At 63.4% G+C, this 57,671-nt stretch carries 45 protein-coding genes (1 of these 45 running past the window's edge); 19 read left to right on the forward strand and 26 right to left on the reverse strand.

Translation table 11 applies throughout. The annotated features are described in order from the left end of the window. Positions 1 to 444: 444 nt before the first annotated feature. The 19 genes from cas2 to BR00_RS07420 all read right to left on the reverse strand — a co-directional run bounded on the left by cas2 (position 445) and on the right by BR00_RS07420 (position 31,397). Complete coding sequence (cas2, locus tag BR00_RS07330; RefSeq protein ID WP_496476940.1) at positions 445 to 732, reverse strand: CRISPR-associated endonuclease Cas2; 288 nt, start codon at positions 730 to 732, stop codon at positions 445 to 447. A gap of 2 nt (positions 733 to 734) precedes the next feature. Beyond that, entirely contained in the window at positions 735 to 2,423 is a 1,689-nt protein-coding gene (cas4g/cas1g, locus tag BR00_RS07335) for a CRISPR-associated endonuclease Cas4g/Cas1g (RefSeq protein WP_496476941.1), read from the reverse strand. Between the two features lie 24 nt (positions 2,424 to 2,447). Next, on the reverse strand, positions 2,448 to 3,980 hold the full coding sequence (gene csb2, locus BR00_RS07340) for a type I-G CRISPR-associated protein Csb2 (RefSeq protein ID WP_496476942.1): 1,533 nt from the start codon (positions 3,978 to 3,980) through the stop codon (positions 2,448 to 2,450). Then, complete coding sequence (locus BR00_RS07345) at positions 3,977 to 5,131, reverse strand: type I-G CRISPR-associated protein Cas7 (protein ID WP_496476943.1); 1,155 nt, start codon at positions 5,129 to 5,131, stop codon at positions 3,977 to 3,979. Before BR00_RS07345 ends, csb2 begins: the two co-directional genes overlap by 4 nt. Next, a complete protein-coding gene (gene cas8g1 / locus BR00_RS07350; protein WP_496476944.1) occupies positions 5,124 to 7,355 on the reverse strand; it encodes a type I-G CRISPR-associated protein Cas8g1/Csx17 in 2,232 nt (743 codons plus the stop codon). The genes BR00_RS07345 and cas8g1 overlap by 8 nt, the downstream gene beginning before the upstream one ends. After that, positions 7,345 to 11,163, reverse strand: coding sequence for a TIGR03986 family type III CRISPR-associated RAMP protein (locus tag BR00_RS07355; protein ID WP_496476945.1), 3,819 nt, complete (start codon positions 11,161 to 11,163; stop codon positions 7,345 to 7,347). Before BR00_RS07355 ends, cas8g1 begins: the two co-directional genes overlap by 11 nt. A gap of 2 nt (positions 11,164 to 11,165) precedes the next feature. Next, on the reverse strand, positions 11,166 to 13,055 hold the full coding sequence (locus BR00_RS07360) for a hypothetical protein (RefSeq protein ID WP_496476946.1): 1,890 nt from the start codon (positions 13,053 to 13,055) through the stop codon (positions 11,166 to 11,168). After that, positions 13,052 to 15,019 (reverse strand): RAMP superfamily CRISPR-associated protein, encoded by a 1,968-nt coding sequence (locus BR00_RS07365; RefSeq protein ID WP_496476947.1) that lies wholly within the window; start codon positions 15,017 to 15,019, stop codon positions 13,052 to 13,054. Before BR00_RS07365 ends, BR00_RS07360 begins: the two co-directional genes overlap by 4 nt. Next, entirely contained in the window at positions 15,012 to 16,538 is a 1,527-nt protein-coding gene (locus BR00_RS07370; protein WP_496476948.1) for a Cas10/Cmr2 second palm domain-containing protein, read from the reverse strand. Before BR00_RS07370 ends, BR00_RS07365 begins: the two co-directional genes overlap by 8 nt. Continuing rightward, entirely contained in the window at positions 16,535 to 19,141 is a 2,607-nt protein-coding gene (cas3g, locus tag BR00_RS07375) for a type I-G CRISPR-associated helicase/endonuclease Cas3g (protein WP_496477164.1), read from the reverse strand. The genes BR00_RS07370 and cas3g (BR00_RS07375) overlap by 4 nt, the downstream gene beginning before the upstream one ends. Before the next feature lie 6 nt (positions 19,142 to 19,147). Next, positions 19,148 to 19,321, reverse strand: a complete 174-nt coding sequence (locus BR00_RS07380) for a hypothetical protein (protein WP_496476949.1) — start codon at positions 19,319 to 19,321, stop codon at positions 19,148 to 19,150. Between the two features lie 814 nt (positions 19,322 to 20,135). After that, positions 20,136 to 21,407 carry a type III-B CRISPR module RAMP protein Cmr6 gene (gene cmr6, locus BR00_RS07385; RefSeq protein ID WP_496476950.1) on the reverse strand — a complete coding sequence of 424 codons (1,272 nt, stop codon included), beginning with the start codon at positions 21,405 to 21,407 and terminating at the stop codon, positions 20,136 to 20,138. Positions 21,408 to 21,409: 2 nt separating this feature from the next. Further along, complete coding sequence (locus BR00_RS07390) at positions 21,410 to 21,790, reverse strand: type III-B CRISPR module-associated protein Cmr5 (RefSeq protein WP_496476951.1); 381 nt, start codon at positions 21,788 to 21,790, stop codon at positions 21,410 to 21,412. A 2-nt stretch (positions 21,791 to 21,792) separates the two neighbouring features. After that, a complete protein-coding gene (gene cmr4 / locus BR00_RS07395) occupies positions 21,793 to 22,638 on the reverse strand; it encodes a type III-B CRISPR module RAMP protein Cmr4 (protein ID WP_496476952.1) in 846 nt (281 codons plus the stop codon). 12 nt (positions 22,639 to 22,650) lie between these two features. Next, complete coding sequence (locus BR00_RS07400; protein WP_496476953.1) at positions 22,651 to 23,790, reverse strand: type III-B CRISPR module-associated Cmr3 family protein; 1,140 nt, start codon at positions 23,788 to 23,790, stop codon at positions 22,651 to 22,653. Between the two features lie 15 nt (positions 23,791 to 23,805). Then, on the reverse strand, positions 23,806 to 25,557 hold the full coding sequence (gene cas10, locus BR00_RS07405; protein WP_496476954.1) for a type III-B CRISPR-associated protein Cas10/Cmr2: 1,752 nt from the start codon (positions 25,555 to 25,557) through the stop codon (positions 23,806 to 23,808). Next, positions 25,554 to 27,005: a type III-B CRISPR module RAMP protein Cmr1 gene (gene cmr1, locus BR00_RS07410; RefSeq protein WP_496476955.1), complete on the reverse strand. Its 1,452-nt coding sequence runs from the start codon at positions 27,003 to 27,005 to the stop codon at positions 25,554 to 25,556. The genes cas10 and cmr1 overlap by 4 nt, the downstream gene beginning before the upstream one ends. Positions 27,006 to 27,022: 17 nt before the next feature. Beyond that, positions 27,023 to 29,689, reverse strand: a complete 2,667-nt coding sequence (cas3g, locus tag BR00_RS07415) for a type I-G CRISPR-associated helicase/endonuclease Cas3g (protein WP_496476956.1) — start codon at positions 29,687 to 29,689, stop codon at positions 27,023 to 27,025. 715 nt (positions 29,690 to 30,404) lie between these two features. Beyond that, positions 30,405 to 31,397 carry a helix-turn-helix transcriptional regulator gene (locus BR00_RS07420; protein WP_496476957.1) on the reverse strand — a complete coding sequence of 331 codons (993 nt, stop codon included), beginning with the start codon at positions 31,395 to 31,397 and terminating at the stop codon, positions 30,405 to 30,407. 188 nt (positions 31,398 to 31,585) lie between these two features. Here BR00_RS07420 and rfbC point away from each other — a divergent pair, with 188 nt between their 5' ends. The 5 genes from rfbC (at position 31,586) to qrcD (ending at position 36,944) form a co-directional block, all read left to right on the forward strand. Then, positions 31,586 to 32,152 (forward strand): dTDP-4-dehydrorhamnose 3,5-epimerase, encoded by a 567-nt coding sequence (gene rfbC / locus BR00_RS07425; protein WP_496476958.1) that lies wholly within the window; start codon positions 31,586 to 31,588, stop codon positions 32,150 to 32,152. 148 nt (positions 32,153 to 32,300) lie between these two features. Next, positions 32,301 to 32,840: a menaquinone reductase multiheme cytochrome c subunit QrcA gene (gene qrcA / locus BR00_RS07430; RefSeq protein WP_496476959.1), complete on the forward strand. Its 540-nt coding sequence runs from the start codon at positions 32,301 to 32,303 to the stop codon at positions 32,838 to 32,840. 11 nt (positions 32,841 to 32,851) lie between these two features. Beyond that, positions 32,852 to 34,897: a menaquinone reductase molybdopterin-binding-like subunit QrcB gene (gene qrcB, locus BR00_RS07435; protein ID WP_496476960.1), complete on the forward strand. Its 2,046-nt coding sequence runs from the start codon at positions 32,852 to 32,854 to the stop codon at positions 34,895 to 34,897. A 45-nt stretch (positions 34,898 to 34,942) separates the two neighbouring features. Next, on the forward strand, positions 34,943 to 35,716 hold the full coding sequence (qrcC, locus tag BR00_RS07440) for a menaquinone reductase iron-sulfur cluster-binding subunit QrcC (RefSeq protein ID WP_496476961.1): 774 nt from the start codon (positions 34,943 to 34,945) through the stop codon (positions 35,714 to 35,716). Further along, positions 35,709 to 36,944, forward strand: coding sequence for a menaquinone reductase integral membrane subunit QrcD (gene qrcD / locus BR00_RS07445; protein WP_496476962.1), 1,236 nt, complete (start codon positions 35,709 to 35,711; stop codon positions 36,942 to 36,944). The genes qrcC and qrcD overlap by 8 nt, the downstream gene beginning before the upstream one ends. Positions 36,945 to 37,292: 348 nt before the next feature. On the opposite strand, the gene BR00_RS07450 is transcribed toward qrcD, so the two are convergent. Next, positions 37,293 to 37,988: a 4Fe-4S dicluster domain-containing protein gene (locus BR00_RS07450; protein ID WP_496476963.1), complete on the reverse strand. Its 696-nt coding sequence runs from the start codon at positions 37,986 to 37,988 to the stop codon at positions 37,293 to 37,295. A 384-nt stretch (positions 37,989 to 38,372) separates the two neighbouring features. Between BR00_RS07450 and moaA the strand changes: the two genes are divergently transcribed. Further along, positions 38,373 to 39,365 (forward strand): GTP 3',8-cyclase MoaA, encoded by a 993-nt coding sequence (moaA, locus tag BR00_RS07455; RefSeq protein WP_496476964.1) that lies wholly within the window; start codon positions 38,373 to 38,375, stop codon positions 39,363 to 39,365. Here moaA and BR00_RS07460 read toward each other — a convergent pair. Further along, complete coding sequence (locus BR00_RS07460) at positions 39,362 to 39,778, reverse strand: hypothetical protein (RefSeq protein ID WP_496476965.1); 417 nt, start codon at positions 39,776 to 39,778, stop codon at positions 39,362 to 39,364. The genes moaA and BR00_RS07460 overlap by 4 nt on opposite strands. Before the next feature lie 63 nt (positions 39,779 to 39,841). Here BR00_RS07460 and BR00_RS07465 point away from each other — a divergent pair, with 63 nt between their 5' ends. The 10 genes from BR00_RS07465 to BR00_RS07510 all read left to right on the forward strand — a co-directional run bounded on the left by BR00_RS07465 (position 39,842) and on the right by BR00_RS07510 (position 50,304). After that, complete coding sequence (locus BR00_RS07465; RefSeq protein ID WP_496476966.1) at positions 39,842 to 40,852, forward strand: PhoH family protein; 1,011 nt, start codon at positions 39,842 to 39,844, stop codon at positions 40,850 to 40,852. Further along, a complete protein-coding gene (gene ybeY / locus BR00_RS07470) occupies positions 40,836 to 41,267 on the forward strand; it encodes an rRNA maturation RNase YbeY (protein WP_496476967.1) in 432 nt (143 codons plus the stop codon). The genes BR00_RS07465 and ybeY overlap by 17 nt, the downstream gene beginning before the upstream one ends. A 9-nt stretch (positions 41,268 to 41,276) precedes the next feature. Beyond that, positions 41,277 to 41,906 carry a hypothetical protein gene (locus BR00_RS07475; RefSeq protein WP_496476968.1) on the forward strand — a complete coding sequence of 210 codons (630 nt, stop codon included), beginning with the start codon at positions 41,277 to 41,279 and terminating at the stop codon, positions 41,904 to 41,906. 67 nt (positions 41,907 to 41,973) lie between these two features. Beyond that, positions 41,974 to 42,870: an ornithine carbamoyltransferase gene (gene argF / locus BR00_RS07480; RefSeq protein WP_496476969.1), complete on the forward strand. Its 897-nt coding sequence runs from the start codon at positions 41,974 to 41,976 to the stop codon at positions 42,868 to 42,870. 13 nt (positions 42,871 to 42,883) lie between these two features. Then, positions 42,884 to 44,089 (forward strand): argininosuccinate synthase, encoded by a 1,206-nt coding sequence (locus tag BR00_RS07485; RefSeq protein WP_496476970.1) that lies wholly within the window; start codon positions 42,884 to 42,886, stop codon positions 44,087 to 44,089. Next, complete coding sequence (gene argH, locus BR00_RS07490) at positions 44,086 to 45,492, forward strand: argininosuccinate lyase (protein ID WP_496476971.1); 1,407 nt, start codon at positions 44,086 to 44,088, stop codon at positions 45,490 to 45,492. Before BR00_RS07485 ends, argH begins: the two co-directional genes overlap by 4 nt. Before the next feature lie 85 nt (positions 45,493 to 45,577). Beyond that, positions 45,578 to 46,033 carry a multiheme c-type cytochrome gene (locus BR00_RS07495; RefSeq protein WP_496476972.1) on the forward strand — a complete coding sequence of 152 codons (456 nt, stop codon included), beginning with the start codon at positions 45,578 to 45,580 and terminating at the stop codon, positions 46,031 to 46,033. A gap of 9 nt (positions 46,034 to 46,042) precedes the next feature. Beyond that, complete coding sequence (locus tag BR00_RS07500) at positions 46,043 to 47,710, forward strand: methyl-accepting chemotaxis protein (protein ID WP_496476973.1); 1,668 nt, start codon at positions 46,043 to 46,045, stop codon at positions 47,708 to 47,710. A 2-nt stretch (positions 47,711 to 47,712) separates the two neighbouring features. Beyond that, on the forward strand, positions 47,713 to 49,320 hold the full coding sequence (locus BR00_RS07505; protein ID WP_496476974.1) for a transglutaminase-like domain-containing protein: 1,608 nt from the start codon (positions 47,713 to 47,715) through the stop codon (positions 49,318 to 49,320). A gap of 21 nt (positions 49,321 to 49,341) precedes the next feature. Further along, complete coding sequence (locus BR00_RS07510) at positions 49,342 to 50,304, forward strand: ABC transporter substrate-binding protein (RefSeq protein WP_496476975.1); 963 nt, start codon at positions 49,342 to 49,344, stop codon at positions 50,302 to 50,304. Between the two features lie 70 nt (positions 50,305 to 50,374). Here BR00_RS07510 and BR00_RS07515 read toward each other — a convergent pair whose 3' ends face one another. Then, the gene (locus BR00_RS07515; protein ID WP_496476976.1) at positions 50,375 to 52,048 is read right to left on the reverse strand and encodes a Na/Pi cotransporter family protein; all 1,674 of its coding nucleotides are present in this window, start codon (positions 52,046 to 52,048) and stop codon (positions 50,375 to 50,377) included. 124 nt (positions 52,049 to 52,172) lie between these two features. Then, the gene (locus BR00_RS07520; protein WP_496476977.1) at positions 52,173 to 53,039 is read right to left on the reverse strand and encodes a universal stress protein; all 867 of its coding nucleotides are present in this window, start codon (positions 53,037 to 53,039) and stop codon (positions 52,173 to 52,175) included. A gap of 91 nt (positions 53,040 to 53,130) precedes the next feature. Between BR00_RS07520 and murJ the strand changes: the two genes are divergently transcribed. Genes murJ through BR00_RS07535 form a run of 3 tightly spaced genes read left to right on the forward strand, consistent with a single transcriptional unit; the run spans position 53,131 to position 56,710 of the window. Beyond that, a complete protein-coding gene (murJ, locus tag BR00_RS07525; RefSeq protein ID WP_496476978.1) occupies positions 53,131 to 54,684 on the forward strand; it encodes a murein biosynthesis integral membrane protein MurJ in 1,554 nt (517 codons plus the stop codon). Positions 54,685 to 54,723: 39 nt separating this feature from the next. Then, positions 54,724 to 55,956: an LL-diaminopimelate aminotransferase gene (locus BR00_RS07530; protein WP_496476979.1), complete on the forward strand. Its 1,233-nt coding sequence runs from the start codon at positions 54,724 to 54,726 to the stop codon at positions 55,954 to 55,956. Between the two features lies 1 nt (position 55,957). Continuing rightward, complete coding sequence (locus BR00_RS07535) at positions 55,958 to 56,710, forward strand: tRNA1(Val) (adenine(37)-N6)-methyltransferase (protein ID WP_496476980.1); 753 nt, start codon at positions 55,958 to 55,960, stop codon at positions 56,708 to 56,710. Here BR00_RS07535 and BR00_RS07540 read toward each other — a convergent pair. The 3 genes from BR00_RS07540 to BR00_RS07550 all read right to left on the reverse strand — a co-directional run. Next, positions 56,685 to 56,825, reverse strand: coding sequence for a hypothetical protein (locus BR00_RS07540; RefSeq protein WP_496476981.1), 141 nt, complete (start codon positions 56,823 to 56,825; stop codon positions 56,685 to 56,687). The genes BR00_RS07535 and BR00_RS07540 overlap by 26 nt on opposite strands. Before the next feature lie 10 nt (positions 56,826 to 56,835). Beyond that, on the reverse strand, positions 56,836 to 57,507 hold the full coding sequence (locus BR00_RS07545; protein ID WP_496476982.1) for a CBS domain-containing protein: 672 nt from the start codon (positions 57,505 to 57,507) through the stop codon (positions 56,836 to 56,838). A 71-nt stretch (positions 57,508 to 57,578) separates the two neighbouring features. Next, positions 57,579 to 57,671 carry the 3' end of a carbon-nitrogen hydrolase family protein gene (locus BR00_RS07550; RefSeq protein WP_496476983.1) on the reverse strand. It continues 702 nt past the right edge of the window, so only the last 93 of its 795 coding nucleotides appear in the window; the start codon falls outside the window, past its right edge; the stop codon is at positions 57,579 to 57,581.

Raw genomic sequence — 57,671 nt, forward strand, 5'->3', positions numbered from 1 at the left:
CGTGGTCGAAAAGCTTGATGACGAGCTCATGGCGCTGGCGGACGGAGAGGCCTTTGTCCTTGTCCCCGTTGTCACGGGAAAATCTTCGGAAGAACCGGCTTCTGAGGAAAAATCGTTGGCAAGAGGGGCCCAGGAACGGGAGCAGACCTCCCCTGCGGCAGAATCCTCATGGCACTGGTATCTTCACCCTCGTGAACCCATAGCGAGGGCGATTCATAACCCCCAGGAGACAACTCCGGGGACTTGGTAGGGGAACAACAACCATTGGTGGAAACCATGACATTTTTATTGTCCCAAACCGTCCCAAAAAGGTGACATTTTCATTGGCTGTTTACAGCCGGAAAAAGCAATGAATTTTCAACTATTGAATTTTCAAAGATCTTTTTTGTGCGAGCGCCCCTTGGCGTAACGCCAGGCACCTTAGCCCTCGCAGCCTGGAGGCAGCTATATGATGGTGGGTTTCCGCTCAATGGGCTCGAATGTTTTGCCAATGCTGCTCACCTGGCTGCGGATGCCGTCAGCAGGGCCGAGGTCGATGACCAGGACGTGGTCTTCGTCGGCACGGATGGCTTGCTGGAGGTCGGCGCGCATCTGGATGGCTCGGGTACGGGAAAGTCGGCATTGGAAGACCGAAAGCTGGAGCCACTCTCCGTATCCGTTCATGAGGCGGAAGACCCGTCGCCAGCGTTTGGGGTTGGCCACATCGTAGGTCACGATGAAAAAGTGTTCCATATCTACCTCGTACGAAACTCGGGGTAGTTGGGGATTTCGCCGGTGAGAAAGCGGATGAGGAGTCGGGCTTGAACCTCCAAAAGCCGCCGGTAGCTGATGCGGTAGCCGAAGAGAGGATGGGTGACCTCTTGGGAGAGCCGGCGTTCGAATGTGGCGATAAAGCTTTTTCGGCCGCTTTCTGTCAGGGCGCATCCGCTGGCGGAAAACAGGAAGTCTTTGGCCTGCACCTCGCCGGTGTTGAGGGCGGTGATGGTGGCGGAGTCTGCGATGAGGGGACGCATGGGCTCCATCATGTCCAGGGCCAGGGCGGGCTTGCCGAACCGCGGCTGGTGGTAGAAGCCGCGGTAGGGGTCGAGGCCTACGGCAGCGAGGGTGATGTGCCATTGGCGGGTCAGCATGGCATACGCAAAGGAGAGCAGCGCATTGACCGGGTCGCGAGGTGGACGGCGGTTGCGGCCGGAGAAATCGAACGGCGGGGTGAGGGCGTCTTTGCGGAGCATGCGAGAGAAGTGCTGGAAATAGGTGCTCGCTGCGGTGCCCTCGATGCCGCGAAGGGCCTCGAGACTTCGGGCCCGTTGGGCGGCCTGGATGTCGTTGCGCAGGGAAGCCACAGCTTGGGCGGGGCCATCGGCATCGTCGTCCGCCCGCCAATTGCGGCGCAGCAAGGTGCGGCAATTGGCGATTTTTGCAGCCACCAGGCTCCGCGCCAGGCAGAGGCATGTGGCGGGGTCGAAACTTGCGCGGTACTGCGCGGCGCGCACGGCGGCGTTGCGGTGTCCAAGCCCTGAGGTGTGGCCCACGAACCACCCGCCATAGGTGTGCCATGAAACCGGAATTTCCCGCCGCATGAGCTCGTGGAGCAGTGGGGTGGACATGGCCGAGGCGCCAAAGAGCACCACGTGCGAGACTTCCCCCAGGCGGATCTCGGCCACGGTCTTTTTGTCTTCTTCCACGATGATGCGTTCCCCGTCCTTGCGCAGCCACGCCCGGGGAGACTGCACGTACACGGGAAGGGCCGACGGGTTGGCGGGGAAGATCGGCCGCGGCGGCTTTCCGCCTGTGGTGAGGAAGCGTACCTCGTCAGGCAGACAAATGCCCACCAGGGAGCACCGCGGGCATTTGGGACTGTCTTCCAGGGGCGGCGGGGGAGTTTCGGATGCGCTGAGCTCGCGGAGCCCCTGGATTGCCGCTTGGGTTTGCCTGACGAGGTCGTCGTCCAGCTCCACCCACACCCGCTCCCGGGAGCCGGCGTAATAGAGGATCCCCCGCTGGCATTGGTAGCCGTGCTCCTGCAAGAGGAGCCCCTGGGCGCACAGCTGAACGCGTTCGGGATCGTAGGCGCCCCGGGGCACGTGGGGACGTTTTCCCCGCTTGTAATCCACAGGGGTGGCCTCTTGGCCCTGGGCCTCCACCAGGTCCAGGCGGGCGATGATGCCCAGGGTTTCCGAAGCCAAGGTCAGGGAGCGGGCATGGATCGTTTCGTCCGCATCGGCGCTGGTGTCTTGGGGAAGTTCGCCGCGTTTCTGATCCACGCGGCGGTGGACGATGCGGCCTTCCACAGTGTCTGCCGAGTCCGCCCACTCTGCGTGCACCCATTCCAGGTATGCCAGCCGCGGGCAGTAGACGAACTCGTTCAGCATGCGGACAGGCAGGAGCTCCGGGGTCATGACGGGGGATATGGCAGCGGCCATGGCACCTCGTGGTGGAGAGCGGTTTTAGGTTTGTGGTAGCTCTGGAATTGGGCGGAAAAGCCCTAAGCCAAAGCTGCTCGAGTGCCCAAGGCGGATGGGACCAACGACTGCCTCGGTGAAGCGCAAGCGGACCATCTGACCCCGGCGGTCGCCAATGAATGCACGCTTGCTCGCCTCGCTGCGAGGCACGTGCACAGACACCCACTGGGGCGGGCCCACGAGCTCGACCTCCACATGGTGCGCAATCTCCCGCTGTTGGACTTCGCGCCGGATCTGTTCAGCTATGGACTCGCCCTCGCGCTCTTTGCCGCCGCGAAGGTGGTGGCGCGGCGGGACGTATGGCGTCACCGATTCCCAGACCACCGAGGATGCACCTCCGAATCCTGGGGGTGGTGGAACCGCCCCATCGAGCGGCACGAGCCGTACCTTCCATTGGTCGGAGTCTTGCCCTGGCGCTGCCCACGACAGGTCACGCGCGGCTGCGAGCAGAATCGCCTCTTGCTCATCGGTATCGAATGCGCGCGCACCACGCCACACGAGCAGGCGCGTGGGTTGATTGTCTTCGCACCACACGAAGAATTCGGTGTGCCGACGCGGCCCAGCGAAAGGATTGCCGTCAGCGTCTTTCCCGATCATGTCGGCCATTGCCGCGCGTACGTCGCGGCTGGCCTGTCTCCAGGATATCGACGCGCCAGCGGTCTTGAGGCGAAGCAATTCGCGGATCACGGCTCCTCGAAACCGTGACGTGATCCGGACGATGGCACGACGTTCCGGAGTCACGTTCCAGCCGATGGCGAATTGCATCAGGTGGCAGTCAGGTCGAGGCTGCGGCAGGCGCCGGCGCTCGCGGGCGGCAGGCCGCTCGGGCCGCACTGCGTAAAGCCACTGCGCGCCGGGAGGGGGTGTTCGTCTCACGGCATCGGGATTGTCGGTCGTGCGCTCGATGTCTTCGCGGGTGGCTTCCTTGAGCGGGACCAGCACAGGTACCGCGCCCGCGGAGCGCCTGTTAGCGAGTGTGCAATTGGGCTGCGGCATCTCGTCCCCCAACCCGACCACGCGAATACGCGTAAATGCTTCGGCACGCCCGAAGTAGGTCGTGCGCTCGAGACACCGGGCGAGCACCGCTTTCAGCTCGTCGTCCCAGTCATCGCCCTCGATGAACCACCAGACGGGCGAGTCGGGCGGGGCGCACCAGTAGTTGTCCTGCACGAGGCTGGTGCCGTAGCTACGCATTCCGGCCTTATTTGTGCCTGGCGGCCGCCAACCGAATTCGGTCGGGTGGTACTGCCGCAGTGGAGTGCCCCTCCGCGCCTGGGGCGGCAGATGGAACGCGTAGGTGCTCTTGCAGAGCGCTCTCTGCAGCTTTTCAAGCTGCGAGAGATCGAGCTTGCCTTTCGCTTCGCGCGCCCACTGGTACCAGCGCGCGGTCACGGCGCGCACCAGGCGCCACGGGCTGGGCGGCCATTCGCCGTGAGGATCGTCGAAAGGGTTCACGCGCCACGGCGTGGCGTGGAAGCGTCCCAGCGGGAATTCCTGGCAGAGGACGACAACGGTCATTCCTCGACCTCCTCTGATTCCTCGCGGTCGTCGGTCTTCTCGGTGTCAGCCTGACCTTCTCGGTACAATTCCTCTCGCGGCCAGAAGACGTCCGTGATGGGCTGTTCGGGAAACCCTGCCGCCTGGATGGCCGCCTGGATATCAACCTCAATCTCGACGTCCTGTGTGTCGCTCTTGAGCGAGGTACATCGGAGGTGGCAACCGGAGCGGAAGCGGAAGGGCCGCTCAAGAAGCTTCCGGACCTTCCACAGCGCCAGCGCAATGAGGAATTCCTGCTGCTTTTCCGAGAGGCCGAGCACTTTCCCATCCTTTATGCGCCCAAAAGAGCGGATGAGGCTGACGTCAAGCACGAACGTTGCGCGGATGGACTCGGCGGTCGCATCATCGACCGCAAAGATCGGCTGCCCGGATGTCGTTTTGCCGAGCCGATCGAACTTCACGCCCGAGCGATCCACACGACCGGCACCGAAGGCTTCGAGGTGCGCCGTGAGCGCACGCGGGATCTTGATCTGCCACTGCGGGAACAGAACGCCGTGGACGAGTGAGTTCGGGTCAAGCTCGAAGATGGTTTTGAACACGTTCCACCATTTCTCGGCTGGGGGATGGGCTGCCTTGCTTTCAGGCGTTGGTCTAATGCTGAACTTTCCGTCGGCAGCCAGTTCATCGCCAAAGCTGATCTCGCTGACAACGCCATCGTCGCCTACGCGCTGGCCGCCCTTGTCATCCCACTTACCAGACTTCTTGTTGCGAGCCCCGAGAAAGTAGGTTGAGGCAATGCGGTGCCCCTCAGTAAGGCTGGTAACGACCGTCTCGCGTTTGTCGCTGGTGAGCTTGCCATCGACGAGATCGCCCGTGACGCAGCGAAGGTAGGGCATCCCGCTCAGCTCATCGACGAGGTCGAGATCATGCGCGCCGCGCATACACACTGACTCGAGGTGGTTGGCCATGCTCGCCGCGCTGTCGACGATGCAGACGTTTTCGGTGCTGCCGTCCTTGCGCGGGGCCTTGTAGATGACGTGGCCAATCTCCGGGAATCCGGCGGGTTGGAACCGGTCGCTACCGATGGGCTCCAGTGTCGCGGTCAGGACGAGCGGCGATTCGCCTTGCAGGACGTCAGCTGGCGTGAGTTCCTTCTTTGGTGCTTCATTCATGTGCTTTTCCTCCTTGTGGCCGGCGTCGGGGACGAAGCCAGCGGGTGAACAGGGTAGTTCGTTCGCGATTTGAAAGCGGGATCAATAGGGCCGCAGCGAGTCGGTCGGGGTGGTGCATAGCGAATGATACATCAAACGTAGCGATCCTCGCGCCGGCCATTGCGTAGCGGCTGGTCGCGATCCTGAACACACCGTCGAAGTTGCCAGCGCGGATGAGCGCGACGAGCGAGCGAGCGGTCTCTGTAGTCCGGGCGCCTGTCTCCTCCGCGAGCAGATCGTCCGGAGACAGATCCCGGATAATCAAGGGGCGCCGGTCGATGAGCGGCTGAAGGAGCCCGAGCAAGGCCATCTCGCCATCAATGGCGTGCGTGCTGTCATGCCTGGACACGAGCGCGCCAACCTCTGGCGGAACCTTTCTCCAGTCGAAAAGCGCAAGCCTCGAAAGCCAGGCCGATAACAGTGACTCGTCGAGATCACCGGCAAGCCACTGTCGAATCTGAGCCGCCGTCGCTGGAAGGGGCGCACGGCCTCGGGGTCGCTGCGTCGCAGTCGTATCGCGTCGGGCTTCTTCCAGGAGCCGACGCCACAGAACCTCGGCGAGCACCCGCGTAAGTTCCCCTGGCCTCCATACCCAACGCGCTGGAGCGACCTTGGAGTGCTCGAACCATCTTGGCTGGGTCGTCCAGTCGTACTCGTACTTGCCGTTCTGCTCGCGGGCCCACTCCACGCCAAAGCGGAATGCCGCAAACGGCAGACTCGTTGGAAAAGCCGACACGAGTGCCAGAGCGAGCCGTGCTTCGACACCCGGCTGTTCATCAGCAAACAGCGAAGGCAGCCACGCGAGCGGCAGCGGCTCCCAGCGGACCTTGCCCTCGCGAAAACTTCGGTTGCGGTCGATGCGATCGAGCGCGCGGACCACCGCGTCGAGCAGGGCGATGCCCGCTTCCGGGCTATTGGGCCGGGCCGCGACGTCGAGAAGTGCGGCCTCGATGGGCCCACGAAGGCCCACGAAGCGTTTGCCATCTTGTGGAAAGCCTCGCTGCTCGATCAAAGCGGTAACGCGATCTAGCGTTCTAGCCAGCGCTGACGCGTCCGCCGAGCCCTCAGTCGGGCTTGCGACCGTACCTTCGAAACGAGGTTCTACATAATCGGGTGCGGTTGTCCATCCGAGAACGAAACGGCGGAACTCTGCCACACCGGCGTCTACTCCGCGTTGGAGGACAGCGCTCGCGAACGCCGCCGGTGTCTGCGCTGCCCGATCCCCAAGCTCCGCACGACCACGGCGAAAAAGGGTCCTGGCCTCGGGAACCGTCATCGGACGCGTCCAAATGGGTGCCCAAAACTCAGCGCTATCTCGGTTCGCTTGTCCACTGGAGCTTGCAGCGGCGCCGCGCGTGACAAAAGGGAAAGCGCCGACACCTTTCCTCGCTCCGAGTCGGCGTGACGGACCGCCAGACAAGAACACAATGCCTTCGCAGGCCAAAACCATCAGCCACGGGGACAAGAAGCCGTCACGGTAGGCCCTCTGCCCATTGTTGTACTGCTTGTTGGCATGGCTGAACCACGAAGCGGCGTTCAGGTCTTTCTTCAACCACGAGAGAGGAGCGCCCTGAAGAAGTGCCTCCAGTTCACCGCGCTTCCGCAGCCTCTCGTTAATGGCCGATTCGGAATCCAAATTTTCGCGGGCTGCCTTCTTGGCTGGCATCTCGTTCTTGCCTGGCTTTGATGGCTTCGGTGGTGCAAGCAAGTCGGTAGCGCGCTTCCATCCCTCCGCGAAGTCCCGCTGACCGATCTTTCCTGCTTTGCCAAGAATGGGATTCATTGAGCGTCCCGCGCCATGCGGCACGACATGGGCGGCAAACCCATCGAGGACCTGCTCCTCAGCTTGAGCCTGCCAGAGGGCGAAGGGCACTCCGCTTGTTGCCTTGACCTTGGGATTCTGACTCTGCGCGAGTTTGCTGCTCGCTGCCTGGGCGTCCTTCCACTCACGACCGTACGGCGTCCACGCGCGGTTAGTCGCGACTCGCACTAACTCGTCGAGCAGTTCATCAAGCGTCGTCGGACCGCCGACTACCTGCAGCACTTCGCCTCGCCACGCGATGCGCGTGCCGGGCCACCTTCGGGACAGCACGCGCAAGAGACCAAGGGAGGCGAGGTAGTTGCCGAGGCTGTCGGGCGACAGGCCGGGCAGTGCCAGTACTGGGAGGCGAAGCTCAGCGGTCATCGCATACCTCCGACGACCATGCACGGCCCCTTCGGCTGTCCTCCGCCGATGGAGCACGGAGCCGGAGTCGAATCTCAGCCAAGAGGTTCGCGAGCAGATCCTGGGAATTTTCCTCGCCCAACTCCCTCAGAACGTCCTGGACCAGGGGCTGGCTCAGGAACTGGTCGGTGTCCGACCACAGCTTGGCCTTCTGCATGCGAGTACGCGCATTCTCCATCAGCGTGGGTGTAGGCTCGTTGTGGGCGACGTCGTTGCGGAGGGCCTTCACCTGATTTATGGCATCGGTCAGTTTCTTGAGCGGATCGCTCTTCACATAGTCACGGGCGAACCGACCGGCACCGCTCTCGTGGAACCAGTACCACGCCTGACCGTCGGAGCGTGACTTTTGCTCGAACGGGCAATTCAGGTCGTCATTGTCCCCATCACGAAGGAGCGTGCCGGTCGGAGCGACCGCACCAGCTTTCAGTTTCAAAAAACGAGCGTCGTTCGGATCGCGCTCGAAGTGTTCGAGCAAATGATCCCAGAGCGCGGACTCGAAAAATGCGACGGTGCCATGAACCGCCCGTGGAATGTCGCCCGCGCGGAGTGCCAGCTCGACACGCAACGCCGCTCGCACCGCCATGCGCCGGTGGCCGAGAACGGCAAGGCCCGAGTCCTGCGGCAATGGGGGCTCGAACGGCAACGACGATGCAAACTGCGAAAGCCATTTGATGACCTGCGTCCATTCCTGACCGGGCGTGCCTTCAAGGTGGCTGACAGCACCCCACGCGCCGAGGAGGTTCCCCTTCTCGACGAGCGAGAGGGCGTGCCAGCGGGCGCGGTAGCCCGCCGCCGGGTGGAACTTCTCCTCGACAGCGCGGTCGTCCTTCTCGCCGTTTTTCCCATCGGGCACTTCGAGCACGGCGGCCGTCGGCCCGCCGATGCAGTGCAGACGCACCAGTTCGTTGATGAGCTCGTTGGCGGCTGCTAAACCGCCCGTTGTTGCCACGAACACGCGGTCGCCTTTCTCCAGACCAGCAGTCGCATCGGCAATGGCATCCGAAAGCGTCGCCACGACCGAACGCCGAACGACCGCATCGAAATCGTTCGACGTGTCTTCGAGGTGTTCTTTGTCTGTAAGAAACGCTAAACGCGTCACGTGCTCTACGCCGCGATCGCGAAGGCGGCGTTCCATGAACTCCCCGGTGTGACGTGGATCCGATGGATACTCGCGCTGGGTTTCCAGGATCAGTACCGAAGTGGGCAGGTTGGGCGCGATATGCGCGAGGACGGCGTCGAGCTTCGGCGTGCAGAGTACAAGGTCGCCATCGGGCAACTCGTTGATGGGGTCTCCACTCCGGCTCGGCGGTGTATCCACCACGGTCCACGAGCGCTCCTTGATGGCGTCGTGCAAGGTACCGCAAGTCTTGCCGTCGAGCTTGTGGCGCTGGCCGTCTTTGACGAACTGCACGTCGGTCTGGCCTGTTGTCATGATGAGTAGTGTTCTCATTTTGTATCGCCGGTTACGCGAGTGCTCGGCGCGCAATCGCGTGTGGTACGTGTAGATGTTCTCGTTACCCGCGGCTCGCGGGTAGTCGGCGGCGTCCGGGTGGTTGCGCCGGTGGATGGCGAGCCACTCGTCCTGCGTTGCGGTTTTCCGGTGGTGCTTCGCCGCCCAGTCCGAGAGGTTCGCTTCGGGCTTCAAGGTCGGCACTTCACTAGCTTCGTCGAGCAACAGGAGTTGCTTGGCCTCGATGTGCACGCTGCCCCAGCCGAGCGGGCGCGCGTAGCCGAGCTTCGAGCAGTAGCCGTCTTGGTGCGTGCCGCCGAGCACACCCTTGAACTGGTCTGGGCACAATGCCACGAGAATCGCGGCCAGTTCGGTCGGGTCGAGGTCGCGGAAACGCACAGTGAAGCGGAACTTTCGCCCCGGCTTCGATGCCTCGAGCGCGAGCGTGCTGCGGTCGTTCTGCCGATTCGCGTCGGAGTGATCAGCGGCCGGTCCTGGCACAAGCCCTTTCCCGTCCGGTCCATACGCGTCTTTGCGGTCGAGATAGAACTTGCGGCCTGCGAGCTCGCCGGGCGTGTCGTAGCCGGCGGCGTCACCGTAGGTCACGAGTGTGGCGTTGTCCGAGGGCCGCGGGCGCGGATGGTACGGCTGCTTCAGGTAGTGCTCGACCGCACTTGGCCTGGGCATGCCGAGTTCCTTGAGGAAGGTCGGCTTCAGGAAGCGACCGTCGTCGGAGTCGTTCTCGCCGACCACTTCCAGCGCCGCGTTAACAAAAACGCGGCCCATGAACTGCGCGTGGTCGCCCGTGCCGATGCCCGCGCTGCCTTCGTTGTCGCCCGTGTAACCGAAGAGCCGCCGTACCCATGACAGCTCCTTGGGCGGTCGGTGCTTGTCCCCCTTGTTTCCATCGAGGCTGCGTTCGGCCTCAAGCGGGAAGAGGCCATGCCGTTCGAGCTTGCCTCCCGTCTTGCGAACGGTATCGGTGTAGGCCCATCGGTAGTAGTAGTGCCAGCCGAGCGAGACGATGCACTTCTTCTCCGTGTCCCACTCGACCCAGATGAGATCGCCGGGCTGGAAGACCTCTTCTTGCGCGGCTTTCAGGATGCGTGATCGGGCCGCATCGCCGGTAACGACCTTGGGCACATCGGGATGGCGCTCACTGAAGTGTCCGCTCGCCTCGTTGATGAGGTGACGAATCGTCGCGAGGTAGCCATCTTGAACCGCCGGCGAGAGCGTAGCCGTCTCGGTCGGCGGACTCGGATTCACCGTAAGCTTCTTGTGGAGGTTTCGCTTGGAGTTGAGCTTCTCGCCCGCGCCCTGTCCGCCTCGGTAGGTGGCGCCGCTCACATCGTCAAAGCGGTAGTAGTTGGTGTGTAATTTTCCCCTCTTGTCGTAGCGGAGCTCGGTCGAAAGTAGTTCGAGTTTGGTCGGTACGCGAACCTGCGTGTTTTCGTCGAGCGCTTTCATCACGACCCCGTCGTGCGGCACGCGCGCAATACGCGCAATGAGCCTCGGGTTCGGCTGGTTCGGGAAAAGCGCGTTCGGTCGATAGGAGTACGAGCGCTCCGCGACGTGTTCCATCGGAGCGCCGAGCAGCGCGCCGAGCTCATGGCGCAAGAGTCCCTTCAGTGAATCGCCGGGGATGATGACGGGCCGCTTGCCCCACGGTGCGCGCAGCGGGCAGAGCACCGACTTGTGGTTGGCCAACTGTCCAACGCCATCGAGATGCGTGGGAACCGGCCAGTCGCTTTCGTTATCTCCGACTTGACCCCGTTCCCAGCCGACGAGCAGCGGCGTCAGCGTCTCGAGCTCGAAGCGGATCTCACCCGAAAGGCGGCCCGCGCTGCTCGTGCCGTCGTGCCAGATGGGCGGAGCGGTGACGAAGTCCTTCGGGAGCGAGACGAAGCCATAGGGCTTGCCGGGGAGCGGTTGCGCTGTGCTCACTGAGCCTTGTTGCGGCCCCTGTCGTGGGCGTTGCTGCTCACGGCTCCGCTGTGGATGGCTCCCTCGCTGCTGCTGGTATCTGCCCTCCCGAGGCTGCTGCGGCGCAGGTTTCGGTGCGGCAGGTGCTGCGACGGCTGTATCACCACCTTCGATGACTTCGAGCCCGGCGGATTGAAGCTTCGCGCGCACCTGTTCGATGTGCGCATCCTTCGATGCACAGATAATGAACTCAGCGGCGACATTGGTAGCGATGATGTCGAGATGCGGCATCCCGAGTTGGTTGCTTCTCAGTTTGTTGAGCGCACTCTGGTCGCGCGGGTTGCCGTCGAGCGTGCGAACACGAATACGGTGCGGTTTGTCGGGTTTTTCTGGCATGCCTACTGCACCTCGTCGATTGTGAATCCGAGCACATCACCACCCACGTGCCACTCGCGCAAAAGTAAAGCGGCTTGCCCGGTGTTCACGGACGAAAACCGCCGGAATCCGTGCAACCGCGCGGGCGTGTAGATCACGCGCGCCTGCTTCGCGTCTTCTGCCTCAACGTCGAGCTCTTCGATGAGTACGAAGCGCGCGCCGCTCGCCGTGCGCACGGCGCGCCAGACCGCGCGCTCGGCGTAAAAGGCAACCTCGTCGACCTGGAGTTGGTTTTCATCGCCTGGCCACGTACGTCCGAACGTCTCGGGCGGCTTCGGCAAAGCGAGATCGATGGTCGGATCGCACCACCACGCGACGAGCTGACCGCCGAGCGCTCCCTTCGCAAGCTTCGCGGCTGCTCCAAGCGTGAGCGGTTCGGTGACCGCACCTGTCTTCGTTCGCACCCACGCATCGGTGTCGGCGGGGCGATCGATGAATCTGCGCTCCGAGCGTGATCCGTCCGTCTTGTGTTCTTCGGGCTCCTCCGCTGGTGACCAGTCCCGCGCCTTCGTCACGTCATCGACGACCCACGGCCTTGCCTGCCAGTGTCCCCACCCGGCACCGCGCGTCTTGTGACCGCCGATCGGCAAGTGGCCGCGCGCGCCGAGCTCGACCTGACGGTCGATGAGCTTGACGAGCGGTTCCACTTCCTCCGGTGTCGCCCCTTCGACGACGATGCGCACGGGGAACACGCCCTTGAGCAGCCGCACCGCGTCGCGCTTGGCGCTGCCGTAGGAGCCTGCGGAAAACTCGTCCTCCGCGTGCATGTGCAGCTTCGCCGCCGCCCACTCTTTTTCGGCGCGTGCGTCGCGGATCAGGATGCGACTGCTTGTGCTGACGGTGCCGAACACTTTCCCGGCGGGGTCGTCCTGACCGACGTCTCCTTGGACAAGATGCGGGTCCTGCACGTCACGGCCGGCTGCGCGTTCCAGGCGTGAGAAGGCGTGACGCAGCGGCCCGCGCACGCTCGCACCGGGGAGCAGCGGCCGAGGCCCATCCATCAGCAGCGCGCGGTCGGTGCTCAGCGCGTCAGGCATGGCCGCGTTCGTCGCCCACGCGGGTCTGGCCCACTCGCCATCCCCTGCGGGCTGTAGCGCGCGTTCCATGTCGTGCGAACTAACGGCGAACATGTCGAGCCCCCACGCCGCATCGTCTGGATCAGGCTTATATTCTCCAAAGGCAATGTCCACATCGAGCGTCCGAAAGCACCACGAGCGCGTCGGCGTGACGGTGGGCACGGCTGCCAGCGGCGCGGGCAGCGTCTTGCGGCCGGAAACGACCCACGCTTCATAGGCTTCCGCGTCGAGACGATAGACCTTCAAGTCCTCAATGTGGCACCAGCCGAGCCCGCGCGCAACACCCCCGCCAAGCCAGCAGCGCCCCTTGGCCCAGTGCTCGGCGAGCACGTAACCGAGGATGCCTTCGGCCTCTGTGAACTCTTCGTCATCGAGCGCGAAGGAGCGATCGACGCGAAAGCTGAGCTCCCATTTCGTTCCCGCCGGCATGACCTCGCGGTCATACAGCACGCCGCCCGCGCGTGCGCCGGTCCTGTGGCGAATGCCCACACCTGCGCGAACGCCCGGCACGCTTGTCGTCGTCGCATCGGCAAACTCCCAGGCCGAACGGCGCAGCGCGCCGTGTTGGATGTCGTCCGAGACGGCGCGCTGCAGCGGGTCGAAGAAGCGGCGGGCCATCGCGACGGCCGCGCCCTTGAGCCCACGTCCGACGAGCGTCGGCACGCCGTCAACGAGCGCGAAAGGCTGGTCGGCGCTGGTCTCGCGATCGAGGCCAGACACCGAAAGCGCCGAGTCCTGCACGAGTGTGGCGGTAAACAGCGTGAGCTTCGTGGTCATAGTGCCCCCTGAGTCTTCTCGCGCGCCTCGGCCCGCAACCACCGCACGAAGAAGCGCGCGTAGAGGCTTCTTTCGGACGCTTGGACTCGGCTCAGTTTGTCCAGCACCGCCCTCGCGTCCTTGTGCTTCCAGCTCCTGCCGCCCGCGGTCTTCGGGTCGAGGCGGCTCGAAAGTGCATTGTGGTCGCCGCGCTCCAGCTCGCCGACCAGGTCAAGCCACTGCGAGAGGCTCGGTTTGCGGTCGCTCGCGCCGCCAGGCTCGGCAAGCGATCGGTGCGCCTTGAACCACTGCTGCGTCGTCGCCGCGATGGCTTCTTCGGGCACGTCGGCGGGCGGCTTCGGCGGCGTGCTCGTCACGGCGTTGTTGGTGATGCCCGGCAGCGAGGTATCGATGCGGAAGCGCCCGAAACCCTCGTGCGTGCGCTCGCCGAGCCATTGGCCCTGCGCCGCGCGTTCGACGAGTCTCGGCACGCCTGCGCCCGAGATGGCGAACACCGACCCGCGCCGAATCGCCGCGGCGGGCATGCGCCAGAGCCGCGAGGTACCGTTGAAGCCGTGGACCATCACGCTGTCCTGCAGCGACTTGTGCACGTGAACATCGTCACCGAGCAAGGCTTTGAGCGCCGGTGCGTCGAGCGCGGTGCACCAGCGCAGGAGCTCATCGCGCACCAAAAGGTCCGACGTGAGAATGAGCAGCGCCTCGGCGTTCGTTTTTACCTCGGCAATGCGTGCTTCGCCACACCAGGCACTGGCGGCTACTTCGACGGGTGCACCTGCGCGGCCCACGCGCAGCCAGCGTCTGCCTTCGAGCACAGCGGCAAGCTTCTCGGCGAGCTGCTTCATGTGCTCCGCCGGGCCGCGCAGCTCTGCAAGAAAGTGCGTCTCCTCGACGATCTGTTCGATCGCGAAGAGCGAGGCGTCGGCCTGCCTGGGATCGGGCCTGCCGTTGCGCAGCCGCACCCGACGCGCGGGGCGGAAGGTCGTCCACGCTGCGTTCGCACTCTCGCGGAACACGAAGAGGTCGTCCTCGGGGCGCTTCAGCTTCGGCTTGCCGTCGCCCTGATGTTGCCACGCATCGAGCCGCTTCGTCGGTGCGCTCGGCAGCGCCCACCAGGGCACATCACCGGCCGAGCCCGTCGGCTTCTCGCTCTGGAGCGAGAGCGGCGCGGGCAATACCTCGACGTCGTCGAGCTTCGACGGCGCGTGCGGCAGCGGCAGGGCGTCGCTCACTGAGATCTTCCCCGATGTGAGCAGCGAGGCCGCCTCGCGATCGTCTTCGGCGATCAGCCACGCGGCGATGGCGCCGAGCAGCGTGCGGCCCGGCACGAAGGCGAGGCTGGGAATGAGGTTGTCCGGCGTCGCCGTGGCGGTGATGCAGAGCGGGTCGCGGTTTTTCAGCAGCAGCACGAGGCGGCCCGTGGCCGTCCCGACTTTTCTTGCTGGGCTCGCGGCATCGGACAGCGTGAGCTTCACCCGTCCCGCGCCGGTGGAGCGGCCAGTGCCGAGGGCATCGACCTCCTGCACCAGCCGCTTCAGCGTCTCCTGCTGGCTCGCGGGCAACTCGACCTCGCCGACGAACTGCGTCCCTTTCGGCACGTACTCGATGACGCGCAGCGTGTCGTCCTTCGGCGCCCGGTTGTCGAAGGACGCGCGCGCCGTCGCTCGCCAGATGTGGCTCTCGGGGTTGTTGTTCGTGTAAAGCGAGGTGAAGACCGCGTGCTGGCGATCGCCTCGTGCATCGTCGCCGCAGCCACGGCCGAAGAACGCCTCCGCCTCGGGGTCGCCACGGAGGCGCCGCGCCGCATCGCGCAGCACGCCTTCGACGTGCGAGGCCCAGATGACGGGGCGACCGTGCCGATCGCGCGCGACGAGGGCGTCGATGCCGCCGCCACCGGAGCCCGAGCCCAGGTGCGCGTCCGAGAGGAGTTCGGCGGTGAGCGTCTGACGGACCCACGGTTCAGACATGTGCAACCTCCTTTTCGGTGGCCGCGTTCGCGACGTCCCTCGGATCGGCGCGGCGACCGAGCCGACCGATCTCGGCGACCTCGACCAGATCGAGCAACGGGGTGATCCATGCGCCACCCGCGCGGCGCCAGGGCTGCGTCACGCCGGCCTCGGCGAGTGCCTCCTTCGCCGCTGGTGACAGCTCGGCGAAGGCGAGCTCCGCGAGCGCGCGCCCGCGTGGAAGCTGATCGGCCAGGTAGCGAAACTGCGAGCGTGGGGCGTGCTCAATCTTCTTCGCACCTTTCACGAGCCCTTGCAGCGAGTCCAGTCCTTGGCCAAGCACATCGAGGGGCCGCTGCGAGAGCACGCACAGCTCACTCTTGCCGCCACGCAGCCAGTCGCGCCGACGGACCTCGTCAGGGTCATCGACCCACGCGGTCGTGAACACGGCCCAGTCGACCACGGAGCACTTCTTGTCGGCATCGAGCCCACGGTAACGGCGCTTCGCGGAGCTCGCGAGGCGTTCGGCGACCTCGTGCAGCCGGTGGATGGGGATGGTGTGCTTGGCGGTGACGACGCCGATGCCGAGCGTCAGTTTGAAGCCGTCGTCATGCTGCTGCAGGGCGTCGAGCGCTTCACAGAGACACACGACGAAGGGCAGCGCGGTCTCGGCGCGCGCCACGAGCAAGAGGTCGTCGCCGCCGAGCATCAGCGGGACGAGGGGCGCCTGGCCCTGGTCGGGGCAATGGGCGTCGATGGCCTTCTGTAGGGCGCGCCGGAGGAGCACGCGGTTCCGGTGAAAAAATGCGGCGCGTGCGCTGTCCGACATGCCCGTGCCGAGGCCGCTGCCCACGCCGTTGCCGTCGGCGTGGATCAGCGCGAGGTAGCCGTTGCCTACAAGCTCCTGCAGTTCTTGCGGACGGTCCAGCGTCTTGAGCTTCGTCTTCGCGCTCAACAGAGTCGCGATGTCCTTCGTCTTCCAGTCTGCTGCGCGCTTCGCGGCCTCGTGCCGCCGGGCGACATCGAGCGAGACAGCAGGGCGGTCGTTGCCCTGCTCGACGATGGCCGAGGCGAGCCCGCGCCCGGTCCATTCGCAAGGCGCAAGCACGGGCAGCTCGGTCGAGAGGTGAACGCCGCTCTTCGAGAGCAGCTTCCCGTCTATCGAGATTTGGAATCGAAGCCCGGAGAGCTTCGCGCGAAGAAGTTGTGCGGCAGCGTCGCAGAACGCCTCCGCACCACTCACGAAGTGCGCCTCGAAGTGCCCGCCGTCGCGTGAGAGGATGCCCTCCCGCGCGTAAGCGGCGGGATCGTCATGCTCATTGAGCGGGTCGCTCTCGTCGGCGCGGGGGTACCCCTCGTGTTGGCGAGCAAGCTGCCAGCCGCGACCCGTCTTGCGTGCCAGGTTCGGCAGCGCGACGCGCAGCGTCTCACCCAGCAGCGCGTTGGCACCAACCATCGCCCGCAATCGAGGCACGGAGAAGAGCCACGTTTGCACACGCAAGAACTCGATATGGACTCGTTGGGTAGTAGGGTCACTCATAGCGTTGCTCCCTTATCGATGGGACGATCACCTCGCACATCGCTTGGTTTCATGCTCGCACTCGGGCACTCACTCGCCCGCCAGTCCGCGATGCGCACGAGTGCTTCCAGATACGCGAGGGCGAAGGGGCCGAGATGCCGCGGTTCTTCCTCTGGCACCGCGCCGGCTTCGCTCGTCTCTTCCGGCCGCCACGGGCCGAGCAGATCGGCAACAAGGCCGGTCCAGCCTGGCCCGGTCATCACGAACGCGTCACTCTCCCACCATCCCGCAGCGCCGTCTTTGGCGATCGTGAAGTCGAGCGGCCAGTGATCATTGCCGATGACGAGTTCATTTGGCTCGCTCCGTACGCCGAAGGCGTCATCGCCTTCGTCCGTCGTTGAGCGCATCACCGTGCGCACCTTTCCGTGGTGCGCGGCCGCCAGGTAGACTGCGAGCGCCGGATACGGTTTCGTCGCGCTGTTCTGGTACTTGTGCCACATCGCTAGAGCGGAGGCGGCTTCGTGGCGAAGCCCGGGACGGAACTGAAGATGGCCTACCCAGCGAACACCGGAGACAGCGCGCAGAGACTTCAGTTCGGTTTCGCTGAGCTTGCTGTCGACAGCCCACCGCAGACGAACGACATTCTCACGACCGCGCTGACGGGCTTCATCCGGAAGCGAATACGCTTCTGGCCGCAGTTTGGCGAACTCTGCGCGGACAGCGCTTGGATCCCCCATCACATCGGCAGCGACGACCCGCGGGCTTTTCGCGAGCAGCGCACCGGGGATGCCGGACCGGTCGGGCAACGCACCTTGCCACTGCGGATGCGCCTTGCCGAGATCGTGCAGGCCCGCTGCTTCGACGACGGCACGCTGCAGGTCACCCGTGAGCGAGAGCGCGTTGCACAGGTTCTCGGCCTCCCGGCTCGCGTCCGCGAGGTGGTTTTCGAGCTTCGACCAATAGCCGATTTCGGTCCACGCATCGTCGCGCAGGGCTTCTCCGCGCCCGGCGCGCGGTACTTCGGGGAGCACGTCCGACGTATCGCCCGTCCATCCTTCCGTTTCTTTGTAGCCGCCAACATCGCGCTTGAGCATCACAAGCATGCCTGGGCGGATGTCCCGCGGGCTCACTTGTTCCCAACACTCCGCCTCCTCGTCCCACAGCCACGCCTTGGCATTGGACTTCTCGAGCATTTCCTGGACGCGCGTGAAGGAAACCGGGCAAAACTCTTTCGTGGGCTGCAGCAACGGGCCGTCGAGATCCTCGCCGCGCGGCGGGCTGTCGCCGGGCCAGTCACGCCAGAACACCGTCACATCGAGGTCGGGATCGGTGCCGCGCACGAAAGCGCTGATGTCGGTGAATCCACCGTGGACGTCACGCTCAGTGGAGAAAAGCCCATGGACATCAAGCGCGCGAGGCAGCGGGCTCGGCATTGGTTGGAGTGCCTTGGTCACTTCCTTCTGCTTATTCGTGCTCAGCCGAGCGATGGCGTCCGAGAACGCCTCTCTTTGAGAGAGAGGGATGAAATCATCGACGAGATTCTTAGCGCGATCGATATCTGTGGCTTCGTACGGCCCGATGCGCTCGACCTTCTTGTTTCCGCCTTCCTTCGGCGTCTCCCAGACCCAAGCCTGAGCGTCCTGATCGTTGCCCTTTCGATTCAATCGACCCAGGCGCTGCAGCATGGATGGCCACGGCGCGAGTTCGGTGAACAGACGATGCGCCGAAATATCTATGCCTGCTTCGATGACCTGCGTACTCACGCAGATGAGACCGGGATCGTCCTTCGGAAGCTTGCCCGCCTTGCGTCGGGCGTCGAAGTCGAGGAGACGTTGCTCGTGACGTGTACGGTCCTCGCTTCGGAATCTCGACGTGAGGAGCACTTTGTGCTCGATCGACGACAATGCCTGGAACACGGAGCGTGCCATATCGACCGTATTGCAAATGACGAGTGTGAGCGTACCCGGCACATGCTCCGCCTGCACGGAGGCGGCGATGGCGTCCGGCGTGACGGACGTCGCTGCAGCCGCCTTTGCTGTGCTGCTCTTCTTGCTTTTACCGGTTGGTTGCCACCACGCGAGCGGGCGCTTCGCTTCTCTCCACCACTGGAGTAGTTCGTCGTCTCCCAGCGCGACTTTGAGTTTGTCTTCGAGAGATGTCTGCTCGGTCGATGGACCGGCGAGTTTATCACGTGCTCTATCCGTAGTATTGAGGAACGATGTGTCCACAGTGGCGCTCATCCACGTTGTCAGGCACGGTTTCAAGGATGGAAAACGTTTACGCCGCATCCAGTCGAGCTGCGCTGTCGTCCATAGCCCCGGCCCCATGAGTTGGACTTCGTCGATAATCCATCGGCAGTCGTTGTTGAGAAGCCCGAAGTGAACCGGCCAATCGAAGCGGCTCATCGCATAGCCGCGGTTCAGAGCGCGTGAAAGCAATTGGTCCTGCGTGCCGACGAGCACCCATGGGCTATCAGGGCGTTTGGCCCATTCATCATCAATGGAGCCGCCCATGAGTTGATATACTTCGGCGTTGATACAGGGATTCTTGCTAAAGTACGTCTTCAACCGTTGCACGGTTTGGGTGACAAGGCTACGCGTGGGGAGACAGTAGACAAGGTGCAGCGGCTCTTACTCTTTGTTGGCAAACCACCGTCGCCACGCCCACGCAAGCACGATCTCCGTTTTCCCAAGTCCCGTCGGAATGGGAAGTACATCGGGCAGCCCATCGCGGGCGACTACCTCCTGCCATTTGTAGGGCTGGAAGCCGGTTACTTTTTGGAAAAAGTCATTGAAGTCCATCATCCATCATCCATATCCTTTGAGGGGCACACATCTCCGCCCGCAGCCAGGTCACGAAGCAGCGTGCGTCGAGTTTCCGATTTTGTGCTTGGACCTGGCGAGAGCGATTGGTGATCCATGAACCATCGCGGCGGCGGCGCCGCGATGGCTTCTTCATGCACGCCGCTGTGCGGTTCAGGCCAAGCAAGAGTCGAAGTTGGCTTTCTTTACCTAAAAATTCGTTTTTTCGTTCCATGTTTTCGCGCAACTCTCGATTCCGTTTTCTGAAATTTTCTGAAATCCAGCCAAAATGACCTGTGACAGTAAACACAAAACGAAAATTGGTTGTCAATGTTTTTGAAAAAAATTTTTACCTTAGCGCATGCTCCGCGCCTTTTGGGGCGCAGGTACAGGCAAGGACGGATGCCGCCCGGGATTCTGACAGGATTTTTTCAGAAACTGATTTTTTCCCGGTTCAAGAAGGGACAAGAAGGGGAATCCAAAGAGGGCGTACGGGGAGGGCGCGGCATCCGCCAAGGCGGTCCTTTATCGCGTCCTTCCGCGCGGCGGGCGCTCCACGCCCGTGCTGTTCGGCGCGCCCATGCGCAAACAGCTGCGCATTTCGGCAGGCGACATGGCCGGCTTCACAGTCGCGTCCAGATCTCGCCAAGGATTCGCCCAGCTTTCTTCCCGGCGCTCGCAGGGTGCCCTGCCGGCCGCCATGGCCGCGCGTCTTCGCCCTGACACCGTGCTCATAGGTGGCTGCGGCCTCGCGCAACATGCCGAGATCCTGCGCCGCCGCGCGTCTTCGCCTTGGCACCGTGCTCAGATGAGTTCCTCACGAGTTGTCTTCTGCGGAAAACAGTTTGTCCCACGCCTCGATGAGGGCGCGTGCGCGAGCCTTCTTCTGCTCGTCGGCTTTCTTGTTTTTCATGCGGTTCGACCATGCCTCGCGCAGTTCGAACTTCGCGCCGATCGCTCGTACCACGTCCAGGACATCCTTGGACGCGGCGCCGGGAGCAGACGAGAGCAGGTCACGCATGGGGCCCGTGACCGCTTCGCCCCGCAGCCACCTTTCGATGTCGAGGCACAGTGCGTCCTTGCCGTGCTTTTCTAACTCGGCAATTGCCTGCTCGGTCTTCGAGCGTCGCGGCTCAGGACTTTTCCATTCGCCCACCGTACCGATTCCGTAGCCGGCGGCAGTTTTTCCGCCCACGCCCCAGTTTTCCAGCGCATCCGCAAGGAGGCGAGCAGCAAGGTCCGTCCACTCGCCCGGTCCGCTGAGGACAAGCAGAAATCGGCACTTGGGCCGTACTGTCAGAAATGCGACCGGATTCGGGCTGTCATAATCATTGGGCGCGTTTCGGCCGGTGGAGTCGTAGTAGCTCTTCTGATGCACCGTGAGTACATCGACCGCGAAGGGCGTGTTGCCGGCGGCGCTGTCCGGCACGTAGAGCGCGTCGTGGAACGTGACGAGGCCTGCAGCCGCGCCGGCGTCGAAGCCGTGTTCGCGCATCGTTGCATCTTCACGGGCGTCGGGCGCGCCAAAGAGCGCGCGGTAGACTGCGCCGGGGCCGCGCTCGATGCGGCGCCGGTTCCATGTCACGCCCTGGTAGTCGGCGCGGGTGCGTTCCTCGTCTTTCTGCTCCCAGGGCTTTTTGCCGGGGTCGCTCGGCCCGTAGGTCGCGTCCACGTAGTGGGCGAGAAGCCCCTTCAGCGCCGAGCCCGGAATGATCGGCACGCCCCAGGTGTGATGCACCGTAAGACCGACATCTACGGCACTTGCATTGCCGTGTCCGATCAGCAGGCGGCTTGCGAGGGTCAGTTCGGCGAGTCGGTCGCCGGGATTGGTGAAGCTCGCCTTCCACCGCTCGTAACTGTGGGTGTAGTCAGCGGCAATGCGAATGTCGGCTACCTTCGACAGCCACCGGGAGCGTTTGTCGTCCGGGATTTTGCCGTCATCGCCGGTAAGCCCCCATACATCGTAGGCGAGCCCCACGTGATCCGGCGTTTTCTCCTTCGGTAGGACCTGGCGCATGGTCATTCCTCCTCGAAGGTAGCCTGTATATTTACGGGAGCGCATAATATCAAAAATACTGGTTGGGCTCATGGTCATTCCTCATCGAAGGTGGCCTGTACGGCGCGTTTGAGCCACTTGGCGACTTGCAGCATCTCGCGTGTGGCAATCATGTAGGCATCGGCGTCGAGTTCGCGAATACGCCCGGCGATGTCCTTATCTGTCGCGCCCTCAAGGCCGGGGACACCCGCAGACGCAAGATGCTTGAGGACAATGTCGCCCCGGCTGCCGAGGCGCTGCACCGCGGCGATGGCTGCGCACAGGCCGTTGCGCAGGATGTTGGCGCCGAGATCGTTGACGGCGATCTTGTAGTCGTTTTGTTGTTCTCGTGGAACCTCGGCGACTGCGGCGTAGGCATGCAGCGCGCGTTGTTGATCCCGAAACAGCGGTTTTTTCTGGGCATCAGTCGTGGTCATGGTTAGCTCCGTTCTTTGAATGGCACGATCCGGCAGCGGCCACGCCCGGTCGTCGCCTTGCCGCCAAACTGGAAAACCTCTTCGCCGCAGAGTGCGAAGTCGAGGACATCTTTGGGCGTCATTGGGACTTTTTGACGCCGGCTTTTGTCCGCAGCGAGAAGGCCCACGAGCAGAGTTTCGGGCGGGAGGCTCTCTTCCAGCCACAGCGCGCCGGGTGCGACGGTGCGCGTGTTCTCGTCGAGACGAACGCGGGCGTCCACCTGCGTCGCGGTCTCCCAGAGAAACGCCATGGTGTCGTCGTCCACCACGGCGAAGCGCTTGGTGAAGATGTCATCCCCGGGGGAAACGAGCGGCGCAAGGTATTTCGCCCACGCGGTCGCGGCTGCGTTTTCCTCTGCAGGCAGGTCGAGATCCTCGAGATAGAGCTTGCCGTTGTGGGGGCAGATACTGTCTTTTGCCAGGAGTGCCCCGCGGCCGCCGATAGAAGGAATGCCGAAGCCCGTGTCTTTGAGGTCACGTTTGGCGAGCGTCAGAAGAAGCGGCGATGTGACCCAGGCAAACGTGCCCCGGAAGCTGCGCACCGGCAGTGCAAGCAGGCGGGCATCGCCGACGACCAAGGCGCCCGCGTGTTCTTCGGGATCGTTCGACGGCCCGAAAACGGCCTCTGTCTTTTCAGTGTCAATCGTACGCCGCGCGTCACGCAGCACGCCCTTGATGGACGATCCGGGCAGGAAGGGAATTCCGGTCGCCTTCATGCGTGCCGTGGGCAGGTCGATGATGTCCGGCGTGTGGCCAGTGCCGGCGTGAAGAGGGGAAAGGGTGTGTACCAAAAAAGGTTTTGTCATCATGGGGGACTCTCCTTAAAGGTGCCAAACTCCAGGAACGACGCGGCCGAAGCCTTCGTCGGTACGTGTGCCGAGGGCGGCGAGCCAAAGAGCCTTTGCCTCGGATTCGCTCCACGGGCGATTGTCCGTGCGCTCGAAAAAGTAGACGGATCCGGGCGGAACCATGCGCGAGGTCGGTTTGGGCTCGCGCTTCGCCATGTCCCATCCCGACAGATGGACCGGACGAGGGACGAACGCCGCGCGCAGGATGACGTCGATCCCCGCGATGTGGCCGCGATACTCGCCGTTTGAGTTCGCGGAAAATTTATCGGGCAGCCAGCCCTGTTTGAAGCAAAGCGGGGAGACCGCCACGAGCCGAAGACCCGGGCCCGAAAACGCCCTGCACACCTCAATCGGAGGTTTGAACAGAGCCGCCGGTAAGGGGGCGACGTAAGCAAGACGCGAATCCGAGCCCAAGGTCGCGACATAGGACAAGTTGCTATAAGGCAGTTCGACTTCCACGCCAATCGCCCACTCGCCGTCAGGTTCAAGGGTCTCGACCACATCGTGCGAGAAGAGGACACCATCGTCAGAGGTGAGTTCCTCGGGGCGGATGCCGACGTGGACCTGGATGCGTCTTTTCGGCGCGAGCGCGGGTTGGCGCACCTGCACGTCTTTGCCGCAAAGCCACGAGATAAGGTCCTCATGGCCCCACCAGCGCGGGCTAGCGAGCGGCTTCTGCGTCTCCTCGAGCACCGGCCGCCAAAGGGCTTCGCGGGCTTCATCGTCGTTGCGCCCGAGCGTCGGCGCAATTGGCTTTACGGGATTGAGCCGGTGGACCGTGCTTTTCCCTTCGAGCCAGAGCGCATCCAGAGGCACGGGCCAGATGGCATATTTGGTGCTCCAAGGGGAACCATGCCGACGGCGGAGCACAAGCGTTCTCCCAAGCCGAACGGCCTGCGTGCGCGTTTGCCAGTCTTGCGGGGTGAAGACAGTGCCCGTCCGGGTTTCCTCCCCGCGTCCCCAAAGTGTGCGCAGCGCCCCGAGCACCGTCGAGGGCCAGGGCCAGTCGAGCCCGTGACCGCGCCCGGAGGCGCTGGTGTGCCAGCCGCGGCCGTCCTTGGCAAAGAAGCCGTCTCGAGGCACCAGAACCAAGTGTGTAGTGATTGTCGCCATGCTGCGGCCTCCTGGTTACACGGCTGCGCGCGCGAAAACGCGGGCGATGAGCAGCCGCGCAACCCACTCGTTGACGTGCTTATAAAGATTTTCGTAGTCCGTCGTTAGATCGAGAGTGAGCCCGACATCCTTGGACTGCAGGCCGCCGCCCTCGATGCGCGAGAGCGAGCGCTGCACCTCGAGCACGAGCACCCGTGCCCAGCCATTGCCGCTCGCGTCGTCTGGCTTGGGCAGGCGCGTGAGGATGCTGGCGATCTCGTACACCTTGCGTGAAGGGATGCGGTCTTGCAGCAGTTTCGCTGCCTCGGTGAGGGCACGGACGGGATCGGTGTCCCATGGCGCCCGCCACGCGCGCGTTCCGCCGGAGCGTTTGTCGACGAGCACCGCGAGCGCGTTGCGGTCGCGCTTCGCCTCGCGTTCGGCCTGCCGTCCGAGCCCAAGCAGGTCACCCATGCTTTCCATGACGTGGCCGATGCCAAGGCCCACAGACAGGGTCGGGCGCTGGTCGGCAGGGAGTGTGCCGCACGCGGTCGCCATAGTGTTCTCGAATTCCGTGCGCAGATCATCGGCGCAGGCGAGCGCCTCGGGCAGCGGCACGAAGGCGAGCACATCGTCGCCGCCTGCATAAACGAGCGCGCCGCGATGCCGCTGTTCGACGATCGCGCGCGCTTGGGCGGCGAAACCCGCCAGTTTCCCCGAGAACGTTCGGTGTGCGTCTGCAGAGCCGAGGCTGTCGATCGCGCGCCCCATGCGGTCGCCGTCGGCGACCAGGCAGGCGACGTAGGGATACGGTTCGCCAAGCTTTTGGAAAAGCGGCTTGACGTGCTGGCGGCCCCAGGCGTCCGGATCACCGCTCAGTCCCTGCTCCTCGAAGATGGATCGCCACCGGCCTGGGAGCAGGACGCTGGCGTCGAAGGGGAAAGGCTTCACGCACGGGAGGTCGTCGCGATTGACGCGCGAGACGCCGGCGTTTTGGCACGCCGACCTCAAGGCGTCGAGCTCGGCCTGCGCCGCCTGGTCTGCATGCGCAAGCCACGAGGCCAGCGCGACGTTGACCACGGGCACGAACTGCTCAGGATCTCCACCGGCGCGCTTGACCAGACCTACGGCGTCGAGTTGCTCGCCGTCGGCGATGCGGTAGCGCCGAACCAGGTTGGCGTCGCGGTTCTTTGGCGGAGCGAGCACCGACTCCCGCGCGCCGTCGAGGCTCGACTTCGGCACGTTGCCGCGCCCCTTTGTCCAAGGATCAAAGTCGCGCAGCAATTTGCGGCCCGCGATGGCCTGCTCGAGTTGCCGGCGTGTCGCGGCGTAGTTGCCGAGCGGCAGCCAACTCGCGGTGAACTCGAGAAAACTGTCAATCTGCTCGTCCCACACCGCATCGATGTTCGGCGCCAGGAGCCCCGCGCACTTTGTCTTCACGGGAGCGGCGACCTGGTTGCGCCAGTAGTCCGCCACGGCGTCGCGCGCGGCCTTCGCGAGTCGCTGCGGGTCGGTGCCTGCGGAAACCTCGGCCAGGAGCTTGTTCGCGATGTTTTGCGGTGGGTTGCCGTTTGGGCGCAGGGGTGCCGGACACGGAGCAAGCTCCGGATCAGGGGGCGTGAGGGCGGGGAAGATGGGCTCTGCACCACCAGCGACGAGCGCCCGCGCCGCAGCTCGACCCAACTCCGACAGCAGGTGGCTGCCGTACCAGAGATCGCGCGTGCGCCGCGCCTGCGCAATGAAATCCTGGACGGGACCAAGCGTGATGAGGAGGAGATGCGTACTCATGGGGCCACCACCGTCGTCTGGTATTGGGTGCGGAGCCAGTTGAAAAACGCCTGGCGGAGACTGGTTTTGCCGGCAAGCGCCGAAAAGCAGGGCGTGTCGCCCGTGGCAACGAGCCGATCAAATGGAGCCACGCTACTTGGATCTATTTCTTTCTGCCCTTTTCGCTCGCGCACAAGGCCAACTTGGGCGTCTTTCGGATAGCCGCGATTCAACCAGAGTGCACATGGCACGAACGATCCGTCGGCAAGCGGCAGCGCCTTTACGATAAGCGGGCTTGCGAGGCGATCGTGTTCTTTGGTGCCCGCACGCCAGCGCAGTTCGAAGGGACCGAGTTCGTCGTAGCCTCCCTTCCGCGGATTCCGAGGATCGAAGCGCTGTCCCGTACGATCCTGCGTCTGAAACTGTCCAATGATCGGCAGACCGAAGCCCGCGCGCGGCCATGCGGGGGTTGCGTTGTGGCGCGGCCTATGTGCGCTGGTTTTGCCCTTGATGTGTCGGATCTTGTCCGCTTCCGGCCAGTTGGAGATCGAAGGCCGGTTTGGCTGCGCCTTGCCGGCTCCGGGTTCGCGGGCGCGATCTCCTGGCGGCCCCTGCGTGCCCTGGCGGAACTCCTTCAGCCAGTCGAGCGCCGTCTCCCACACAATCTCAGCCCCTGGTTCCTCTTGGCCGATATGGAATCCTGCACCACAAAGCTTTGGTACATCTCCAAGATTTGGTACATCTCCAAGCGGATTTGGGATGTACGCAAAAATGTCATGTCCAAACAATTGCGTGAACGCTTCGCGGGTCGCAGCTGCCGGCAGCCAGCCAGACCCATCGCCAATCACCGTCAAGCTCCCGAGGCCGCGTCTCGTGCGGCTGCCGTAGCCGCCAAAAAGAATCCATGCGCGCAGGGCGTTTTTTACCTCGGTTACGTCGGATTCGGTGCCTGCAACTTGCAGGGTGAGCACGAACTGCGTGCCGGGATGGCGGCGCGGAGCCGGCGGGGTATCTTTCCTGTCGCCCCGTGCCGGCCAGAGCGCGTAGGCGCCGGGCGTCGCCTTCTGGCCTTGGCTGGGATACAGCCGGATCTCACTGCTGTCCGGGCTCCCAGCGCACATCACGCGGATGCGGACCTCCACCGCCGAGCGCCCGCCATCATTGGCCGCTGCGCGACCCCGCAACTCGCTCTCGCGCCGGTACAGGTCTTCAGAACTCGCGTACCGGCACGCATACAGAGCCCGCCACCAGAAGCGCAGATGCCCGCGGACGGAGGGCACTCGAATCACGTCGACGTCGTCGATGGTGCGAGTCTGGCAACTGCCCCCGAGAATCGGTGTGACAACCTCCAAATTTACCTGGATTTTGGTCAATTCAGGAGCGCCGCGCGCAGGCCGGTTCCTTGCCTTCGGGAGATCGTGGTATCGGGGTGCCGCTGGCAGTGGATGCGTTGAAGATGGTTTGCTCATCGGTACCCATCCTTATGTTAGAGTGGCGTGTTGCACATGATGTTTGCTACTGCCCCATGGTTCTCGTGCTGGATCGATAGCTCGCTCCTTGGAGAAATTCGAGCACTCGGGCACCTGCTCGCTCGCCAGTCCGCGATGCGCACCAGCACTTCGAGATACGCGAGGGCGAAGGGACCAAGCTGCCTCGGCTCACCCTCGGGCACCGCGCCGGCTTCGCTCGTCTCTTCCGGTCGCCACGGGCCGAGCAGATCGGCGACGAGGCCGGTCCAGCCAGGCCCGGTCATCACGAACTCGTTGCCCTCCCAGCGTCCCTCGGCGCCGTCCTTGGCGATCGAGAAGTCGAGGGGCCACTCGGTGTCACTGATGACGAGCGCGCGTGGCTCGCTCGGTACGCCGAAGACGTCATCGCCTTCGTCCGTCGTTGAGCGCATCACCGTGCGCACCTTTCCGTGGTGCGCGGCCGCTAGGTAGACTGCGAGCGCCGGATACGGCTTTGACTGGCTGTGGTGGTACTTGCGCCACATCGCCAGGGCGGAGGCGGCTTCGTGGCGAAGCCCGGGACGGAAGGGCCGCGAGCCGCGAGGCGTCTTGGCGAGCACCTCGGCAGCAGAGAATGGCCCGCGATTGGTGAGCGCGGCCTGCCACTGCGGATGCGCCTTGCCGAGATCGTGCAGACCCGCTGCTTCGACGACGGCACGCTGCAGGTCACCCGTGAGCGAGAGCGCGTCGCACAGGTTCTTGGCCTCCCGGCTCGCGTCCGCGAGGTGGTCTTCGAGCTTTGACCAGTAGCCGGCCTCGGTCCTCGTGTCGTCTCGGAGGGTTTCGCCGCGTCCGGCGCGCGGCACTTCGGTGAGCACGCTCGACTTGTCCCCCGTCCACCCTTCGGTCGCGTCGTAGCCGCCGACGTCGCGCTTCAGCATGACGAGCATGCCGGGACGGATGTCGCGGTAGTTCACGCGCTCCCATTGATCCGCCTCGTCGTCCCACAGCCAGGCCTTGGCCTTGCTGCTTTCGAGCATCTCTTGAACGCGAACGAAGGAAACTGGGCAGCCTTCGTTCGCCGGATCGAGCAAGGGGCCGTCGAGATCCTCGCCGCGCGGCGGGGCATCGCCGTCCCAGTCACGCCAGAACACCGTCACATCGAGGTCGGGATCGGTGCCGCGTACGAAGGCACTGATGTCGGTGAAGCCGCCGTGGACGTCACGTTCGGTAGAGAAGAGCCCGTGGACATCGAGTGCGCGCGGCAGCGGACTCGGCCTTGGTTGGAGTGCCTCGGTCACTTCCTTCTGCTTATTCGTGCTCAGCCGAGCGATGGCGTCCGAGAACGCCTCTCTTTGAGAGAGTGGGGCGAAAGCATCGACGAGCTTCTTAGCGCGATCGATATCTGTGGCTTCGTACGGCCCGATGCGCTCGATCTTCTTGTTTCCGCCTTCCTTCGGCGTCTCCCAGACCCAAGCCTGAGCATCCTGATCGTCTCCCTTTCGGTTCAATCGACCCAGGCGCTGCAGCATGGATGGCCACGGCGCGAGTTCGGTGAACAGACGATGCGCCGAGATATCTATGCCTGCTTCGATGACCTGCGTACTCACGCAGATGAGACCGGGATCGTCCTTCGAAAGCGTGCCCGCCTTGCGCCGGGCGTCGAAGTCGATGAGGCGCTGCTCGTGCCGTGCGCGGTCTTCGCGACGAAACCGCGACGTGAGGAGCACTTTGTGCTCGATCGACGACAAGGCACGGAACACGGAGCGCGCCATCTCGACCGTGTTGCAGATGACGAGCGTGAGCGTGCCGGGCATGTGCTTCGCCCGCACAGAGGCGGCGATGGTGTCCGGCGTGACGGACGTCGCTGCAGCCGACTTTGCTGCGCCTCGCTTTTTGCCTCTACGGGTCGCCGGCTCCGCTGCTGCCTCTGGCTGCCACCACGCCAGTGGGCGTTTCGCCGCGCGCCACCAACCGAGTTGTTGGTCGCCTTTGATGGCGGCGTCGAGCTTGCGCTCGAATTCAACCTGCTCGTTCGACGGGTCGGCAATGGCGTCACGCTTACGATCCGTCGTGCCGAGGAACGACGTGCCCACCGTGGCGCTCATCCACGTTGTCAGACACGGCTTGAGCGATGGAAACCGCTTGCGCCGCATCCAGTCGAGCTGCGCCGTCGTCCACAGGCCCGGCCCCATGAGCTGCACCTCATCGATGAGCCACCTGCAATCGTTGTTCAGCAGCCCGAAGTGAACCGGCCACTCGAAGCGGCTCATCGCGTACCCGCGGTTGAGCGCGCGCGACAGGAGCTGGTCCTGCGTGCCGACGAGCACCCAAGGCTTGTCAGGATGGCCTATCCACTCGTCATCGATGGCGCCGCCCATGAGCTGATACACCTCGACGTCGATCTCGGGCCACTTCGCCCTGAGGTTGTCGAAGTAGGCTTTCAACCGCTGTGTCGTCTGCGTGACGAGGCTGCGCATCGGTAGGCAGTAAACGAGATGCAGCGGCTCCGGCTGTTTGTTGGCAAGCAGGCGCCACGCCCACGCGAGCGCGACCTCCGTTTTGCCGAGTCCTGTTGGGATTGGAAGCACATCGGGGAGCCCTTCGATGGCAACCAAGGTCTGCCACTCATAGGGAATGCAACCACCGGTGGCCGTCTTGAAGAAATGGGTGAAAGAGTTTTTCCGTAAGTCGTTAGTCACCACGTCTCTCTCCTCAACAAGGTCGGTAGACACAGGGGCACTGTGCCAGTCACGGGCATGGGCACGAGCCAATCTTCCCCATCTCCCCACTCCGCACGAAGCAGTGTGCGCAGGGCTTGTGGGTGGGGGTGTGGACTTGTCCCATTGGGCCGAGGGTGTCTGCGCACAGCGTCCCCGTTGTTTTCGGGCGTGAGACTTGGCTCGTGGCTATACCCAAATCGCCGCACACGTCCAGTTGATGGAAGCTGTCGGCCCTTGGTGTGGGCGCGAGGCACGGTCGGTGCGCTGATTTGCGAGATCCATGGGACCACCTTGCCTTCGGTGCTGCCCGCGGGGTTGCGAGGAAAGAGGGCCGCAAGCCTGTGCTGCGGGGCGGCCTGGGATAGGCGGACGCTTGCGCCGCCCGAGCGGAGCAGTGGTCGCTCTATGGGGGGAGTCACGGGGGGTGCTTTGCGGGAAAGCATTGGCCGCGGTCGAGGGGGCGGAGGTTGGGGGTGGCGGGTCCGTCTCATTGGGATGTCCTTATGTGGAGCTACCGCTTTGCCTTGGCTTGGGAGACTGTCTGCTTCGATTGGGGTTTTCGGGTTGGCCTGCCATCTACCACCCCACAGGCTCAAAATCTGAGTCTCTGGGCTCTTGAGTTCATTTTTTTGATTTTTTTGCATGACTTCGTCCTTCAGGAGATTGTGTCCTCCCTATCACAAGCGGACCCTGGTAGTTACGTTTTTTTTGAAGATTTTTTTGGCCGCGCCTCAAGCATGGCTGCTGCCGTGCGGACGCGGGAGGCAAACTCCTCTGCCAGCTCTGGCGGGCCGAGGACCTGGGCATGGGGGATGTGGCGCAGGACTTCGAGGATGAGTTCCCGGGGGTCCGCGTACGGGACCTTGAGGTGGTAGACGCCGTCCTGCCATGTTCCGTGCTGCTGGGGGTGCCAGATTTCTGTGGCCACGAGGTGGGCGGCATAGCCAGAGAAGACGAGCTCGGCCGTGGCAGTGGGCTCGCCGTGGAAGATGCCGAAAGATTGGGAAAGCAACTGGTCGATGCGGGCGGTGTCTGGCGGGGCTGCGCCTTCCGCGAGGATCGTGGCCTGCGGGATGCGGTCCAGGGCGAAGCGGCGGGTATCCTTGGCATTGGGGCACCAGGCGAGGACGTACCAGACGTCACGGTAGTGCACGAGCCTCCAGGGGTGGATGATCCGCGCCGAGGCCTGGGCATCGCCAAGGTGGCGGTGGTGGATGCATACTTGGCGATGGCGCAGGATGCCTTCCAGGATGGCGGCGAAGACTTTGAGATCCACGGGGCGGCTTCGAAACTGCTGGAGCACCACTGCGTGGCTCAGGGCATGTGCCGTGTGCCCCGAATGCTGGAGCAGGCGGCGGATGCGCTGCGCCGTGGCCTTGATGTCGTGCGTGAAGAGGCCGGGCTGCACCGAAGACAAGAACTCGAGACTGGCGATGAGGGCCTGGAGCTCGGAAGGGTTGAACCAGAGGCCGGGGAGTTCGAATGCCGGCGCGGCGGGGTCGTAGCGGTATCCCCCAGCCGCGCGGTCATAGATGATGGGCGCCCCGGCGATATCGCGTAATTCTTCGATGATGCGGCGTGCTGTGGCCCGGGAGCACTCAAGGTGCGTTTCGATGTCGCGGCGGGCGATGGGAGTCTTTCTGCCTTGGAGCAGACGGTGCAGGCCGAGGATACGTTGGAAACGGTCCATGGAAAGTCCGTGATGCCAAAGGTGTTTGCTGTAAGGCCGCCTAGCGGAATATAAATTTTGCTCATAGGGCATAGTGGAGATTGGTGCCGAGAGGGGTTTTTCGGAGCATTGCCCTCGGTTTTGCTGTTGTCCTGGGTCCTTTTTTGGGATAGCGCTGCCCGCGAGTTTGACGTCCAGGAGGGCCCTCTATGGAAATTCGGACGGGATCCATCCCAGGAGTGGTCTTGGTGCGGCCGCGGCGCTTCGAAGACGACCGGGGCGCCTTTTGCGAGACCTACCGCGAGGATGTGTGGCGGAAGGCCGGCATTGGCGCCCGGTTCGTGCAGGACAACAGCGCCTGGTCCCGACGGGCAGGCACGGTGCGGGGGCTCCATTTCCAGGCGCCTCCCCATGCCCAGGCCAAGCTCGTGCGGGTGGTGCGTGGCCGCATCATGGATGTGGTGGTAGATTTGCGGCGGGACTCACCGAGCTATCGGCGCTGGGAGGTCTTCGAGCTCGACGCTGCGGCCCGCTGGCAGCTTTTCGTACCCAAAGGACTGGCCCATGGGTACATGACCTTGGAAGACGACACCGAGGTCGCCTACAAGGTGGATGCCTTCTACGCCCCGGAGGCTGAGGCGGGCATTCGCTGGGACGACCCGGATCTGGCTATCCCCTGGCCTGCGTATGTTCCCATCGTCTCGGCCAAAGACCGCCAGTTGCCCGTGCTCGCAGACGGGGAGTTTTTGTGGGGCACGGAGGAGTGGGAGAAGTGATATCTCCAATGATTTGAGACGAGTACATTTTGCGGTGTCTCGTGATTTTTTTCATAAAGTCTTGACAGGGCCAAAGGCTCGTGCGTAGAGCTCGGCATTATTTTTTTGTTGTTTTTTCAACATTTCAACGCGGTAGGAGGAGAGGACCGTGGCAAACTCGAAAAGCAGCGTCGTTCTGCCGTTTCTCGTGGGTGTGGTGGCGTCGCTGGTCCTGGGGTGGTGGGCATTCCCCAAGGTCTTGTACAGTCAGAAGACCCAGCCCATCCGCTTCGACCATGTGGTGCACGTGGAAGATCAGGCCATGACATGTGATCAGTGTCACACGTTCCGGGAGAACGGCTCCTTTGCTGGCCTGCCCACGACGCAATCGTGCGCGGATTGCCATTCGGACGTGCAAGGGGAAGACCCCGAAGAGGAGCGCTTCGTCACCGAGTACGTGCAGCAGGGCAAGGAAGTGGAGTGGCTCGTGTACCAGTACCAGCCGGACAATGTCTATTTTTCCCACATCGCACACAAGGATATCGAGTGCACCAAGTGTCACTTGGATGTGGCTAACATGAAGAATCCTCCGGTGTACTATGAAAACCGCATCTCCGGGTACAGCAAGAACACCATGAAGATGTGGGAATGTGAGCGGTGTCATGCCCAAAATGGCGCCAGTAACGCCTGCTTCGTATGCCATAAATAGAGGAGTGGGACATGGGACTTGATAGAAGAAGCTTTCTTTCTCTGGTGGCAGGCGGCGTTGTCGGCAGCCTTGCCACTCCGGTGGTGTGGAAGACCTTGGATGACGTCTCCATCTGGTCGCAGAATTGGCCATGGATCCCTCGTTTGAAGTACGGCGAGGAGACACTCCTTCCCTCCTTGTGTAAGCTGGGTACGGATGCCTATGGCGTTCAGGTGAAGCTGGTGGCTGGCCATCCGGTGGCGGCGTACGGCAATCCCGAGCATCCCCTGAGCCGCGGCGGCATCTGTCCTTTGGGCGCGGCCAGTGTGCAACTCCTCTACAGCCCATCTCGGGTGCGGAGCCCCAAGAAGCGCGTGGGCGATTCCTTCGAGGATATCTCCTGGGAAGAAGCCGAGGCGCTTTTGACCGAGCAGCTCAAGGCCGCAGGCAAGGACGTGGCCTTGGTGAGCGGGGATGACACCGGTAGCGCGGCCGAAGTCCTGGCCGGACTGGTGGCGGCCTTGGGTTCGGAGCAGACCTATTTCATGCCCAGTGAAGGCGCTGCCGCTGCCGCGGCCTTGGGGCTTTTGGGCGGCGACGGTCTGGTGGGCTATGACTTGGAAGGGGCGGATTATGTGCTTCTTCTGGGTGCTGACGCCCTGGGCGCGTGGGGGACGACCCTGCGCAACGCCAAGGCCTTTGCCGATGGCCGGGAGCGGGCCGTGCGTGTGGTGTACGTGGGCCCGGCCATGACCGCGACCGCTGCGGTGGCCGATGCCTGGATTCCGTGTACGCCGGGCACTGAGGGCGTCGTGGCCATGGGCCTGGCCAATATGATCCTGGAGCGCCGTGCGCTGTCCAATGTGGCGGGGCTGGAGCAGTTCCGCAAACAGGCCGCGGGCTTTAGCCCGGATGTGGTGGCCACGCGCAGCGGTGTGGCGCCGGAAACCCTGCTCGGCTTGGCCAAGGAACTGCTTGTGGCAGGCAAGCCCCTGGTGGTGCCGGGTACGACCGCGGCCCAAGGGCTGGCGGTGTCCGACGCTGCGGCCGCTTTGGCGGTCAATGTGCTGCTCGACCGCATCAACATGCCGGGTGGTGTCATGGTGCTGCCGTGGGGTCCCAAGGTCGTGGCCGCCGCCCCGGACAAGAAGGCCATGATGGGCCGCGATGTGGTGGGCTATCTGGCCGCCGTGGCTGCGGGGAACGCGCCGGCGCCCAAAGTGCTTTTGGTGCATGCCGCCAACCCAGCCTACGCGCTGCCGGATCTGAAGACCGCACAGACCGCCTTGGATAAAGCCGGGTTTGTGGTGTCCTTCAGCTCCTTCATGGACGAGACTGCGGCTCAGGCGGATCTGATCTTGCCCGATAGCCTCACCTACGAGCGCTACGACGACGCCTACACCCCCTATGGTTCGGGGCAGGCCAATTACACCATGGCCGCGCCCATCCTGAAACAGCCGCTCTTCGCCACCAAGGCCGCCGCGGACGTGGCCCTGGGCGTGGCCGCCAAAGCGGGCGTCGATTTGGGCTTTGCCTCCTTTGAGGAGGTGCTCAAGGCCAAGGCCGAGGCCCTGGGGCTGGATTTCGAAGCCGCGGCCACGGGCACGGTATGGCTGGGGACGGAATTTGCCGTGCAGCAGTTGGACCTGGCCAAAGTCCAGGCTCCGGCCCTTCAAGAATCTGCCACGGACGTCACCCTGGTGCCGGTGGCCAATTTGAAGATCGGCAGCCCCAAGGTCGCTACTCCGCCCTTTGGCACCAATGTCATCAGCCCGCGGGAACTCCAGGGCAAAGACATGGTGGTGGCCATGAACGCCGCCACGGCCTCCAAGCTGGGGGTGCGTGCCGGTGACGCCGTGACCCTTTCGGGGGCGGGTGGTGAGTGTCGTGCCCGGGTGCGCATCTTCGAAGGCGTTGTGGACGGCGCAGTGATGGCGCCGCTAGGTCTCGGCCATACCGCATGGGATGCTTTTTCCAGAGGCAAGGGCGCCAACGTGTTTCAGATCCTGGGCACGCAGACGGATGTGGCGGGCTTTACCCGCTTTGCCACTGCGCCGGTGGGCGTGCGCAAGGCCTAAGGCGTCACTTTTCTGCACCCTGGAAAAGAGAAGAGGATAGCAGCAATGCAACATATGGAATTCAAAGTGAAGTGGGGCATGGTCATCGATCTCGACAAATGTACGGGATGTGGGGCCTGTTCCATTGCGTGTCGGGCGGAAAACAACATTCCACCCATGCAAGATGCATCCAATAAATTGCGTACCACGGATTGGATGAATATCTATGAACTCTCTAATGGGAAGAAATTTCCCGATCTGGAGATTGCTTACCTGCCGCGTCCGTGCATGCAGTGCGGCAACCCCTCGTGCTCCACGGTCTGTCCTGTGGTGGCAACCACCAAGGACGAAGAGGGCGGAATTGTGAGCCAGGTGTATCCGCGCTGCATCGGGTGTCGGTACTGCATGGCCGCGTGTCCCTATCATGCCCGCTACTTCAACTGGTTCGATCCCATTTGGCCGGAAGGCATGGAAAAGACCCTCACGCCGTACGTATCGGCCCGGCCCCGCGGCGTAGTGGAAAAATGCACCTTCTGCCATCACCGTTTCAACGCCGCCAAGGAGCAGGCCCGTGCTAATGGCGCCGATCCCTTGGATTTACCGGAAGATGCGTATATTCCGGCCTGTGCCGAAGCCTGCCCCACGGGGGCCATTGTTTTTGGCAATCTCAAAAATCCCGAGCACCGCGTGGCCAAGCTCGCTGCCTCCAAGTATGCCTTCCGCCTCTTGGCGCGGCTCGGCACGGACCCGCAGGTGTACTACTACTCCAAGCGGGATTGGGTGCGGCAGCTGGGAGACAACTACCTGCAGAAGGAACTCAAGGGAGGCGAGCATGTCTGAGAGAGAATTCTGGCCTGAGGGGGTGGAGCGCTGCGATCTGGGCAAATTTTTGGCCTGGCTCGGCTTCATCTCGATCTTCCTCTTGTGGGGTGCGTACGGCGCCTACAAGGTCCTGGGCACGGGTATCGGTGTCACCGCCCTGGACAACTATTTCGGTTTCGGTTTGTGGATCACCTTCGACCTGGCGGTCATCGCCTTGGGCGCGGGCGCCTTTTTCTCCGGGTTCTTGCGCTATATCATGCGCATCGATGAGCTCAAAAACATCATCAACCTGGCGGTGATCGTCGGCTTCCTCTGCTACTCCGGCGCCATGCTCATCTTGGTGCTGGATATCGGCCAGCCGCTGCGGGCCTGGTTCGGCTATTGGCATCCCAATGTGCACTCCATGCTGACGGAAGTGATCTTCTGTATCACCTGTTACTGCACCGTGCTCATCATTGAGTATGTGCCCCTGATCCTGGAGAATCGCCAGATCGCCAAGAACCGCTTCTGCCATCATCTGGCCCATAACTTCCACGTGTACATGCCGCTTTTCGCGGGCATTGGCACCTTCCTGTCCACGTTCCATCAGGGGTCCCTGGGCGGCATGTACGGTGTGCTCTTTGGTCGGCCCTTTGTGTTCCGCGAAGGCTTCTTCATCTGGCCGTGGACCTTCTTCCTGTTCGTGGCCTCGGCGATTGCTTCGGGCCCGGCCTTCACCATGCTGTGCGCCACTTTCATGGAGACCATTACCGGTCGTAAGCTGGTGAGCTACGAGACCAAGAAGCTCATGGGCAAGATCGCTGGTCTGCTCCTGTGCTTCTACATGTTCTTCAAGATCCTCGACACCTATGCCTGGGCCAAGGGGATCTTGCCGGGCATGGGCCTGACCTTCGATCAGATGTTCAATAGTGAAGCCGGTTATGGCAAAGGATGGTTGTGGGCGGAGCTCTTCTGGTGCGGCATCATCCCTGCCATCATGCTGGTGACTCCGGCGGTGCGCAATCGTCCTGCCTTGTTGTATACGGCGGCTATCCTCGATTGCGTGGGCATCGTCATCAACCGCTTCGTCTTCACCGTGCAGGCCCTGGCCATTCCCGTCATGCCTTTTGATCAGTGGTTCTCCTACTCCCCCAACTGGGCGGAGTGGTCCACCTCGCTTATGATCGTCGCGTACGGATTCCTGGTCATGAGCCTTTCCTATCGCTATCTGCCCATCTTCCCTCAGGAGCGGGCGCTGAACCGGTAGTCGGGAGCTTCCTCAGTAGAGAGGGCCGCCGTACGGCGGCCCTCTCGCGTTTGGCTATCTCACAGCACAGCAAACGATCGTTGCAGCCCAATTTTTCCAGTGCATCAGCCTCATGCACGGTGTGCATCGTGCATGAGGCCGATTGTGTTTCTTGCCTAACGAACCTCTCCATGCTTCCGTCCACAGCTCATGCACGGCCAGAGCTGTGAATGTGCGTGATAACCTTGCGGCTTGCTGACGCGGCCAGGATCCGTTTGGAGCATCCGCTGGGCAGGCCTTGTGTGCTGTGGTGTTCCGCGCTGGGGTTTGGGCGGAGGCCAGGACAAACGCTTGGAAGGACAACGGGAGTCAGCGGCGGAGGAAATCGAGGCCGGTGCGCTCGATCACCTCGCCGAACCGTTCGCCTTGGCAGTGCCGCAGGTGGTGCTCGATGCATCTGTGCACCACCTCCAACACCATCTGCGGGGAGGCGAGCTCGGGAAGTTCGGTCCCCAGGCGGGGATGGCGGCCGAGCTTGCCTCCCACAAGCACCCTGTAGCCGCGCCGGTCTTCCTCGATGCTGCCAGTGGGGCACACCCGGATGCACTGGCCGCACCCCAGACAGCGTTCCGGGGCGATCACGGGTGCGCCTCCGCTCAGCCGGATCGCTCCTTCTCGGCAGACGGCAATGCAGCGCATGCAGGAAGCGCACGTCGCCGCTCCCGGCTGGGGGAATACGGCGCCGATGCAGCCCACATCCACGATCTGCGGCCGCGAGCAGGCGTTGGGACAGTGGGAGATGGAAATCTTGAATTCATGATGGGACTTGAGGGGCCCGCGGATCCTTTCTTGCAGCTGGCTTTGGAGGTCCAGGGAGTCCAGGTGTCGCTTCAGGGCTTGGAGAAGGTCGTCGCCGTTGTCGATCCGGTTGGGACAACCTCGGTCGCCGAAGCAGCTCTCCACCCGGTAGCCCTTGATCTCCCCTTGGTGTTGCTGGCGTTGCCTGGGGCAGGCGGAGAGATGCTCCCCAGGACTTGCTCGGCGAGGATCCTTCTGGTTTTTCATTCGGGACTGCGCGAAGGATGGTGTCTGCCGTATGCTTTCTTCTGCGTTCTTGGTCCATTTCATGGTGCACCTTGGGGACGGTTGGGGTGGCGCCTGCTTTACTCGAAAAGTTGTCCGGAGGCTGATGAGCGCCGGATACTCTGGATGTCCGCGTTCGTTCTTTGATCTGGGTCAAGGAGGGCGGAAACGTGTTCGTGCTGCTGGGCACCCTTCGGCACGGGGGCGCCAATGTTTTGCGTGGTCCGTCCCTGGCCGGCGCCGGATCAAGATACGAGCGCCACAACACAACGCGGATGTCCAAAAATCCCAAGACTCTCAAAGCGGCGCCGCAGTTTGACACTCCTGCCGGGTGCTTCTATGCCCACGAGCACATTGGAGGTGCCCATGCTCATGGATCGTCACGGCCGCACGGTGAGCTACTTGCGGCTGAGCGTCACGGACCGGTGCAATCTGCGCTGTCTCTATTGCCGGCCTGCGGAAGCTATTTCCTTCATCCCTCATGAGCGCGTCCTTTCCTACGAGGAGATGATCGAGATCGTGGCGGCTGCCCAGGAGCTCGGGGTGCACAAGGTGCGCCTGACCGGCGGAGAACCGTTTGCCCGCAAGGATTTCGTGCCCTTCGTGGCGCGACTGCACGCGCGCTTTCCCAAGCTCGATCTTCGCATCACCACCAACGCCACCTTGCTTGCTGGTCGCATGCCCGAGCTTCGGGACGCCGGGGTGCGCACCGTGAATATTTCTTTGGATACGCTGTCGCCGCGCACTTTTGCACAAATCACCGGGGTGGATGCCCACCGCGTGGTGCTGGCCGCCATCGAGGAGGCTCTGGCTTCCGGCATCCGGGTGAAGATCAATGCGGTTGCCCTGCGCGGTATCAATGACACGGAACTTCCGGCCTTTGTGGATTTTGCCCGCACCTACGGGGTGGATGTGCGCTTCATCGAGTTCATGCCCATCGGCTACCAATGCCGCTGGACCGAGGAAAATTTTTGGTCCGCCGAGGAGATCGTGGCGGCCTTCCATGCCATGGAGACCCTGCGTCCGGAAACCAACACCGAACCCCATAGCGGTCCGGCCCGCATGTATCGTATCATCGGCTCGCAAGGCCGTTTTGGGGTCATCTCTGCGGTGAGCCATCACTTTTGCGCCAGCTGCAACCGGCTGCGGGTGACCTGCGAAGGCCGTTTGCGCACCTGTTTGTTTTCTGACGAAGAATACGACGTGGCCGACGTGCTGCGTCGCCCGGACTACCAGCGCACGCAGCTCTTGGAGCTCTTTCAGCGAGCCAATGCCGCCAAACCTTTGGGATATGAGCTCTTGGCGGCCCGCAAGCGGAACAACGTATGCCAGCGGGTGATGACCACCATTGGCGGCTAGGAGCGGCCGGTCTTGGAGGAAGGGGATGGCCCTGGCCCTTTTGACGGTTTGTGGCGGGTGACCATGCGGTCCACCTCTTCCGGTGAGGGCGGGATGGCGAGCAGCGGGGCGCTGCCTTCGAGCATGGTGTCCAGGTTGTGGGTCTCGATGTGCAGATCCGCGCCGAAGGCGTCCTCCTGTAAGGCGAGATATGCGGTTTTGGCAAAGGCCCGGGTTTTGGCCCACCAGCTGCGGCCTTTGCGCTCCCAAAAGCGCTGCGAGCTGGCATAGGCATAGAGTCCGGCGCAGGCCAAGGCGGCAAGGTTGGTGCGGATGGCGCTTTTGAGCGCCTGGGAGACCATGTGGCGTGCTTCGCGCACGGCGGCGTGGGTTTCTGGCCGAATGGCGGGAAGTGTGGGTGGTTTCTGGGGCATAGGTCCTCGGTGCGTTGAAATACAGTGCGGCCTTTTAGGTCAGGGATGGGGGTTTGGCAACGGATGGAGCCGACGGTGGAGCGGGAGATTCGTTTCGGAGACGCCGACGTGGCCCGGGAGGTCTGCGGCCCGGGCGGGGCGTTTTTGGAGACCGTGGCCGGCATGACCGGACTTTCGGTGAGTAGCGTGGGGGCGACCGTGCGCCTTGCAGGCGAGGATACCATCATGGTGGACGTGGTGGCGGAATTCTTTGCCCAGGTGGCGGATTTGGTGCGCGCGGGCTACCGCCTGTTCGACCGGGATGTGGAGCAGGGGTTGCGCCTGATGCTGCGTGACCCCAAGGCCAGGCTGGCCCAGTATTACCGGGAGTCGGTGTTTGTGGTGTCCTCGCGCAAGTCGGTGATGCCCAAGACCGGTCGGCAGCGGGAATACATCCATGCATTGCGGGAAAGTGATCTCACGTTGGGCATTGGCCCTGCAGGCACGGGCAAGACCTACTTGGCCGTGGCGGTGGGGGTGTGGTTCTTCTTGCAAAAGCGGGTCAAGCGTTTGGTGCTCACCCGTCCGGCCGTGGAGGCCGGGGAAAAGCTCGGATTTTTGCCCGGCGATTTGGTGGAAAAGGTCAATCCGTACCTGCGCCCCCTCTACGACGCCCTGCACGACATGCTCGACCCGGTGCGCGTGCAGGAGATGATGGCCTCGGGCAGTATCGAGATCGCGCCGCTGGCCTTCATGCGCGGCCGCACTCTCAACGACGCCTACGTCATCCTGGATGAGGCCCAAAACACGACGCCGGAGCAGATGAAGATGTTTCTCACCCGCTTGGGCTATGGCTCCCGGGCGGTGGTCACCGGGGACGTGACCCAGATCGATCTGCCGGGCCACGTGGACTCCGGCCTGGTGCAGGCCATCACCGTGCTGCGGGACGTCCCGGGCGTGGCCATGGTGCACTTCGATCAGGCCGATGTCATCCGACATCCTTTGGTGGGCCGCATCGTGCAGGCCTATGAGCGTCATGCCCGCAGCGCGGCCTCCGATCCTTCCCGGAGCAACTCCCATGGACATCGTCGTTGATACTTTTCCCGATCCCCGCCTGCCTTTTTCCCCTTCGGAGCTGGCGGACCTTGTGCGGTGTTTGGCGCGCACCTTGCAAATTCCCCTACACGGCTTGGCGATCCGCATCACCCACGACCAGGAAATGGCCGAGCTCCATGCGCGTTTCGCCGGTGGTCTGGGGCCTACCAACGTGCTCAGTTTTCCCACCGAAGAGCCCGACCGTCTGGGGGATCTGGTGCTTTCTGCCGATACCGTGGCCCGGGAAGCGGAACTCTACCTGCAGCCCTTCCGGGCGTACGCGGCCCGGCTCGTGGCCCATGGGCTCCTCCATTTGGCGGGGCTGCCCCATGGACCGGAAATGGACGCGTTGACGGACCTGGCGGTAGCCCAGTGCGTAGCCGAAGTCCCGGGATTTGCCTGGGGGGAGCCGTAAGGAGGAGACGTGCGCTACTGTCTTGGGATGCTGCTTATGCTGCTTGCGGCCTGCGCCCCGCAGGGGGATGCCACGCTGCATCTGCACGGGGTGAGCTGGTACGCCGACAGCGGGGTGGTGTTGGCCCCTGTGGAAGAGTCGGTGGTCCCCGTCAATGTGGCAAGCGTGCCGGAGCGGGCAGTGGTCCTGCCTTTCGTCCTGGAAGGCGAGGCCCGGCACCGCCGCGCCATCAGCGTGGGACTCACCGGCACGCTGTGCGATGTGTGGCGGCGCTTGCGGGTCTTTCCCGCCCTGGAGTTCGATGCCGACACCCGCGTCTCCAGTCGGGAGGAGGCCCTGGCCTGGGCCCGGACAAAGGGGGCCACGGTGTTGGTCACGGGCCGCCTGCATCCGGTGCTCGTGGGCGGCGGGCTCGGGCGCACGGAGATCGGCGTCCAGGTGGAGGCGGTGTGGGTGGCCACAGGGCAGACCTATTGGAGCGCGAGTCAGGCCGGCGTGCTCGAAGGCGCTCCGGTGCGGGACTACGTGGTGGTGCGGCGCGCCGAGCGTTTGCCCCGGCATCCGGAAGTAGCGGTCATGGCCGCCATCGCCGAGAGCCTTGGGCAGACCTACCTCGCCCATGGCGAGGAGATGCCGTGACTTTACAAGGCCGGGCCTTGCTTTGTAGCGGAATTTTTTCCGTAACCTTTAATTCCAGGCAGACGCTATGAAGCATTTTCTTTCCTTTGCAGATTTGTCGACCCAGACCGCCATGGCCCTGGTGCGCCGCGGCGCGGCCATGAAGGCGGAGAATTTCCGCTCCGAGCAGCTTTCGGGCAAGACCATTGCCCTGATTTTTGAAAAGGCTTCCACCCGGACACGGGTGTCTTTTGAGGTGGCGGTGCGCCATTTGGGCGGGTCCACCATCTTTCTTACTCCGGCGGACTCGCAACTGGGCCGAAGTGAGCCCCTGCGCGACACCGCCCGGGTGCTTTCGCGTTATGTGGACGGGCTGGTGGTGCGTACCTTTGCCCAGGCCAATCTGGAAGAGCTCGCCCGCTTCGGCTCCATCCCGGTGATCAATGCCCTCAGCGATCTGCTTCATCCCTGCCAGGTACTCTGCGACGTGCTCACCATGTACGAGCGCACGCCTGACCTTGGGTCGCTCATCGTGGCCTGGGTGGGGGACGGCAACAACATGGCCCATTCCTGGATCGAGGCCGCCGCGCTCTTTGGCTTTACCTTGCGTCTGGCCACCCCGGCGGGATTCGAGCCCGACGCCCAGGTGGTGGCCGCGGCCCGCGCCGCCGGCGCCCGGCTGGAACTGGGACACGACCCCAAGGCCGCGGTGCGTGGGGCCCATTACGTGAACACCGATGTGTGGGCCTCCATGGGGCAGGAAGCCGAGGCCGGAGCACGGCTTGCCGCGTTTTCCGGATTTCAGGTGGATGCCGCGCTCATGGCCCTCGCCCATCCGGAGGCCAAGTTCCTCCATTGTCTGCCCGCGCACCGCGGCGAAGAGGTGAGCGAGGAGGTCTTCGAAGGTCCGCAGTCCATTGTGTTCGATCAGGCGGAAAACCGCCTCCACATTCAGAAGGCCATCTTGGAATGGATCTTTGCGTAGGAGAATACGACCCATGAGTGATATCAAAAAAATTGTGCTCGCCTATTCGGGCGGCTTGGATACGTCCGCCATCCTCAAATGGCTGGCCGTGACCTACGAGTGCGAAGTCATCACCATGACCGCGGACTTGGGGCAGGGAGAGGAGCTTTCCGGTATCGAGGAGAAAGCCCACGCCACCGGGGCCACCAAGGCCTATGTGGTGGATTTGCGGGAGGAGTTCGCCCGGGACTACGTCTTTCCCATGATGCGCGCCGCTGCGGTGTACGAGGGCGGCTATCTGCTGGGCACCTCCATCGCCCGGCCGCTCATCGCCAAGAAACTGGTGGAGATCGCCTTGGCGGAGGGCGCCCAGGCCGTGGCCCACGGCGCCACGGGCAAAGGCAACGACCAGGTGCGTTTCGAGCTTTCGGTCATGGCCCTGGCCCCGCAGATCCGCACCATCGCCCCGTGGCGGGAGTGGTCGCTGCGCTCGCGCACGGACATCCTCGCCTTTTGCCGCGAGCACGGCATCCCCGTGCCCGTGACCGAGGCCAAGCCCTATTCCTGCGACCGCAACCTGCTCCATTTGAGTTTCGAAGGCGGGGAGCTGGAAGATCCGGCCGCAGAGCCCGGCCCAGGGACGTATCTCTTGTGTGTGCCGCCCGAAAAGGCCCCGGACACCCCGGAGGAAGTCACCGTCGTCTTCGAGGCCGGAGATCCCGTGGCGGTGAACGGCGAGCGCCTGTCCCCGGCGGGCATCTTCGAGCGCCTCAACGCCTTGGGCGGCAAGCACGGCATCGGTCGCCTGGACATGGTGGAGAACCGCTTCGTGGGCATCAAGTCCCGCGGGGTGTACGAGACCCCCGGAGGCACCATTCTCTACCGCGCCCGGCGTGATCTGGAAGGCATCACCATGGACCGGGAGCTGCTCCATCTGCGCGACAGCCTCGTTCCCCGCTATGCCGAGATGGTGTACAACGGCTTTTGGTTCTCCCCGGAGCGCGAGGCCCTGCAAGCCTTCATGGACAAGGCCAGCGAGCGGGTCACCGGTGAAGTGCGTCTGCGCCTCTACAAGGGCGGGGTATATCCGGTGGGCCGGACTTCCCCGTGCTCGCTCTACAACCCCGACCTTGCCACCTTCGAGCGCGATGAGGTCTACAACCAAGCGGACGCTGCGGGCTTTATCCGCCTGCATGGCTTGCGCCTCATGGCCCAGGCGGGGCTTGGAGGCCGGTCGTGAGCCAGGCCAAACCTTGGGGAGGGCGCTTTGCCGAGGCCACGGCCCCGGAAGTGGAGCGCTACACCTGCTCCTTGGATGTGGATCGGCATCTGGCCATGGAGGATATCGCCGGCTCCAAGGCGCACGCCCGTATGCTCGCCCGTCAGGGCATCCTCACCGAGGCCGAGGCCCAGGCCATTGTGGACGGCTTGGAACGTGTGGCGGAAGAGATTCGCTCCGGCGTCTTTCCGTGGCGGGAGTCCCTGGAAGACGTGCATATGAATATCGAAACCCGGCTCGTGGAGCTCATTGGTGAGCCGGGCCGAAAGCTCCATACCGGCCGCTCCCGCAACGATCAGACCCTGCTTGATACCCGCCTGGCCACGGCGAAATTCGTGCGCCAGTGGCGGCAGGCGTTGGTGGAGCTCATCGGCGTGCTGCTGGCGCGGGCCAAGGAGCACTGCGAGACGCTGCTTCCGGGCTGCACCCATTTCCAGCCCGCCCAACCGGTGAGCCTTGCCCATCACCTCCTTGCCTATGCCCAGATGTTCCGGCGGGATGTGGAACGCATCGATGGCTTGCTCCCCCGGGTGGAGGTCTCGCCTTTGGGGGCGGCGGCGCTGGCGGGGACCACCTATCCCCTGGACCCGGCGGCCGTTGCCGCGGAAGTGGGATTTGGGGCCGTCTTCGCCAATAGCATGGACGCCGTGGCGGATCGGGACTTTCTGGTGGAGGCGGTGTGCTGCGCCAGCATCATCATGATGCATGCCAGTCGGCTGTGCGAGGAAATCGTCATCTGGGCCAATCCCCAATTGGGCTTTGTGCGCCTCCCGGATGCCTACAGCACCGGTTCTTCCATCATGCCGCAGAAAAAAAATCCCGATGTGGCGGAGCTCATGCGGGGCAAGACCGGACGGGTGTATGGCGATTTGGTCGCCCTCTTGACCATGATGAAGGGACTGCCGCTTACGTACAACCGCGATTTGCAGGAAGACAAGGCGCCGCTCTTGGATGCCCACGCCACGGTGCATGCCTCGGTGCGGCTGCTTGCCGGCATGATGGCGTCCATGGAGTTCGTGCCGGAAGCCATGACCCGCGCGCTGCAGCGAGGATATATCAATGCCACGGAGCTGGCGGACTACTTGGTGACCCGCGGCGTGCCGTTTCGCGACGCCCATCACCAGACCGGCGCCGTGGTGGCCTACGCGGAAGGCAAGGGGGTGGGGCTGGAGGACTTGTCTCTGGAGGAGATCCAGCGCTACGCCCCCAAGGCCGGGCCGGAGGTGTTCGACGCCCTGCGTTTCGAGGCCGCTGTTGCCCGGCGCAACACCCCCGGCGGGACCGGGCCGGCGGCCGTGGCCCGGCAGATGGCGGATCTGGAGGCGTGGCTGGATGCGCAGCCTGAGCGCGCTCGTGTGTCGTAATGCTCCAATGGGTTATTGACGCTGCCGGTAACTCAGGCTAGCGCAACCCAGGCCTGAAAAAAATACGTTGGAAGAGGGAGGTACTATGCGGTGGGTTTTGCTGGGGCTCGTGCTCGTGGGACTGACGCTTCCGGCGCTCGCGCAGGAAAACCGCTATGTGGGGAGCCAAGCTTGCGCGGATTGTCATGAAGCCCAATATGCCAGTTATAAGGCCAACAGTAAAAAGGCCCATTCCAGTCGGACAGTGCAGCAGATGGCCTCGGACCTCACGGAAGAGGAACTGAAGAGCTGCTTTGCGTGTCACGCCACAGGGTATGGCAGTCCCGGCGGGTTCGTGAGCTTTGAAAAGACCCCGGACTTGGCCGACGCGGGCTGTGAAGTGTGTCATGGCCCGGGCGGGGCGCATGTGGACTCCGGAGGGGATACCTCGCTCATCAAAGGCCGGGGCGCCATTCGTGTGGAGGACTGCATGACGTGCCACACCCCCGAGCGGGTGCGGGCCTTTGGTTTCAAACCCACCCTCTATAGCGGCGGACACTAGGAGGCGGCCATGGATATCTTCAAGCGTTCTTTGGGCGCCAAGCTCATGGCCATTACTGCTGTGGTATTGGTGGTCGTCTTTGGTGTGCTGCTCATGGTGGCCTCGTGGAACCAGCGTCGGGCGAGCCTTGCGGAGATCGCGCACGGCGCGGAGCGCATGAGCGAGCTCCTCTCCATGGCCATCGCCAAACCCATGAGCATTGGCGACCACGAGGCCACGACGGAAAAATTCGCCGAGATTGCCGCCAAATACCGCGATGTGGAGGTGTACCTCACCAATTTCAAAGGCGAGATCACCTATGCCACCAAGGTGGATACCCTGCGTCAGCCCCTGGCCAAGCCGCTGCCGTATCCGCAAGTGCAGGCCATGGTCCAGGAGCGGCTGCGCACGACGACGGGCATGCACGGAGAACTGGTGGATCTGGACGGTATCCCGTATTTCCTCGAGGTCCGCTCCGTGCCCAATGCCCCGGAGTGCCACCATTGCCACGGCAGCTCGCAGCCCATTCTTGGGGCCATGGTGGTGCGCCAGGATGTTTCGTCGCAGATGGGGGGCTTGCGTACCGCGCAGGCCATGATGGCCGGGCTCTTTGCCGCTGGCTTGGTGGTTCTGCTCGTGGTGCTTTCCGTATTCTTGCGCATTTCTGTGGTGCGTCCGCTTACTCGGGTGGCGGAGGCTACGGCCCGGGTGAGTGATGGGGATTTGACAGTGGAGGTGCCGGTCACCAGCCAGGACGAAGTGGGGCAGCTTGCCCGAAGCGTCAACACCATGGCCGCCCGGCTCCGGGACCTTTTGGGGCAGGTGCGTTCCGGCGTGGAGACCTTGTCGGGCACTTCCACGCAGCTCGATGGTGTGGCCCAAGCGGTGGCCGATGTGGCGGCGGACAACGAGGCGCGCTCGGCCCGCGTGGCCCAGGCCGCCGACGGTATTGCCGGGGATATGCGTTCCGTGGCTGCGGCCACGGAAGAGGCCACGGTGAATATCTCCACTGTGGCGGCGGCCTCGGAGGAGATGAGCGCCACCATCGAGGAAATCGCCCGCAATGCCAGCCGCGCCAAAGACATTACTGCCGGCGCCGTGGAAACGGCCACGGCGGCAGGCGCGGACGTGGACCGCTTGGGCGAGGTGGCGGCTCAGATCCATTCCGTCACCGAGGCCATTACCGCCATTTCCTCGCAGACCAACCTTCTCGCCCTCAACGCCACCATCGAGGCGGCTCGGGCCGGTGAGGCAGGTCGTGGTTTCGCGGTGGTGGCCAATGAGATCAAAGAACTGGCCAACCAGACCGCCCGCGCCACGGAGGAGATCCGGGAGAAGATCGCCGGTATCCAGTCGGCCACGGACACCACGGTGGGCCGTATCGAGCAGATCCGCGGGGTCATCGGTGACATCGACGCCATCGTGGCCACCATCGCCGCTGCAGTGGAAGAGCAGAGCGTGACCACCCGCGACATCGTGGACAACATCAGCCAGGCCTCGGTGGGCTTGCAGGAAGTGAGCGCCAATGTGGCCCGCACCACCGATGGTGTGGCCCAAGTGGCCGGCGAGATGGGCAGTGTTCGCCAGTCGGCGGCCCTCATGACCGAGCAGGGACATCAGACCAAGGCCAGCGCGCAGAGCTTGCTTGCGCTCGCCAAAGAGCTGGAGGCCTTGGTGCGCACCTTCAAGACGAGTTGACGATGCCTCTGGTCTTCGCTCTGGTGCTGCTCTTTGCCGTGACCCCCGGAGTCTATGCGGGAATCATGGCGGTGGACGGGAGCGCTGGGACGTGGACCGGGACCTGTGTGTTGACGTGGCGCGCGGAGGATCTGGAGCGGGTGACCCGCCTGGACCTCCGCCTGCCGCTTCTTGTCTCCCGGCAGGGTTGGGGATGGCAGCTCACTGCGGGCGCGCCGTCCATTTCCGCAACCCCCAATCCTGCATGGCAAAAGCATGAATCCGGAAGCGTGACCATGCAATGGCACCACCAGCGGCCGCAGGTGCAGGTGGAAGTGCGCATCCCGGTGCGCCTGACCAGGCAGGTCATGCCGCTGAATGCCACTGCCGCATATCCGCTCGAGAGCATCGCTGCCGATGCCCGGCCGTTTTTGGCGGCAACCCCGTGGGTGGACCCTGCCGCCGTGCGCGCCCAGGTGCAGTCCGTGGTGGCCGGTGCGGCAAGCGCGGTGCAGGCCGTGGTGGACGTGGCGGCCCTGGTGCGCGGGCAATGGGGGTTTCGTCCTGCCCAGGTGGTGGAGGACAGTACCTCCGTACTGCGCCAGGGAAGCGGTGACATATCGGGCCTGGTGCACGCGTGGCTGGCGGCGCTGCGTGCGGCCGGCTTGCCTGCCCGGGCGGTGGTGGGCGTGGACGCTGGCCAGGACATGGAGGTGGAGGGGGGCGGCGCTGCGTTGCGAATCCCTGGGTTTTCGGGCCTTTCCGCCTGGGTGGAAGTGTGGCTCCCGGACATGGGGTGGGTCTCTGTGGACGTGCGCGGGCTGGTAGGCTGGCTGCCTCCAGGGCGGGTGCCTTTGGTGGTGGACGTGGACGTCCCTTCGGCCTTGGCTCAGGCCGCGGTGCGGTGGCGGCACGTGGCCGGGGTGCGCGTGACCCCGCGGTTTGCCTGGCAGGCGGAGCTCGTGGCGCCGCCGGGGGAGGACCGACTTGGGCTGCGTTCGGAGTTGCCGGGGCCGCACCTCGTGTTCCCTGCCCCCGGCCCGCGGCGTAAGCCGTTGCGTCCCCGTAAGGACTATGTCCACCCGGCGCGGGTGTGGTGTCCGGAACCCTTTCCCATGGGCATGCCTGCCCGCTACGGCCCGGCCCGCGCGCTCAATCCGGAGTCTATGGAAACAGTTCCCCAGATCTTTTGGCGCCCCCGGCGGATCCTGACCGATCGTCTGCATTCCCTGGCGCAGCAAATGCGTGTGGACGCCAACGCATCCTTGGATTTCGTGGAACTTGCCGTGTGGCGGCAAGCCGGGGGCGGTCAGATGTGGGTGGAGATTTTTACCGATACCGCAAACGGCACCTCTGCTGCAGGCAGTCCGGGGGAGCGGGTTTTGGCTTCCCGCCCGGTGGCGGCCCGGGATATTCCCACGCAGCCCGCTTGGGTTCGCTTTGCATGGCCGCACAACGCCACGCTGCCCGCAGGCCGGTATTGGATCGTTCCGCAATTTTCCGGGGCCTTGCAGGCTTTTTGGCTCGTGGATCCGGTCCCATTGGGACAGGAACTCGGGCTTTCCAGCATGCTGTCTCCCGGGTCGGTGACGCCGTTTGCCGCCCGGGGATGGATGCGCCTTTGTCCGTAACGACAACCAAATGGAGGAGCGATGCGATACTTTTGGTGGAGTGTTCTGTGCACCATGATGCTGGTCTCGTCGGCCTCGGCGCAGACCTATCGCATTTCGGTCAATCAGTTTGTGGAGCATCCCTCGCTGGATGCCGTGCTGCGCGGGGTGCAGGATGGGCTGCAGGAGCAGGGCGTGGTGGCGAAGTTCTCAGTACACAACGCTCAAGGCAATATGGCCACCGCGGTGCAGATCGCCAGCCAGATCGCCGGCGAAGAACCAGATCTGGTCTTGGCCATCGCCACGCCGTCGGCCCAGGCCTGCGCCCAGGCGATGAAGAAGTCCCCGGTGCTCGCCCGGGTGCCGCTGGTGTTCACCGCCATCACCGATCCGGTGGCTGCGGGGTTGGTGGAGGACTTGGCGCGGCCTGGAAAGAATATCACCGGAGTCTCCGACAAGCTGCCGGTGGATAAACATTTGGCCTTGGTGCGGGAATGCCTGCCGAAGCTCACCCGCTTGGGGGTTATCTACAGCACCGGGGAAGCCAATTCCCGCGCCACGGTGGACGCCGTGCGCGCCGAGGCCGAGCGTTTGGGATGGACCGTAGTGGAGGCAGGGGTGACCAAGTCCGCGGATGTCTATCAGGCGGCCAAGTCCTTGGTGGGGCAGGTGGACGCCATCTATATCCCCACGGACAATACGGTGGTTTCGACTCTGGAGTCGGTCATCAAGGTGGGGACTGAGGCCAAGATTCCGGTGTTTTCTGCAGATGTGGATTCTGTTGCGCGGGGTACGGTGGCTGCAGTGGCCTTTGACTATTATCTGCACGGCAAGCAGACCGCCCGCATGCTGCGCCGCATCCTTGTCGATGGCGTGGCGCCAGGAGAAATCCCGGTGGAGCGGCAGGACGCGCTCATTTTGCATGTGAATCTCAAGGCCGCAAAGGCCATGGGGCTCGATATTCCGGAGGCGGTGCGCCTGCGCGCCGAGAAGCTCTATCAATAGTTGCCCACTTTGCAGGAATACAAAAAAGGCGGGACTGGCTCCCGCCTTTTTGTATTCCTCGTCCAGGGCGTTAGGCCTGCCGGGTGATGGCCCGGGCGATGGTGAAGCAGCAGTCGCCGATTTTTTCCATTCGGGTGATCATGTTCATGAAGATCGTTCCGCCTTCCACAGAGCATTGGGCGTTTTTGAGGCGCTCGATGTAGGCGCAGCGGATATTTTCCCGCAGGGCGTCGATGGATGCCTCCAGGACTTCCGCTTCTTCCAGGAAATTGGCCGACGGGGTGCGCAGCCCCTGGCGGATGAGTTCCAGGAACTGAGCCACCTTTTCACGCATGGTCTGGAGGTCTTCCCACGATTGGGGGGACATGGGGATGTCTTTGTCCATGATGTCTTCGCCCAGCATGGCGATGATCTCCACCGCATCCCCGATGCGCTCCAGATTGTTGATGATGCGGATCTGCTCTGAAATCTCCTGGGATGCCTCCTCGTTGATCTCGCTTTGCATGATCTGGGTGAGTACGAGCATGAGGGTCTTGTGCATTTCGTCGATATGCCGTTCAAAGCGCTGCCACTTGCGGATGTTCTTGTGGTCGTGCTGCATGATACTTTCGATGGCATTGCAGTATGCTGCGCGGACCACTTCCGCCATATGTAGAATTTCTCCACGTACCTGTGCCATGGCGGCAACAGGATTGTCCAAGGTGCGTTGGTCGAATTGGGGCATGCGGAAGAGCGGATCTCCGGCCTCTTTGTCTTTGGGCGAGAGGGCAAGGGTCGCCTTGATGAGAAGTGGGAAAAAAACCAAAAATACTATGGCGTTGAGAACATTGAACAAGGTGTGGGCATTGGCCACGAAACGTCCTGCATGCGGATAGGCTCCGTCCACCATGGTATTGGCAGGGGCATGCATGAGGGTGATCGTCAGCCAGTCCACTCCCTGCAAAAACCAGGGAAAGATGGCGGTCACCAGAATGACGCCCAGGACGTTGAACAGCGTGTGGGCGTTGGCGGCGCGGTAGCTGTTCACGTTGCCGGAGCCGATGGTGGCAAGCTGGGCAGTGATCGTGGTGCCGATGTTTTCGCCAAGCACCAACGCGATGGCTGCGGGTAAACTGATGAGCCCTTGGGTGGCGAGGGTCATGGTGAGGCCTACGGTGGCGGACGAGGACTGAACAATTATGGTCACTACGGCTCCGGTGAGAATACAGAGCACGAGGCCGCCGGCGTGGGCAGGATCGAACTTGGTGAAGAAGTCCACCACTGCAGGGTCGGTGCGTAGCGGTTTGAGTCCACTGCTCATCAGCGAGAGGCCGAAGAAGAGGAGACCAAATCCCGCGATAATTTCGCCGGCATATCGATACTTTTTGCGGGTGGCGAAAAATTTCATGGGCACGCCGATGGCGATGGCCGGCAGCGCCAGGGCCGTGAGTTTGAAGGCAATGAGCTGGGCGGTCATGGTGGTGCCGATATTGGCGCCGATGATGACGCCTACGGCCTGCTCCAAGGTCATGAGTCCTGCGGTGACGAAGCCGATGACCATCACCGTGGTGGCCGAGGACGATTGGACGATCGTCGTGACCACTGTGCCCGTAAGGCACCCGAGAACGCGGTTGGAAGAGACCGCACGCAGGATATTGCGGATGCGGTTGCCGGCGGACATCTGCAGTCCTTCGGTCATGAACTTCATTCCCAGGACGAAAATCGCGAGTCCACCCAGGGTGTTGACGATGACGGAAAGATACATGCTTCCCCCTGATTGTTGCGGAAACGTTACAAACCGCGCGGGGCCGTAACGGAAAAAGGGGATTGAGGGAAGATGTTTTTCGGCGTTCTGGAAATACCGCTGGCGTCTCGAGGTGGGCCTTCTCCTAGTGGCAGATCCAAAGGGTTGCCCAGTCGAGCTTGCGGAAAAGGCGCATACTGACCGAGCCGAGGAGGTGGAGACTATGGGTTTCGCCCTTGCCGGTGCGTCCGATGCCCACTACCCCGTAGGGGACCTCTTGGGTATGGCGCAGGATGGCCTCGGCCGGATCGTCGCCGTCGAGAACGATGTCGTGGATGCGTTCCGTCGCAATACCGTTTTGGGTCAGCATGTCCCGCGCTTGGGTGAAGACGTGGCGCACATGGTCCGGGCTTGCCCCGCGGTCGATATAGGCCACGGAAATATGGTGCTGGGGTTCGTCGCGCAGCATGTAGGCCATGTGGTCTGCGCAGCGCAGGCTCGCCGGGGAGCCGTCGGTGCAGAGCAGCGCGTGGGGCTGGGGCTTTTCCGTGCTGCGGCTCACCCAGAGGGGGATGTCCATCGGGGTGACGAAGACCTGTTTGCTCACGCTCTCGGAGAGGAGTTCTTCCAGCCGGGAGATGCCGCGCCGACCCAGGCCGATGGCGTCATAGATGCCGGCCATGCCTTCTTGGATGATATCCGTGGCGGTGCCGAACTGTTTATAGCTGATCTTTTTGTGGATATTTGCTGCAGGGAAACCTTTGCCCACGAGAAAGTCCGCGGCGCGCGCAAGCGCCGCTTCGGCTTGCTGGCGGATGGAAGCCTCCCGGCGGGAGAGGGCATGGTAATCCTCCACGATATCGGCCTGGCTGAGCCCGGCCCGGGGGTTGGGGGCCACGTAGAGGAGCGTGATGTGGAACGCCTGGGTGTGCTGGAAATAGCCGCAGGTAAAGCGCAGACTGCATAGGCCGCTTGTATCGTCGCTTACGGTGAGGAGCACGTGTTTGTCCATGGCAGACTCCTTCGCAGGGGCAGATTTCCCCATTGGCATTGCCAGGCAAGGGGCGTAGGCGTCAACGCCTGGATTTCTTGAGGAGGAATGCATGCAGCGCCTGGCGAAAAACGCCTCGGTGGTGGCTGGAGCCACTTTGGTGAGTCGAGGACTCGGATTTCTGCGTGATGTCATCATGGCCTATGCCCTGGGAGTTTCGGGCATGGCCGACGCCTTTTTCGTGGCCTTCCGGCTCCCCAACCTGCTGCGGAGCCTTTTTGCCGAGGGCTCCTTGGCCATGGCCTTCGTGCCCACTTTCGTCAAAGTGCGCAGCGAGTCTGGAGTGCAGGCGGCCTTTACGGTGGCCCGCTCCGTGCAGCTGTGGCTTTTGGGGATCCTTGGTCTCATCACGCTAGGGTTCCTGCTTGCCCCGCAGACCGCCGCCATGCTCGTGGCCTCGGGATTCGCCGTCACCCGGCCAGAGCTTTTTGAGCGCACGGCCGAGCTCGTGGCCGTGTGTTTTCCGTATATCCTCTGCATCTCCAGCGTGGCCCTCTGCATGGGGATCCTCAATGCTTGCGGGCATTTTCTCGTGCCAGCCCTGGCGCCGTGCCTGCTCAACATCTGTTTGATCGCGGCGAGCCTTTTGGCCTTGGCCGTGCATGGCGATGTGGCCTGGTTTTTGGCCTGGGGAGTGCTCGTTGCCGGAGTATGCCAGTGGCTGGCGCAGCAGCCGGTCTTGTGGCGGGTGGGGTTTTCCTGGAAGGGCCCGGTGGATCCGCTGGGGCCCGGAGTGCGGCGTATCGGACGTTTGATGCTGCCCACCGTGCTCGGCTCGGCCGTGTACCAGCTCAACATCCTCATCGGTACTGCCATGGCCTCGTTTTTGCCGGAGGGTTCGGTTTCCAGCCTGTACTATGCGGACCGTCTGTTCCAATTTCCTTTGGGCGTCGTGGGCGTGGCCGTAGGGGTGGTGGCCTTGCCGTCTCTTTCCGGCCTTGCCCGGGTGGAAGACCGACCGCGTTTTGTCGGGGTGCTCAGACAGGCACTGGGACTCACGCTGTTTGTCAATCTGCCTGCCGCCGCAGGCTTGGCGGGCCTGGCCCTCCCTTTGGTGGATACCCTCTTTGGCCATGGCCGTTTCACGGCAGCGGGCATCCATACCACGAGCCTCGCCCTCGTGGCCTACGCTGTGGGGTTGCCGGCCTTTTCGTGCGTACGATCCTTGGTGGCCGCCTACTACGCCCTGGAAGACACCCGCACCCCGGTGCGCGTGGCGGTCATCTGTCTTGGGGTGTACGTGGCCACCGGGTTTGCGGCCATGCAGGTGTGGGGGGCCGTGGGCCTGGCGCTGGCCTCGTCGGTGTCCGCCTGGGCCAACGTGTTCCAATTGGGCTTGGGCTTGCGCCGACACCTGGGCTCTTGGGTGGAAGGCGTGCGGCTGTGGGGTGGATATGCCGCGTTGAGCCTGGGGATCGCCCTGGGGTGTCGGGCTTTGTGGTCGTGGGGGGCGTGGTCGCTGGCGACCATCCCGGTATGGGCGGGGGCTTACGGGCTCTTTGCCTTGCGTTTGGGCGCCCCGGAGGCCACGCTCGTGGCCAGCGCCCTGGTGCGGCGTTTCCCCCGGCTGGCCTTGCTTCTTGAAGGTCGCGGCGCTTCCCGCTAACGAAGAGGCGCATCTTCACTGTCAACCCGCGAGGAAAGCATGATCCATATCAACGAAAACTACCGCAAGCTGACGGCATCCTATCTGTTTGCCGATATCGCCCGCCGAGTGGCGGCGTACACGGAGGCCAACCCCAATATTCGTGTTCTGCGCCTGGGAATCGGTGACGTGACGCACCCCCTGCCGCCGGCGATCATCACCGCCTTCCACGAAGGGGTGGAGGAGATGGCCCGGGCCGAAACCTTTCGGGGCTATGGCCCGGAGCAGGGGTACGCCTTTTTGCGCGAGGCCATTGCCCGGGAAGACTTTCAATCCCGCGGCGCTCAGATAGAGGCCGATGAGATCTTCGTGAGCGACGGGGCCAAGTGCGATACCGGCAACATTCAGGAGCTCTTTGCCCAAGATGCCCGCGTGGCGGTGCCGGACCCGGTGTATCCGGTATACGTGGATACCAATGTCATGGCGGGGCGTACCGGTGCCTTTGTCCAAGGCCGCTACGAGGGCCTCGTCTATTTGGAGGGCACCAAAGCCAATGGTTTTGTGCCGGATTTACCCAGCGCCCCCGTGGACTTGGTATATCTGTGCTATCCCAACAACCCCACTGGTGCCACCATCACCCGCGAGGCCCTTTCCCGCTGGGTGGAATGGGCCCAGGAGCACAAGGCAGTCATTCTCTACGATGCAGCCTATGAAGCGTTTATTCGCGATCCAGAGATTCCCCACTCCATCTTTGAGATCCCCGGCGCCCGCAAGGTGGCCATCGAGTTCCGCTCCCTCTCCAAGACTGCCGGGTTTACGGGCACGCGTCTGGGCTACACGGTGATCCCCAAAGAGTGCGTGGGCTATAGCGCCGACGGTACCCCTCAGAGCCTGCATGCCCTATGGCACCGCCGCCATACCACCAAGTTCAACGGGGTGTCCTATCCGGTGCAAAAGGCCGCTGCAGCGGTGTTCACTCCCGAGGGGCGCGTCCAATGCCAGGCCCTCATCGACGGCTATTTGGCCAATGCCGCCCGCATCCGCGCCTGCTTTGAAGAGCTCGGGTATTTTTGCGTGGGCGGGGACAACTCCCCGTACGTGTGGGTGGAATGCGGCATGGATTCCTGGGCGTTCTTCGACATGCTGCTGACTCAGGCGGGCGTGGTATGCACGCCGGGCGTGGGCTTTGGCGCGTGTGGCGAGGGCTATGCCCGGTTCTCCGCCTTTGGCAGTTCTGAGACCGTGGACGAGGCCCTGGAGCGGCTACGGCGGATCGTTCCTGCCCGCTCGTGATATGACCTTCCCCCGTGGCCTGCTGCAGCCTGCGGCGGGGTACCGGTTTTCCCTCGACGCCCTGCTCTTGGCCGCCTTTGCGCGGCCCAAGGGCCGGGTCGGCTTGGATTTGGGCGCTGGCTGCGGCGTGGTGGGCCTGGGGATACTCCAGCGCGTCCCGCACGTGCGCATGCTGGCCGTGGAGCAGGATGCGGAACTGTGCGCCTGCGCCGCGGCCAATGCCGTCCGCTTGGGTGCGGCGCCGCGGCTGCATGTCCTCCGGGCGGATGTGCGCCGACTTCCCGTGCCGGCGGAAAGTGTGGATTTCGTGGTGTGTAACCCGCCGTACCGCCGTCCAGACACGGGCAGGATGAATCCGCACCCCATGCGGCGGGCGGCGCGGTTTGAAGCCGGGGGCACGCTGGCGGATTTTCTGCGCGCTGCGGCGTGGAGCGTGCGCAACCGGGGTGGGTGCTGGTTCGTGTTCCTGGCCGAGCGCCTTGATGAGCTCCTTGCTGGCTGCCTGCGCGAGCGCCTGCGGCCCAAGGAGCTTGTGCCCGTCGTCTCACGCCCGGGAACCCCTGCGCGCTTGGTGCTGCTCTTTGCCGTCAAAAACGGCGGCGCTGGCCTTACGGTGCACGCGCCGCTCGCGCTGCACTCCGCGCCTTGCTGCGGGCCGACGCCGCAGCGGTTTTCGGCGTCGGCCCGGCAGTTTTGTCCATGGTTGGAAGATGGGCCAAAATGCAGAGCTACTTGCTCAGCCGGCCAAGAATGAAGGCGATGATGGCTGTCGCGATGAGCATCCCCACCACATAATCTGTATCGAGAGCGTTTTGGAATGTGGCGACGATATGCTCGAAGGTGTCCTTGATGGGGTAGCTTTCTTGCATAGCGTTTTCGTTAGACGAGGGGTTTGATGTTGTCGCGTACCCAGAAGCTCAGAGAATGCTGCTTTTCCAGCTCCGCTTTGAGCTCGTTGAGTACCGCCTTTTCCATGTCATGGATGCGGATGTAGACGTTGCGGTATCCGGCCTCCACATTGTCATAGGACGTCAGAATGGAGATGACGCGGGCTTTGTGGGCCCGGAGTATGTCCAGCACTTCCTTGAGCGTTCCCCGCTCGTCACGAAGTACCACGCCGAACTGAATGCCGCCGTGGTGTACGCCGGTGATGCTGAGGAGCACCTTGTACACCTCGGTCTCCGAGACGATGCCCACCAGGGCGCCGGCGTCGTCGAGCACCGGCAGGCCGGAGATTTTCTTTTCCTGCATGATGGCGGCGCATTTGAGGATGGTCTCGTTTTCGTTCACAGTGATGGGATTTTTGGTCATGATATCCCGGATCTTCACTTCCGAGAGCAGATAATAGAGCTCGTGCACGTCGAGGGTGGTGGCCTTGGAGGGGGAGGCCTCCTTGATGTCCCGGTCGCTGACGATGCCCACGAGTTTTTCGCCGTCCACCACGGGCAGGCGGCGGATGTTATGCTCCTTCATGATTTTGGAGGCACGCATCATGGAGGTTTCCGGGTCTACGGTGATGGGGTTCTTGGTCATCCAGTTCTTGACGATCATGCGACTCTCCTGGGTTGAAATGGGTTGCTGTTGAGATTTGTGCGGAGTGGTAGCGCTGTTGGCGGCCTTCGTCAAAGCTCCAGTACATGACACAGGGACGGCGGCGCCCCGTAGAGGTCTTTTCGGCGGCAGGGCGTGGGGTCGAGGTGAGCCGTCGCGGGGGA

The organism is Thermodesulfomicrobium thermophilum DSM 16697, assembly GCF_059568695.1.

Excerpts from the sequence above, each read along its gene's own strand:
- cas2 (WP_496476940.1), bottom strand. The coding sequence starts at position 732 with ATGGAACACTTTTTCATCGTGACCTACGATGTGGCCAACCCCAAACGC.
- cas4g/cas1g (WP_496476941.1), bottom strand. The coding sequence starts at position 2,423 with ATGGCCGCTGCCATATCCCCCGTCATGACCCCGGAGCTCCTGCCTGTC.
- csb2 (WP_496476942.1), bottom strand. The coding sequence starts at position 3,980 with ATGACCGTTGTCGTCCTCTGCCAGGAATTCCCGCTGGGACGCTTCCAC.
- BR00_RS07345 (WP_496476943.1), bottom strand. The coding sequence starts at position 5,131 with ATGAATGAAGCACCAAAGAAGGAACTCACGCCAGCTGACGTCCTGCAA.
- cas8g1 (WP_496476944.1), bottom strand. The coding sequence starts at position 7,355 with ATGACCGCTGAGCTTCGCCTCCCAGTACTGGCACTGCCCGGCCTGTCG.
- BR00_RS07355 (WP_496476945.1), bottom strand. The coding sequence starts at position 11,163 with ATGCCAGAAAAACCCGACAAACCGCACCGTATTCGTGTTCGCACGCTC.
- BR00_RS07360 (WP_496476946.1), bottom strand. The coding sequence starts at position 13,055 with ATGACCACGAAGCTCACGCTGTTTACCGCCACACTCGTGCAGGACTCG.
- BR00_RS07365 (WP_496476947.1), bottom strand. The coding sequence starts at position 15,019 with ATGTCTGAACCGTGGGTCCGTCAGACGCTCACCGCCGAACTCCTCTCG.
- BR00_RS07370 (WP_496476948.1), bottom strand. The coding sequence starts at position 16,538 with ATGAGTGACCCTACTACCCAACGAGTCCATATCGAGTTCTTGCGTGTG.
- BR00_RS07380 (WP_496476949.1), bottom strand. The coding sequence starts at position 19,321 with ATGATGGACTTCAATGACTTTTTCCAAAAAGTAACCGGCTTCCAGCCC.
- cmr6 (WP_496476950.1), bottom strand. The coding sequence starts at position 21,407 with ATGAGCCCAACCAGTATTTTTGATATTATGCGCTCCCGTAAATATACA.
- BR00_RS07390 (WP_496476951.1), bottom strand. The coding sequence starts at position 21,790 with ATGACCACGACTGATGCCCAGAAAAAACCGCTGTTTCGGGATCAACAA.
- cmr4 (WP_496476952.1), bottom strand. The coding sequence starts at position 22,638 with ATGATGACAAAACCTTTTTTGGTACACACCCTTTCCCCTCTTCACGCC.
- BR00_RS07400 (WP_496476953.1), bottom strand. The coding sequence starts at position 23,790 with ATGGCGACAATCACTACACACTTGGTTCTGGTGCCTCGAGACGGCTTC.
- cas10 (WP_496476954.1), bottom strand. The coding sequence starts at position 25,557 with ATGAGTACGCATCTCCTCCTCATCACGCTTGGTCCCGTCCAGGATTTC.
- cmr1 (WP_496476955.1), bottom strand. The coding sequence starts at position 27,005 with ATGAGCAAACCATCTTCAACGCATCCACTGCCAGCGGCACCCCGATAC.
- BR00_RS07420 (WP_496476957.1), bottom strand. The coding sequence starts at position 31,397 with ATGGACCGTTTCCAACGTATCCTCGGCCTGCACCGTCTGCTCCAAGGC.
- rfbC (WP_496476958.1), top strand. The coding sequence starts at position 31,586 with ATGGAAATTCGGACGGGATCCATCCCAGGAGTGGTCTTGGTGCGGCCG.
- qrcB (WP_496476960.1), top strand. The coding sequence starts at position 32,852 with ATGGGACTTGATAGAAGAAGCTTTCTTTCTCTGGTGGCAGGCGGCGTT.
- qrcC (WP_496476961.1), top strand. The coding sequence starts at position 34,943 with ATGCAACATATGGAATTCAAAGTGAAGTGGGGCATGGTCATCGATCTC.
- qrcD (WP_496476962.1), top strand. The coding sequence starts at position 35,709 with ATGTCTGAGAGAGAATTCTGGCCTGAGGGGGTGGAGCGCTGCGATCTG.
- BR00_RS07450 (WP_496476963.1), bottom strand. The coding sequence starts at position 37,988 with ATGAAAAACCAGAAGGATCCTCGCCGAGCAAGTCCTGGGGAGCATCTC.
- moaA (WP_496476964.1), top strand. The coding sequence starts at position 38,373 with ATGCTCATGGATCGTCACGGCCGCACGGTGAGCTACTTGCGGCTGAGC.
- BR00_RS07460 (WP_496476965.1), bottom strand. The coding sequence starts at position 39,778 with ATGCCCCAGAAACCACCCACACTTCCCGCCATTCGGCCAGAAACCCAC.
- BR00_RS07465 (WP_496476966.1), top strand. The coding sequence starts at position 39,842 with ATGGAGCCGACGGTGGAGCGGGAGATTCGTTTCGGAGACGCCGACGTG.
- ybeY (WP_496476967.1), top strand. The coding sequence starts at position 40,836 with ATGGACATCGTCGTTGATACTTTTCCCGATCCCCGCCTGCCTTTTTCC.
- argF (WP_496476969.1), top strand. The coding sequence starts at position 41,974 with ATGAAGCATTTTCTTTCCTTTGCAGATTTGTCGACCCAGACCGCCATG.
- BR00_RS07485 (WP_496476970.1), top strand. The coding sequence starts at position 42,884 with ATGAGTGATATCAAAAAAATTGTGCTCGCCTATTCGGGCGGCTTGGAT.
- BR00_RS07495 (WP_496476972.1), top strand. The coding sequence starts at position 45,578 with ATGCGGTGGGTTTTGCTGGGGCTCGTGCTCGTGGGACTGACGCTTCCG.
- BR00_RS07500 (WP_496476973.1), top strand. The coding sequence starts at position 46,043 with ATGGATATCTTCAAGCGTTCTTTGGGCGCCAAGCTCATGGCCATTACT.
- BR00_RS07505 (WP_496476974.1), top strand. The coding sequence starts at position 47,713 with ATGCCTCTGGTCTTCGCTCTGGTGCTGCTCTTTGCCGTGACCCCCGGA.
- BR00_RS07510 (WP_496476975.1), top strand. The coding sequence starts at position 49,342 with ATGCGATACTTTTGGTGGAGTGTTCTGTGCACCATGATGCTGGTCTCG.
- BR00_RS07515 (WP_496476976.1), bottom strand. The coding sequence starts at position 52,048 with ATGTATCTTTCCGTCATCGTCAACACCCTGGGTGGACTCGCGATTTTC.
- BR00_RS07520 (WP_496476977.1), bottom strand. The coding sequence starts at position 53,039 with ATGGACAAACACGTGCTCCTCACCGTAAGCGACGATACAAGCGGCCTA.
- murJ (WP_496476978.1), top strand. The coding sequence starts at position 53,131 with ATGCAGCGCCTGGCGAAAAACGCCTCGGTGGTGGCTGGAGCCACTTTG.
- BR00_RS07530 (WP_496476979.1), top strand. The coding sequence starts at position 54,724 with ATGATCCATATCAACGAAAACTACCGCAAGCTGACGGCATCCTATCTG.
- BR00_RS07535 (WP_496476980.1), top strand. The coding sequence starts at position 55,958 with ATGACCTTCCCCCGTGGCCTGCTGCAGCCTGCGGCGGGGTACCGGTTT.
- BR00_RS07540 (WP_496476981.1), bottom strand. The coding sequence starts at position 56,825 with ATGCAAGAAAGCTACCCCATCAAGGACACCTTCGAGCATATCGTCGCC.
- BR00_RS07545 (WP_496476982.1), bottom strand. The coding sequence starts at position 57,507 with ATGATCGTCAAGAACTGGATGACCAAGAACCCCATCACCGTAGACCCG.